The 57671-nt window shown below is 60.4% G+C and carries 51 protein-coding genes and 1 pseudogene (1 of these 52 running past the window's edge); 29 read left to right on the forward strand and 23 right to left on the reverse strand.

Translation table 11 applies throughout. The annotated features are described in order from the left end of the window. Together AC1D3C_RS04110 and AC1D3C_RS04115 are read left to right on the forward strand one after the other, a co-directional pair. On the forward strand, positions 1-1060 hold a 1060-nt coding region (locus tag AC1D3C_RS04110; RefSeq protein ID WP_477482011.1), incomplete at its 5' end, for an epoxide hydrolase family protein. Between the two features lie 79 nt (positions 1061-1139). Then, positions 1140-1970 (forward strand): endonuclease/exonuclease/phosphatase family protein, encoded by an 831-nt coding sequence (locus AC1D3C_RS04115; RefSeq protein WP_477482012.1) that lies wholly within the window; start codon positions 1140-1142, stop codon positions 1968-1970. A gap of 905 nt (positions 1971-2875) precedes the next feature. Here AC1D3C_RS04115 and AC1D3C_RS04120 read toward each other — a convergent pair. After that, entirely contained in the window at positions 2876-3079 is a 204-nt protein-coding gene (locus tag AC1D3C_RS04120; protein ID WP_040125337.1) for a cold-shock protein, read from the reverse strand. Positions 3080-3575: 496 nt separating this feature from the next. Between AC1D3C_RS04120 and AC1D3C_RS04125 the strand changes: the two genes are divergently transcribed. Beyond that, positions 3576-3701 carry a hypothetical protein gene (locus AC1D3C_RS04125; protein WP_258718730.1) on the forward strand — a complete coding sequence of 42 codons (126 nt, stop codon included), beginning with the start codon at positions 3576-3578 and terminating at the stop codon, positions 3699-3701. Positions 3702-3714: 13 nt separating this feature from the next. Here the strand turns inward: AC1D3C_RS04125 and AC1D3C_RS04130 are convergent, their stop codons facing one another. The 4 genes and pseudogenes from AC1D3C_RS04130 to AC1D3C_RS04145 form a co-directional block, all read right to left on the reverse strand. Continuing rightward, complete coding sequence (locus tag AC1D3C_RS04130; RefSeq protein WP_477482013.1) at positions 3715-4023, reverse strand: hypothetical protein; 309 nt, start codon at positions 4021-4023, stop codon at positions 3715-3717. A 209-nt stretch (positions 4024-4232) separates the two neighbouring features. Then, a pseudogene (locus AC1D3C_RS04135) lies at positions 4233-4363 on the reverse strand (DNA polymerase IV); the annotation flags it as partial. Between the two features lie 69 nt (positions 4364-4432). After that, the gene (locus AC1D3C_RS04140) at positions 4433-5074 is read right to left on the reverse strand and encodes a 3-oxoacid CoA-transferase subunit B (protein ID WP_247135118.1); all 642 of its coding nucleotides are present in this window, start codon (positions 5072-5074) and stop codon (positions 4433-4435) included. Further along, positions 5074-5787, reverse strand: a complete 714-nt coding sequence (locus AC1D3C_RS04145) for a CoA transferase subunit A (protein WP_477482014.1) — start codon at positions 5785-5787, stop codon at positions 5074-5076. Before AC1D3C_RS04145 ends, AC1D3C_RS04140 begins: the two co-directional genes overlap by 1 nt. Before the next feature lie 77 nt (positions 5788-5864). Between AC1D3C_RS04145 and AC1D3C_RS04150 the strand changes: the two genes are divergently transcribed. Both AC1D3C_RS04150 and AC1D3C_RS04155 read left to right on the forward strand, forming a co-directional pair. Then, on the forward strand, positions 5865-6455 hold the full coding sequence (locus AC1D3C_RS04150) for a helix-turn-helix transcriptional regulator (RefSeq protein WP_477482015.1): 591 nt from the start codon (positions 5865-5867) through the stop codon (positions 6453-6455). Between the two features lie 373 nt (positions 6456-6828). Further along, entirely contained in the window at positions 6829-7956 is a 1128-nt protein-coding gene (locus AC1D3C_RS04155) for a polysaccharide biosynthesis/export family protein (RefSeq protein ID WP_477482016.1), read from the forward strand. Between the two features lie 2 nt (positions 7957-7958). Here AC1D3C_RS04155 and AC1D3C_RS04160 read toward each other — a convergent pair whose 3' ends face one another. From AC1D3C_RS04160 to tssA, 14 genes are all read right to left on the reverse strand, one after another. Then, positions 7959-8882, reverse strand: coding sequence for a serine/threonine-protein kinase (locus tag AC1D3C_RS04160; RefSeq protein WP_477482017.1), 924 nt, complete (start codon positions 8880-8882; stop codon positions 7959-7961). Beyond that, the gene (gene tagF, locus AC1D3C_RS04165; RefSeq protein WP_477482018.1) at positions 8875-10293 is read right to left on the reverse strand and encodes a type VI secretion system-associated protein TagF; all 1419 of its coding nucleotides are present in this window, start codon (positions 10291-10293) and stop codon (positions 8875-8877) included. Before tagF ends, AC1D3C_RS04160 begins: the two co-directional genes overlap by 8 nt. Then, on the reverse strand, positions 10265-13747 hold the full coding sequence (tssM, locus tag AC1D3C_RS04170) for a type VI secretion system membrane subunit TssM (protein WP_477482019.1): 3483 nt from the start codon (positions 13745-13747) through the stop codon (positions 10265-10267). The genes tagF and tssM overlap by 29 nt, the downstream gene beginning before the upstream one ends. Next, a complete protein-coding gene (tssL, locus tag AC1D3C_RS04175) occupies positions 13744-15288 on the reverse strand; it encodes a type VI secretion system protein TssL, long form (protein WP_477482020.1) in 1545 nt (514 codons plus the stop codon). Before tssL ends, tssM begins: the two co-directional genes overlap by 4 nt. After that, a complete protein-coding gene (gene tssK, locus AC1D3C_RS04180; RefSeq protein WP_477482021.1) occupies positions 15285-16625 on the reverse strand; it encodes a type VI secretion system baseplate subunit TssK in 1341 nt (446 codons plus the stop codon). Before tssK ends, tssL begins: the two co-directional genes overlap by 4 nt. Further along, positions 16615-17811 (reverse strand): type VI secretion system-associated FHA domain protein, encoded by a 1197-nt coding sequence (locus AC1D3C_RS04185; protein WP_477482022.1) that lies wholly within the window; start codon positions 17809-17811, stop codon positions 16615-16617. Before AC1D3C_RS04185 ends, tssK begins: the two co-directional genes overlap by 11 nt. Further along, entirely contained in the window at positions 17801-18859 is a 1059-nt protein-coding gene (tssG, locus tag AC1D3C_RS04190; protein WP_477482023.1) for a type VI secretion system baseplate subunit TssG, read from the reverse strand. Before tssG ends, AC1D3C_RS04185 begins: the two co-directional genes overlap by 11 nt. A 21-nt stretch (positions 18860-18880) precedes the next feature. After that, positions 18881-20662 carry a type VI secretion system baseplate subunit TssF gene (gene tssF, locus AC1D3C_RS04195; RefSeq protein WP_477482024.1) on the reverse strand — a complete coding sequence of 594 codons (1782 nt, stop codon included), beginning with the start codon at positions 20660-20662 and terminating at the stop codon, positions 18881-18883. Then, complete coding sequence (tssE, locus tag AC1D3C_RS04200) at positions 20655-21164, reverse strand: type VI secretion system baseplate subunit TssE (protein WP_477482025.1); 510 nt, start codon at positions 21162-21164, stop codon at positions 20655-20657. The genes tssF and tssE overlap by 8 nt, the downstream gene beginning before the upstream one ends. Next, positions 21157-21987 carry a type VI secretion system accessory protein TagJ gene (locus AC1D3C_RS04205; protein ID WP_477482026.1) on the reverse strand — a complete coding sequence of 277 codons (831 nt, stop codon included), beginning with the start codon at positions 21985-21987 and terminating at the stop codon, positions 21157-21159. The genes tssE and AC1D3C_RS04205 overlap by 8 nt, the downstream gene beginning before the upstream one ends. Beyond that, entirely contained in the window at positions 21984-23372 is a 1389-nt protein-coding gene (gene tssC, locus AC1D3C_RS04210; RefSeq protein WP_477482027.1) for a type VI secretion system contractile sheath large subunit, read from the reverse strand. Before tssC (AC1D3C_RS04210) ends, AC1D3C_RS04205 begins: the two co-directional genes overlap by 4 nt. A gap of 127 nt (positions 23373-23499) precedes the next feature. Beyond that, complete coding sequence (gene tssC / locus AC1D3C_RS04215) at positions 23500-24981, reverse strand: type VI secretion system contractile sheath large subunit (RefSeq protein ID WP_477482028.1); 1482 nt, start codon at positions 24979-24981, stop codon at positions 23500-23502. A gap of 122 nt (positions 24982-25103) precedes the next feature. Then, complete coding sequence (gene tssB / locus AC1D3C_RS04220; RefSeq protein ID WP_477482029.1) at positions 25104-25628, reverse strand: type VI secretion system contractile sheath small subunit; 525 nt, start codon at positions 25626-25628, stop codon at positions 25104-25106. A 91-nt stretch (positions 25629-25719) separates the two neighbouring features. Continuing rightward, positions 25720-26799 (reverse strand): type VI secretion system protein TssA, encoded by a 1080-nt coding sequence (gene tssA / locus AC1D3C_RS04225; RefSeq protein ID WP_477482030.1) that lies wholly within the window; start codon positions 26797-26799, stop codon positions 25720-25722. A 231-nt stretch (positions 26800-27030) separates the two neighbouring features. Between tssA and tssH the strand changes: the two genes are divergently transcribed. The 22 genes from tssH to groL all read left to right on the forward strand — a co-directional run bounded on the left by tssH (position 27031) and on the right by groL (position 52001). Further along, positions 27031-29811 carry a type VI secretion system ATPase TssH gene (gene tssH, locus AC1D3C_RS04230; protein ID WP_477482031.1) on the forward strand — a complete coding sequence of 927 codons (2781 nt, stop codon included), beginning with the start codon at positions 27031-27033 and terminating at the stop codon, positions 29809-29811. A 42-nt stretch (positions 29812-29853) separates the two neighbouring features. Further along, positions 29854-30330, forward strand: a complete 477-nt coding sequence (locus AC1D3C_RS04235) for an Hcp family type VI secretion system effector (protein WP_041365441.1) — start codon at positions 29854-29856, stop codon at positions 30328-30330. A 138-nt stretch (positions 30331-30468) separates the two neighbouring features. Further along, a complete protein-coding gene (locus AC1D3C_RS04240) occupies positions 30469-31554 on the forward strand; it encodes a hypothetical protein (protein ID WP_477482032.1) in 1086 nt (361 codons plus the stop codon). A 94-nt stretch (positions 31555-31648) separates the two neighbouring features. After that, positions 31649-32494, forward strand: coding sequence for a hypothetical protein (locus tag AC1D3C_RS04245; protein ID WP_477482033.1), 846 nt, complete (start codon positions 31649-31651; stop codon positions 32492-32494). A gap of 28 nt (positions 32495-32522) precedes the next feature. Then, complete coding sequence (gene tssI, locus AC1D3C_RS04250; RefSeq protein ID WP_477482034.1) at positions 32523-34847, forward strand: type VI secretion system tip protein TssI/VgrG; 2325 nt, start codon at positions 32523-32525, stop codon at positions 34845-34847. A gap of 7 nt (positions 34848-34854) precedes the next feature. Further along, positions 34855-35922 (forward strand): DUF2169 family type VI secretion system accessory protein, encoded by a 1068-nt coding sequence (locus tag AC1D3C_RS04255; protein ID WP_477482035.1) that lies wholly within the window; start codon positions 34855-34857, stop codon positions 35920-35922. After that, positions 35922-37460, forward strand: a complete 1539-nt coding sequence (locus AC1D3C_RS04260) for a PAAR-like domain-containing protein (RefSeq protein ID WP_477482036.1) — start codon at positions 35922-35924, stop codon at positions 37458-37460. The genes AC1D3C_RS04255 and AC1D3C_RS04260 overlap by 1 nt, the downstream gene beginning before the upstream one ends. A gap of 8 nt (positions 37461-37468) precedes the next feature. Beyond that, on the forward strand, positions 37469-37921 hold the full coding sequence (locus AC1D3C_RS04265; RefSeq protein ID WP_477482037.1) for a hypothetical protein: 453 nt from the start codon (positions 37469-37471) through the stop codon (positions 37919-37921). 1 nt (position 37922) lies between these two features. Beyond that, the gene (locus AC1D3C_RS04270) at positions 37923-38354 is read left to right on the forward strand and encodes a hypothetical protein (RefSeq protein WP_477482038.1); all 432 of its coding nucleotides are present in this window, start codon (positions 37923-37925) and stop codon (positions 38352-38354) included. 128 nt (positions 38355-38482) lie between these two features. Next, entirely contained in the window at positions 38483-38956 is a 474-nt protein-coding gene (locus AC1D3C_RS04275) for an SMI1/KNR4 family protein (protein WP_477482039.1), read from the forward strand. A gap of 2 nt (positions 38957-38958) precedes the next feature. After that, the gene (locus AC1D3C_RS04280) at positions 38959-39411 is read left to right on the forward strand and encodes an ankyrin repeat domain-containing protein (RefSeq protein WP_477482040.1); all 453 of its coding nucleotides are present in this window, start codon (positions 38959-38961) and stop codon (positions 39409-39411) included. Between the two features lie 215 nt (positions 39412-39626). After that, entirely contained in the window at positions 39627-40310 is a 684-nt protein-coding gene (locus AC1D3C_RS04285) for a TetR/AcrR family transcriptional regulator (protein WP_477482041.1), read from the forward strand. Between the two features lie 297 nt (positions 40311-40607). Beyond that, a complete protein-coding gene (locus AC1D3C_RS04290; protein ID WP_477482042.1) occupies positions 40608-41555 on the forward strand; it encodes a 4-hydroxy-tetrahydrodipicolinate synthase family protein in 948 nt (315 codons plus the stop codon). A gap of 10 nt (positions 41556-41565) precedes the next feature. Beyond that, entirely contained in the window at positions 41566-42345 is a 780-nt protein-coding gene (locus AC1D3C_RS04295) for an SDR family NAD(P)-dependent oxidoreductase (protein WP_477482043.1), read from the forward strand. 95 nt (positions 42346-42440) lie between these two features. Next, positions 42441-43412, forward strand: coding sequence for a Bug family tripartite tricarboxylate transporter substrate binding protein (locus tag AC1D3C_RS04300; protein WP_477482044.1), 972 nt, complete (start codon positions 42441-42443; stop codon positions 43410-43412). A gap of 2 nt (positions 43413-43414) precedes the next feature. After that, positions 43415-45790, forward strand: a complete 2376-nt coding sequence (locus tag AC1D3C_RS04305; protein WP_477482045.1) for a molybdopterin-dependent oxidoreductase — start codon at positions 43415-43417, stop codon at positions 45788-45790. Next, positions 45787-46245 (forward strand): tripartite tricarboxylate transporter TctB family protein, encoded by a 459-nt coding sequence (locus AC1D3C_RS04310; RefSeq protein ID WP_477482046.1) that lies wholly within the window; start codon positions 45787-45789, stop codon positions 46243-46245. The genes AC1D3C_RS04305 and AC1D3C_RS04310 overlap by 4 nt, the downstream gene beginning before the upstream one ends. Before the next feature lie 9 nt (positions 46246-46254). Next, complete coding sequence (locus tag AC1D3C_RS04315) at positions 46255-47754, forward strand: tripartite tricarboxylate transporter permease (RefSeq protein WP_247135109.1); 1500 nt, start codon at positions 46255-46257, stop codon at positions 47752-47754. A 34-nt stretch (positions 47755-47788) separates the two neighbouring features. Then, complete coding sequence (locus AC1D3C_RS04320) at positions 47789-49045, forward strand: NAD(P)/FAD-dependent oxidoreductase (protein ID WP_477482047.1); 1257 nt, start codon at positions 47789-47791, stop codon at positions 49043-49045. Between the two features lie 167 nt (positions 49046-49212). Further along, positions 49213-49821 (forward strand): J domain-containing protein, encoded by a 609-nt coding sequence (locus AC1D3C_RS04325; RefSeq protein ID WP_040125316.1) that lies wholly within the window; start codon positions 49213-49215, stop codon positions 49819-49821. Positions 49822-50003: 182 nt separating this feature from the next. Beyond that, positions 50004-50300 (forward strand): co-chaperone GroES, encoded by a 297-nt coding sequence (gene groES / locus AC1D3C_RS04330; RefSeq protein ID WP_040125314.1) that lies wholly within the window; start codon positions 50004-50006, stop codon positions 50298-50300. Positions 50301-50366: 66 nt separating this feature from the next. After that, positions 50367-52001, forward strand: coding sequence for a chaperonin GroEL (groL, locus tag AC1D3C_RS04335; RefSeq protein ID WP_247135107.1), 1635 nt, complete (start codon positions 50367-50369; stop codon positions 51999-52001). Positions 52002-52125: 124 nt separating this feature from the next. On the opposite strand, the gene AC1D3C_RS04340 is transcribed toward groL, so the two are convergent. Genes AC1D3C_RS04340 through AC1D3C_RS04350 form a run of 3 tightly spaced genes read right to left on the reverse strand, consistent with a single transcriptional unit; the run spans position 52126 to position 55364 of the window. Then, the gene (locus tag AC1D3C_RS04340) at positions 52126-52920 is read right to left on the reverse strand and encodes a sulfite exporter TauE/SafE family protein (protein WP_477482048.1); all 795 of its coding nucleotides are present in this window, start codon (positions 52918-52920) and stop codon (positions 52126-52128) included. Positions 52921-52927: 7 nt separating this feature from the next. Then, the gene (locus AC1D3C_RS04345) at positions 52928-53803 is read right to left on the reverse strand and encodes an MBL fold metallo-hydrolase (RefSeq protein WP_477482049.1); all 876 of its coding nucleotides are present in this window, start codon (positions 53801-53803) and stop codon (positions 52928-52930) included. Then, on the reverse strand, positions 53790-55364 hold the full coding sequence (locus tag AC1D3C_RS04350; protein WP_477482050.1) for an aminotransferase class V-fold PLP-dependent enzyme: 1575 nt from the start codon (positions 55362-55364) through the stop codon (positions 53790-53792). Before AC1D3C_RS04350 ends, AC1D3C_RS04345 begins: the two co-directional genes overlap by 14 nt. 35 nt (positions 55365-55399) lie before the next feature. On the opposite strand from AC1D3C_RS04350, the gene AC1D3C_RS04355 reads away from it, so the two are divergent. Beyond that, on the forward strand, positions 55400-55882 hold the full coding sequence (locus AC1D3C_RS04355) for an Lrp/AsnC family transcriptional regulator (protein WP_477482051.1): 483 nt from the start codon (positions 55400-55402) through the stop codon (positions 55880-55882). Between the two features lie 132 nt (positions 55883-56014). Here AC1D3C_RS04355 and AC1D3C_RS04360 read toward each other — a convergent pair whose 3' ends face one another. After that, positions 56015-57145: a LysR family transcriptional regulator gene (locus AC1D3C_RS04360; protein ID WP_477482052.1), complete on the reverse strand. Its 1131-nt coding sequence runs from the start codon at positions 57143-57145 to the stop codon at positions 56015-56017. Between AC1D3C_RS04360 and AC1D3C_RS04365 the strand changes: the two genes are divergently transcribed. Next, on the forward strand, positions 57059-57671 hold the 5' end (the start) of the coding sequence (locus AC1D3C_RS04365) for a hydantoinase/oxoprolinase family protein (protein ID WP_477482053.1). 1433 nt of this gene lie beyond the right edge of the window; 613 of the gene's 2046 nt are visible here — the first part of the coding sequence; its start codon is at positions 57059-57061; the stop codon falls past the right edge of the window. The genes AC1D3C_RS04360 and AC1D3C_RS04365 overlap by 87 nt on opposite strands.

The following is a 57671-nucleotide window of genomic DNA, read 5'->3' on the forward strand; positions in this document are numbered from 1 at the left end:
CCAGCCGGATGATTCCGATTGGTTCTATGGCTGTGATCCCCAAACCCTGCGCGAACTCTGTGCCTATTGGGTTGACCGCTACGATGTTGATGCGATGGTCAGAGATCTCAACTGTTTTCCGCAGTTCACGACGGAGGTTGATGGGCTGAGGCTTCATTTCGTTCACGTTCGAGGCGAGGCTGAGGGCAAGCGGCCACTGCTCCTGATCCACGGTTGGCCCGGCTCGACTTACGAATTCTGGCCGGCGGTGGAAGCCTTGGCGTTTCCATCTCGTAACGGTGGACGTACCGACGATGCTTTCGACCTCGTCGTCCCATCGCTGCCGGGCTACGGCTTTTCTGCCAAGCCCAACCAGCCGATCGATCCGCGGCGCATCGGTGCACTGTTCAACGCGCTGATGCGCGAGGTCTTGGGGTACGATCGCTACCTCGTTCATGGGACTGACTGGGGTGCAGTGATCGGTCCATGGATGGCGCTGGATCAGGCCAATTCGATCCTCGGCTTGCATATTGATTATCTCGGCACTGTCCCTGAGGACGCGCCGCAGGATGACACCGAGCGACGCTGGATGCAGCAGTTTGCGGACTATGAGAAGCGGCTGGGTGCGTATTCACACCTTCAGTCCACGCGGGTACAGTCACTCGCCTATGCGATGCATAACAATCCCGTGGCCCAAGCCGCCTGGCTCCTCGAGCGCTTTCACGATTGGGCCGACCTGGGCGAACGATCGATCATCGACGTGTTCGGTCACGACCGATTGATCACCAGCATCATGCTTTATGTCATGACCGACACGTTCGCGACATCGACGTGGATCTACACCGCCTCGGAGCGAGAGAAGAGCAAGATGCTACCGAAAGGCCGCCGGATCGAGGTGCCTACCGGCTATGCCTCCTGGCCCGATCCGAGGCACCCAGCGCCACCACGGTCCCTCGTCGAGCGCACCTGCAATCTCGTCCACTGGAGCGAACAACCGCGCGGCGGCCACTTCCCACCCACCGAACAACCGGAGGCGTTCGTCGCCGATCTGCGCGCCTGGGTACGCGGGATCGCCGCGTGACCTCCTGTGCCAAGCACAATGCTTCCACGACGCGAAAGCGCGTCAGGACGTTACTCACTACAGAGGAGTTCGTGATAACATGCGTATCCGTGTCGTCACCCTGAATGTGTGGAATACACAAGGCGATGCGCGCAGGATTTCTCTGATTAATCAGGAATTGCGGGCGCTTCAACCGGATATCATTTCGTTGCAGGAAGTCGTCCAGTCCGAAAATATCCGGATGCTTGACGAAATCCTAGAAGGATTGGACATCGGGTCGACCCATCAAGTGGACCTTCAACGATTTCTTCCGCCCTTTGCCGATCAATATGGTGGGACAGCGATTGCGAGCAAGTGGCCGATGCGGCCGCTAGAGGCGCTGGACCTTCGGCTCGCTGAAGCACCCGATGTGCCTTGGGCGACGCTGGCTGCCGTCGTCGATGTTCCCAATGAAGGCGAAATGCTTTTCATCGCTGCGACGACCGCGTGGCGTCCGAGCGCAGAAGCGGCCCGCGAACGGCAGGTACAGGCGATCGTTGATCTTGATCTCCGCCATCGCCGGGCGCTCCCGACCATTATTGCCGGAGATTTCAATGCCGATCCAGATTCATCAAGTATGAGATTTCTGACGGGTCGTCAGTCATTGGGCGGCCGAAGTGTGCTCTACCACGATGCCTGGGAAATTGCGGGTGAAGGAGTGGGGTTCACGTGGACCAGTGACAATCCCAATGCAAAGGCAGGCATCGATCAGATCATTCGACAGCCGGAATATCATCGCCGGTTCGACTACGTCCTTGTTGGCTCCTGGGATGGTCACCCGAAAGCCCATGCGCTTGTGCATTCCGCGCAGGTCGCCTTTGACAAACCACGGGATGGAATTTGGTTAAGCGATCATTTTGGTGTGGTCGCCGAAATTGACGTGGGCCTTTGATGGGATGGAAAGGCCGTGACCTTCTCATCGATCTCTTCGCAAATCCGAGATACCTGGCTCTTGAAGATACCACTCATGCCCACCGCCTTGACCAGATCGCGCGACACAAGCCCCTTCGAGGCGGCCGGATTGAAAGTGATCAATCCACGGTCCCAATGAAGGTGATATTCAGCCAAGTGCCCTTGAGTCCGATTTCCACCGGGACCGCCGAAGAGGAAATGTCCGAAAACCGTTCGGAAGTCCTACTCATCGCCGCGGAGGATCCAGCGTTGGAAGAGACTTCGCGTGAGCGGCCGCTTCGCCGGAGTAGGGGAAATCCTCACCGAGTTGGCGGTCGCCGTCATAAACTTTGAAGGTCGGTCCCTCGAGCTCAACAATCCTATAACCGTTGACGTACTCGACCTTTGGCGTTTTCCATCCCATTATCAGCTTCCTTCTTAGAATATCTACAGCCGCAGCTTGCGCTCGCCGGCAGGCTACAGCATTCTTTGTCCCGGAATCGCCAAGACGACTTGCACCGCCCATGTTTATCAGGAGGCGCGCTGAACGGCTTCGATCTCGTCGACCTGGTTGCGAAGTGCGGACGACGGATTGCGATCAGCGTCATGTCCGGCCGCCGTGCCAACCGCGAAGTCCACTCCCCGCAGCTAGTCAGTTTCTCCCCAAACCTTATCGCATCTTGCATGGCATCGTAGCTTGTCCGGAACCCTACCTGTCGGGACCTCGCTGGCAAGCTGGCGGCACGCTTATCCACCCTACATCCAATCTCAGCAGGCTTGCTATTCCGGCGCGTTGATCTCGTCGATGTGCCACATGGATCAGCTCGGCTCGTTGACGAAACTGCCAGCTCAAGCTGAACAGCGCTTCCTGGCAGAGTCCTGTATTTCGCGAAGCCGATTTCTTAGTCAAAGAACCGAAACGTTCTCTGCTTTTGATTTCCCGGTCTTGCGATCTTGCCCCAGTTCGAAGCTCACCTTGTCGCCTTCACGGAGTGATCCGCCGCGCTCGAGTGCGGAGACATGGACGAAAACGTCCTGTCCGCCATTCTCGGGCGTGATGAAACCAAAACCCTTGTCGTCGTTGAAAAACTTCACTGTACCAGTCGCCATAAATACCTATTCCCGTGTTCGCAGAGTTGCGGGTGTACTCTATAGCGGGATGACCGCCGTGGATACAATGATCGTCGCGAATATTGCCAACGGGCAACGTGGATACAGAGACAGACGTACGCTACCGCCACCGCAGCGACGGTTTCTGGTAGCCCTAGCAGCATTCGGTGCTGCCGCTATCATCGGCGGTGCCATCGCGAGCCGGCCTCGCGCGGGTGGCGGCAGCCATGCACAGTGGTGTACAAACCGCAGTCCTATCGCGCTTACGGCAACACGGATTCTCCGCGCGCAGGCGTGCGAGTGATCTGTTCATCGCCCTATAGATAAAGCCGTTTCGAACGGGTGCTCTAGTAGCCATTTCTGATGAAACCGCTCAATCGATCGATCGCGCAGCTTCATCCTGGTGTGCCTTCCTGTGTAAAAGTGAGACGCAATTAACCTCTCAGTAACGAAGCCGGAGCATGAGTCTGGGGCTCAATCGCTGAGAGGTTTTGTTATGCGTGTTCCCGGTGGTGCTGTGCTTTTGGTTATCCCGATTATTGCGGTGCTGCTGTTTGGCGCGTCGCTCGCTTGGGACCAGCTCGACAAACTTGATCCCATCGTGACTGGCACGATCCGGTAGAAAGACATTTTCCTCACGTGCTGTTCTTGACACGGCTACGCCGCTGCCGGCGCGCGGTCGAAAGGTCGGGCAGATTGCCATCCAACTGCAGGCCGGTGTGGTCGCGGTCATCAGCCGAGAATTCTCTTTCGATTTCCTTGATCGCCTCGTCGAGCCTGTGCAGTTGGATCGGCAGAGAACCATGCCCAGCAGGCATGTCTGAGCGTGTAAGAAGCCGTTCTACTGCGCGGCGGGCGGAAGCATAGATACGTTGCCGCCCTTCGACCGTGGCGTCGCTGGAGCGCTGGATGGCTTGGCGGAGTACGGAAATAAGTGCTGACATAGGATCCTAGCCGCGATGAGAGCACGAAGCTAGGGCCAGATTGTCAGTCGTCAATCGTGCGAATTCGCGCTAAATCCAACTGTTTACTATTTCCAAGCGCCGATCGACGCATAACCGGCTCGAGGGGCTATTTCCTGAACCAGACATCCCGCATAGGTTTCCGCCGGGCGCTTCGCCGTTCAACCTTTCCTGTTCAGAAAGCTCGCGGCCTAAAGCGACAGCCGCAGCTGCGATTCCGCGGCCGGTGCTAGCCTTCCAGAGAGGACAGGGTGACGCTGAGCAGGCGGATCCCTTTTCGCGGTGGGAAGATTGGTGCGAGCAGCAGGCCGACCACGTTCTCCCCGATCAGGAAGAGATCAGCTCCGGCGTGGGGCAATCACCTCGCGGGATGTATCGCCCCATGCGACGATCAAAGACCGACCCTGAAATCAGCTCTGGTCTTTGCCTTGATTTCTTCCAAGGTCACTCCCTCTGCCATTTCGATCAGCACCATTTCCGGAGCGCCGGTTCTTGCGATCGTGAAAACGCCGAGGTCGGTGATGACGAGATCCACGACGCGCTTGCCGGTCAGCGGAAGATCGCATTCCGGCAAAAGCTTCGACTCGCCCTTGGCCTCATGCTCCATCAGTACCACGACGCGTTTGACGCCGGCGACGAGGTCCATCGCGCCGCCCATGCCCTTGGCCATCTTGCCCGGGATCATCCAGTTCGCGAGGTCGCCGTTGCTGGCCACCTGCATGGCGCCGAGGATCGACAGGTCGATGTGACCGCCGCGGATCATCGCGAAACTGTCGGCCGACGAAAAGAAGCTCGTCATCGGCAGTTCGCTGACCGTCTGCTTGCCGGCATTGATGAGGTCGGCGTCGACTTCATTGTCGAGCGGGAAAGGGCCGATGCCGAGCATGCCGTTTTCGCTCTGCAGCACGACATTGATCCCGTCGGGAATGTGGTTGGCCACCAGCGTCGGAATGCCGATGCCAAGGTTGACGTAGAAGCCGTCCTGAAGCTCACGCGCTGCGCGCGCGGCCATCTGGTCGCGTGTCCAAGCCATTACATCGCCTCCGTCTGTACGGATCTTACGGTCCGCTGTTCGATATGTTTCTTCGCATCGGGAACATGGAGAATTTTCGAGACGAAGATGCCCGGCGTATGGATATGGTCGGCGTCGATCTGGCCGACGTCGACGAGATGTTCGACCTCGGCGACCGTGAACTTGCCCGCGGTCGCCATCATCGGATTGAAGTTCCGGGCCGTCTTGCGATAGACGAGATTGCCTTCGGTGTCGCCCTTCCAGGCATGGACAAGCGATACGTCCGCGGTCAGCGCCATTTCCATGACATATTGCTCGCCGCCGAACTCCCGGATCTCTTTGCCCTCCGAAATGATCGTTCCGACACCCGTCTTTGTGAAGAATGCCGGGATGCCTGCACCGCCTGCGCGTATCCGTTCGGCAAGCGTACCCTGCGGATTGAACTCGAGCTCGAGTTCGCCGGACAGAAACTGTTGGGCGAAGAGCTTGTTCTCCCCGACATAGGACGAGATCATTTTCCGGATCTGGCGCGTTTCCAGCAACAAGCCGAGGCCTATCCCATCGACGCCGGCATTGTTCGAGATGACCGTGAGATCCTTTACGCCGGACAGCTTGACGGCCTCGATCAGCGTTTCCGGTATTCCGCAAAGCCCGAAGCCTCCCGACATGATCACCATGCCGTCCTTCAAGACGCCTGCCAGCGCCTCAGTGGCGCTCGATACTATCTTTCGCATCCCGACCCTCCCACGAAATTACGTTAGTGCGAAACTAAGGCTTGATCGGCCCCGGCGACTAGCCGTATTTATACTGCATGTCTGAAGCTCCAGCATCAATCGCGGATCCGGATCAGAGCCATCGGTTTCTGCTGGCCGATATGCCGGTGCCGATGGTTTATGCAAGGCATCGCATTATTCGCGATTGCAACGTCGAATTCGCGACGCTTTTTGGGCTTCGCCGGGAAGAAATCCTGGACACCAGTTTTGCACGGTTGTACCCGAAGATCGCAGACTTTGTCCGCATTGGTCATTTGTGGCGCAGTCATCTGCCTGCCGGGCAGGTCTTTTATGACGAGCGGATCATGACGAGGGGGGATGGCGGACGCTTCTGGTGCAGGGTGAACGGCCGTAGCCACCATTTGGCCGATCCGTTTGCCGAAGCACTTTATTGTTTCCAAGCGATCAACCGGCCGATCAAAAGCTCGGGTCCTACCTTTACCGACCGCCAGCACCAGATCATCACCCTGGTTGCACAGGGAAAGAGTAACGCAATGATCGCTGACGAGCTCGGACTCTCGAAACGGACGATCGAATCTCATCGCGCGCGACTTATGCAAGCGGTAGGCGTACGCAATTCGGCCGAGCTGATAGCCTGGTTCACGGCAGGTCATAAACGGCAAGGATGAGTTATCCAATCTGTCCGAGCAGAGGTTACATCCTCAGTCAGATTGGGTCGTTACGGTCGGCATTGTGACCCTCGGTTTCACCGGGGGTCTTTCGCTTTTTGGTAGAGCGGAAGATGTGGGCGCCTTATGGCGAATCAGGATGCAACCTGCCGCAGAATCCCGCGCTGGAACGGGCGCGAAATCAAAGTCTCTTTGCGATAAATGCCGAACCCGCTTCGGGTCGGACAGACCAACGGGCCGGGTAGAGTTGCATATCAACCACACGTGCTCGCCTCCAAGCTGTCATAATGGCTTTTTTGTGCTCGGGCTATATTGCCGTGATGCATCGACTTGATACTTGTCAAGGAAACGAGGCTTTTCCAAAGGATACGGGATGCGGAAGCTTGCCCCTTGCGTCTATGTTGCGGTTCTCAGTGCCTGTGCCGCACCGTCGGACGGCCCGACAGCCGGGAGGTTCTATGACGCGACGGATCCCCAGACTGGGCAGAAGATCCCGGTCGCGCGGCTGGCGAATGCACCGATGGAGCCGTTCAACGTTGCTCCGCTTGGCTATTCCGCAGCCGATCCAGGCCTCAGTGTCCTGCGCTCCACGGGGTTTGCGGATAGCCGGCTGCGCCGCGGCGACGTCATCGAGGTCACCATCCTTGATACCGGCGAGGAAGGCATGTTCTCCTCGACCCAGAGCAAGACGCTGAACCTGGGACGCTTCACCGTGGATTCCGCCGGCACCGTGACCTTGCCCTTTGTCGGAAAACAGCGTGTGCTGGAATCCTCGCCGGAGGCGCTGCAGGCGCGGATCGCATCCGGTCTGAAGGGTTCGGCAGTCAACCCGCAGGCAGTGGTTTCCGTCGTCGACAAGCCAACGACCGGCTTCACGGTCAATGGTGATGTCCGTGCGGCCGGCCGTTTCCCGCTTACCGCGCGCAAGGAGCGCGTCCTCGACGCCATCGCGCTCGCAGGCGGCGCTTCCTCCGCGGCAACCGTGACAGTCATTCGCGGCAAGCAGAAGGCCAGCGCGCCGCTCGAGCGGGTGATCAACGAGGATCGCCAGAACATCTACCTCTTGCCGGAAGACCAGGTCTATATCGGCAAGGATGCGCCGTCGTTTACGGCCTTCGGCGCGTTCAAGAGCGTTGGCGAATTCGAGTTCGAGCCAGGCAAGCTCACTCTCATGCAGGCGTTCAGCCGTGCGGGTGGGCTGCTCGACGACCGGGCCGATGCCAGCAATTTCTATGTGGTGCGCAACCAGCCGGTCTATAGCCAGGTTGCTGCGGTAAATGCTGCCAAGAACCCCGGCACCGCCGTCATGACGACCAAGCCGGCGATCTACCGCGTGGACATGAAGGATGTCGCCAATCTGTCGCTGATGCAGCGGTTCAAGATGGCGGACGGCGACATTCTCTATGCCAGCAATTCGGGTCTCGTGGACTTCGCAAAGCTCTTCACGATCTATCAAAAGAGCGCGCCGACGGCCGCCGCTCCGCTGCCCGGCAGCAACTGATCCTAACGCGGTATGTCTTTGCCAAGGCCGCCCAGCAGATGCAGGGCGGCTTTGGCATTTTCGGGCCTCTCCTGCGGTTCCGGCCGCGTCAGTTCCGTTGCGATTTGGCGCAAGCGCTCGACGATGGCGCCGGTCTCTTGGCAATGATCGAGAAGCGCCGACAGGATGAGGCCCGCAGCATGGAGATCCGAACGGCTGTCGAGCGCCTGTCCCGCCAGTTGTTCCGGGGGCGCGAAATGCCGGCGGCCGGCAAAAGCGATGTCAAGATCCCGATGACGGCGCCCCGTTTCAAGCGCTATGCCGAAATCGCCGATCTTCAGCTGCGAGAGATCGTCGTCCCGGTAACGTAGGTTGGAGAGCGACAGATCGCCGTGGACATAGCCGGCCGCATGGATCACATCGAGCCCCCTGAAGATGGCGGCGATGACGTGCATGATATCGCCGACCGAAAGCGGTGTCTCCCGGACAAGGTCTTCAAGGCTGCGGTCGATCCATTCGAGGACCAGAGCCGGGCGGCCGTCGCCAAGCCGCAGAAGCGTCTCCGTCGCGGCCACGTTTGGATGGCGGATCGCGCCTCCGATCCTCGCCTCGTTTAGTAGGAGTTTTCGCGCGACGGGGTCGTCCGCCTGGTCGGGGCGGAGCGTTTTGATGGCGTGCAAGCTCAAGAGGTCGCGATGGCGCGCACGATAGATCCGTGTCGTCGCCCCCTCGTGGACCAGGGCTTCGAGCCCGAACGTATTGGCGATGATCGTCGGGTCGTGACCGGCGAGGCGGTCTTCCCCACGGTCCAGGGCGTCGCGGACCTGATTGATCAGAGAACGGTGTTTTTCCGGGTCGCCTTCCCCGGCAACGGTGAGGGCGTGCCGTAGCGCTGCGAAATTGCGCGCTACCTCCTCAAAATCCGTATCCTCGGGAGGATCAACCACGATCGGCCTTCACGTCAATCACGATGATGCTCAGATTTCCCCGGCAATTCGCGATCAGGGCTTCCTGTGTCAGCGCGGCGGAAACTTCGTCGAGCTCCGTCGAGAGCAGGATTTCCGCGATACTGCGCTCCGACAGGGTTTGGGGCAGCGGATTGCTGCAGAGCAGGAGCCGGTCCCCGGGCTGCAGCCTGTCAATACTGACTTCAGGCATCAGTTGGCCCTTCAGGCCGATCCCGCGGGCAAGAGAGCGCCTCAGACCGATTTCGGTGTGGTCACGCGTGAGGCAACGCATCATGCCGTCACGCAGCAAGTAACAGCGGGCGTCTCCCGCCCAGAGAACAGCGAAGCTATCACGCAGACATGCAAGCGTGACAACGGTGGCCGACGACCCGGATCGTTCGGCGGTCAGGCGGCCGGACTGCAGCACTCCGTGGGCCCGGCCGAACTTTCCCTTGATCTCCTGGACGAGAGCCTCGATCGTTTCCTGGGACGCCGCCCGGCTCAGCATGTCGACGGCGATCCTGCTGGCTTCTAGGGCATCGTTGCCATCGCCGACGCCGTCCATGATCGCGAATATTGACGGCGTTGCCGAGATGAAGATGCTGTCGGCGTTGAGAGACAGGCGTGTTCCGGGGTGGCTGGCATAGCTGTGGAGGAGTTTCAGGCCTGGTGCTTCGGCAGGCGTGGGCTTTGGGTCAGCTGCCGCCCGTTGTTGACGGGGGCTGGGTCTGGGTTGTTCTGCCGCCTTGGCGTCGCCTTCGGCAAGGAGCTTCAGGAAATCCAACGGACCGGGAGCGCCACTGACCCGAAATCCCTTCATGCGCCGGTCGTCCGGATCCATCCGCCACCAAAGCGTTCCAGGCGGCATCAAGCTGCTTTGCTCCACCCCATCGAATTGACCAGGCCGAGGCGGTCTCAGCCGCTTCAGGCCCGTCGTGAAAGTGTCGATGTCGAAATCTTGGCGGGCTGACGTCTCCGCCAGGCCTTCGGTTGCGATGAACCATGTATCGTCGAGGCAAAGGCTGCGCGGATCGCCGGAAAACCCGTGAAGCTCGGCTGCGAGGACAAGAGGAAAGCTGCGGCCGACGCGGTCGAGGCTCGGGACGATGACACCGGCAATGGTTGCCGGTCCCCAAAGGTCTCTTTCGACGATGAAACGCCAGGATGGCATGAATCTGAAACGGCGTTCCCATTGGTTGCCGAACTCTGCCTGGATGGCGTGGAGGCTGGATTGCAACCAGGCATCCAGCGCAGCCTGCAGCTTTCGCCCGAGCCCGGTCGAAACGAAATCGCCATGGCTCGGCAGTTTGCCGAAGAAACCGAGACGGTCGGGTTCCGACGAAATCTGGCCCAGCGTCGCGCGCTCATTCATGGTGGGCCGATCAGAATTGCGTTGGACAAGAGAAGGCATTCAGAGCCTCCAGGCGGAAGGGGTTGAGGACGGAGCCGAACTGGACGTCGAACTCTGCCGTCTGGCCGTTCTGCTGGAATTTGGCGCGGAAGAGATCATTGGCTTGCATGGTGATATTGGCGCCATCGAAGAGGCGGAAGGGAGACCAGTCGCCGTTCTCCGTCAACGCCTGTTGCCAGCCTCCGGGCTGGAAGGCGATGCGCGAAGCGTTGCTTGCCTCTTTCGATGGCCAGGCAATCGATTTCGACTGGATCGGACCGTGGAAATAGACAACGCGTTCTCCCTCGATCTCCAGCATCACTGCATTTGCCCCATCCGAGAGCGACACCGGCTTGATGTTGATGGCAACCGATGGGCTTTCTCCGTCGGCGGCGAAGAAAGCCCGATTAATCTTGTCGGCATTCTCGAACTGAGCGATCGCCTCGCTCGGTATGCTGGTTGAGCCGAAGGTGCCTTTCCAGCCCCAGGGCGAGGAACTGGTGTCGACGAACGGGGCAAGCCTGTCGTTAAAAAACGTCTTGAACAGGCCCTTGGGACCGAACAGGCGGACGAAGTCGCTCATCGCCACGTCGCGCGGGGATTCCCGGTCGAAGGGATAACGGCCCTTGATCACGTTGGCGCAGAAATTTGCGCCCTCGGCAGTCCACGCATCGCTGATGCGCATACGGGCGGACTTGACCGCCAGCGAACCGATATCCGCAGCCACACCCGCCATCCAGGTGTCTATGGGGGCCGGCAAACTGCGCGCCTGCTGCAGGAGGTCCTGGTTGGCGTTCGTCAGCTGACTGTCGACATCGAAGACCTTGGCCACTTCGGCGGTGGAGGTCGTCGCACGCGAGAGCTGATCGTGCACCTTCTGGAGGACCGGTTTTAGTCGAGCGATCTGCGATTTTGGCGCCTCCTGGCTCTGTCCCGCCGGCAATTGGATGGATTGCGGTGGTTCGAGAGCGGCGCGCAGGGAAGCGAAAAGGTCCGGCGCATTTGCTGCGCTGGCGAGCGCAGTGGTCGAGATAGGCAGGCTATCGCCGGCCGCGGACGCGACCTCTGCGCCAGGCCGACGAAGATCCGTGGCGGCGGCGATGGATTTGGCCAAGCTCTCGACCGGATTTGGCTCGCTCGAGAGAATGCGGGTAGTCTCGGCCGCGTCGGCGATCGTCTGCGAAGCCTTGACCCGCAAATCCGCCAACAGGGCAGACCAGCGTTGTTGGAAATTGTCGAAATAAAGCTGCAGCGCGGTCTGAGCGACGGCATCGACGGTCAAATCGGCCGGGTTGGCTTCGCCGCGAACCCAATGCTCTTCGAGCGCTGCTCGCGATGCGTCGGTGATCTTCGGCAGAACGGCCTGGCGATATCCCGTGCTGGAGAAGAGACCCGGCAGGCCTTCCCTTAACGGAAACTTGGTCATCCGTTCGAAAGCCTGTTCTCCGAGCGGACCCAGCGCACCTGCCGGGGTCCAGTCGGCAAGTGCGCGAGACTGGCGATAGTTTGCGAGAATATCGTAGGCCCGGTTCGGGATGCCTTGCGAGCGGATCGTCTCGCGGGCCTTGGTGATCAGGGCGTTGTCGAGTTCGATCGGCGGCAGCCCGCCATGGGCCATGGCGCTGGCGTGCGCGATCAGCGCCTGCCGCGCCGCCGACCTGCCTTCGCCAGGATAAAGCGTCGTGAAGATCTCTTCCGCTTCCTGGGCGACGAAATCCGCATCCATCGGGCCCAACCCGCCAAGCATTCCGTAAAGTTTCAAGGCATCGAAGGTGGTCGCGACTTCATTGCTTTCGGTCATTTCCTTCTGCAGCTGGACGAGTATTCGGGGCAGAAGCAGCGCGTTCAATGCGCGCTGATAGGCGTCGCGCTGGCGGCCCGCCACCTTGCTTTCCTGGTCGAGGCCGAAACTGACCGGCCAAGCGCGCGTCCTGGAAAAATCGCTGGTGGCAGCGGCGAGATTGTCGAGCGCCGGTAGCACACGGAGGAAATCCGAGTCCGTCACGTCGCGCACCGGCACGCCGCGCGCCAATTGTTCGTAGGCATCGATGCGCCGCTCAGCGCTGGCAAGTGCTGCGGTATTCTGGAAATAGGTCGCCGTCCAACTGGCCAGCACGACCGCCAGCACCACGACCGCGGCTGCGTAGGCGCTGCGGCGGAAGAAGACATGCCGGCGGGAGAGCCGTTTGTCACGGACGACCAGCGACGCTTCGTCGAAGATGACATCCTTGAAGAGCCGCGACAGGAAATAACTGCGCCGCGCACGCGTTGTGGTGCCCAGGCTCGTCTCCTCGGCTTGTGTGCCGGAGGCGAAATAAATGCCGCGCAACAGCGGCGGTTCGACCAGTTTCGAGCCGGAGCAAAGTTCGGTCATCACCTCGTGCAAGCGCTCCTTCAGCGCGGCGAGTTCGGCGGGGAAACGGAAGATGCGGCCGCGCAGTTCCAGATTGGGTTCCTGCTGAAGGCGTTCGATCAGCATCGCTCCCACACGCTCTTGCAACAGGGCGAATTCTTCGAGGAAACGGTCTGGCAGGTTGAGTGCCCCATAGCTCTCCTCGAGACCGAACGTCGTACCCCAGACCTGCTCCCGGTCGCTCTTGTTGAAGCCGTCGAAGAATTCCGCGAAGCCGGTCAGGAGGTCGGCCTTGGTGAGGACCAGATAGACAGGAATACGGGCCTGGAGAAACTCGTCGAGTTCCGACAACCGTTGGCGGATCGCCCTGATCTCCTGGCGCTGCGCTTCCGCATCGCGGGTCACGAGGTCGCCGATCGAAAGCGTCAGCAGCGCTCCGTTGATCGGCTGAGATCGACGATATTTGCGCAAGAGCCCGAGGAACCCCTCCCATCCGGCTTTGGCTGTGCCGTTCAAGTCGTCCTGGGTCGTATAACGGCCGGCGGTATCGATCAGGATCGCCTCGTCGGTGAACCACCAATTGCAGTTGCGCGTACCGCCGATTCCCTGCACCGAATTGCTGCCCAACGCATCGCCGAGCGGGAATTTCAGCCCCGAATTGGTAAGCGCCGTAGTCTTGCCGGAGCCGGGCGCACCGAAGATCACATACCAGGGCAGCTCGTAGACATATCCGAAGCGCTTGCGGGTGATGCGGCGCAAGAGCTGCAGCGCTTCCTTGAGACGACTGTGGATTTCACCCACTTCGGCCTGCTGGCTTGCCGCAGCTTCGGCCTCCGCGTCCCGCTCTATGCTCTCGACGAGACGCTTGTCGCGGCGGCGATCGCGAATGATCGTGGAGGCGAGATAGCAGAGCCAGGCGACAACGACGATGCCGATCAACAGCAGCCGTGCGTTGGTGCTCGCCAGCGGTTTGAAATTGCCGTAGGCCGCGAGATAACCATAGAACCAGATGACGACGCAGATTGCCGCCACCCAGATGATCGAGATGAATCTCCGGCCGAGCAGCCCTGCATAGGCCTCCACATAGGAGCGCAGCGTATAAAAGAAGCTCAACGGGTTCATCGCGCAGCTCCTCTCGGCTCTGGAGTGCCCGGGCCAGCCGGCTTTTCGGTTTCGACGGGCGACACCTTGAGGCCCGCGTCGCTCAGCCTTTCGGTCGGATCGGTGAGCACCAGGATTTCCGTGCGGCGGTTCATCTGGCGGCCTTCCTGCGTGGCATTGTCGGCAATCGGATCGCTGTCGGCGCGGCCTTCTGTCAGGATCGCGTCCGGCCCGGCATAGGATGCGAGAATGTCGCCGACCGCCTTGGCGCGTGCCTCCGAAAGATGCCAGTTCGAGGGGAACTGAATGGTGCGGATCGGTACATTGTCGGTATAACCGACGACCACAGCGCGGAACTTTTCTGCCGCAAGCGCGCCACCTATCCTCTGGATGAGATCGTGGAATTTGTCGCTGACTTCGGCACTGCCGGTATCGAAAAGGCCGGAATTGTTGATGCGCACCAGAAGCCGGCCATTCGAATCCGACAGCGTGACGAGCTTCTTCTCGACCTCCGGCTGGAGGAAGGCGAGCAGATTGTCGAGGCGGCTCGGCGGCGGCTCCTGCTTCGGTGGCGGCTGCACCGGCGGTTCGGGCCTGGCTTCGGCGACCGGCTGCCGCGGCTCGGGCGGCCGTTCCGGTGCCTTGATCAGCACACTCGGCGTATCGCGCGGCGGCAGGCTGGCAAGCCGCCGGAAAGTTCCGTCGGAAGCGACGTTCAGCGACAGGCTGAAGAAGAGATAGCCCAGTGCAAAGACAAGCGCGAGTGCGCAGAGCAGCGTCCAGAGCGCCACTGCCGTGCGGAGCGGCTTATGGCGGGCGGAGACTCCCTTCCAGTGGGGCGAAAGTTCCCGCTCGAAGACGCCATACTGGCCGAGCAGGGTCTTGTACAGGCTGTCGCGGATGCGGCCGAGTTCGAGGTTGCCGCGCGGCGAAACCCGGGTACGGCCTTCAAAGGCGAGCGACAGGCAGAGATAGATGAGAAGCAGCAGATCCTTGTTGGCGCCGGGGCTCTGGTGGAAATGGTCAAGCAGGTCAAAGACCCGGTCGCCGCCGGTGACATCCATGTGAAATGTGGAAACCAGGCCGGACCGCGCCCAACCGGCGCGCACGCCCCATGGCTTGCTCAAAACGACGTCGTCGACGGTGGCGCAGACGACATAATGGGCAGCGCGGGCGCGATCAGGACTGATGCGGGCGCTCGCCAGATCGCGTTCATAACGGCCGATGGCATCGACCGCGACCTTGCGGAGCTGATCCATGTCCGGCTGCTCCTCGGTATGCCGAAGCGCATGGGCGAGGTTGAGCAATGGCGCCGCCGAACGCACCACGGTGGGCACGTCCTCCCCGCCGAAGCGGAAATCCCTGACCAGCGCCTCGACTGGCCAGCCGCCTTTCCGGGGCATCTGGCTTCCCGCCTTCTCCGGAGAGTTTTCCGGGAGTTCAAGGACGTCATCCAGCATTTCGGCCATCCTGCGGGCCGACTGTTTTCGTCTGACGCCGTCCTCGGTGAGTTCGACGATGGTCGGCACTTCCTGCCAGGTGGAGGCGGGTTCGTTCTTCATTCTCTAAGGGCCCACAGTTCCATTTCGAGGCCCGGGAATTCGCCTGCGAGGTGCATGGCGATGGCGCCCGAGGTGTCGAGTTGCTTCCAGAGCGGATTCTTGGTGTCGAGTTCGAAATAGATCGTGCCGGAGCGATAAGGCAGCTGGCGCGGCAATACCGGCAGCGGCCTGACAGGAATGCCGGGCAGCGCGACATTGACGAGCTCAGCGATGCGCTCCACCGGGCCGACCTTGATTTGGGCCGGCAATTTGCGGCGGACGTCTTCCGCCGACATTTCCGCCCGGACCGCCAGCACAAAACCGGCATCCTTGAGAAGCGAGCGGTCGTTGATCACGCCGACCCTCACGCCATGGCGACGTTCGGCAAGTTCGATCGAAACTGCCGCCTGCTCGAGCACCGCGGAAAGCGATGCACGCAGATCGTCGAACACCGCTGCAAAGGTCGCCTTCAGGTCGTCGTGCCGGTAGGGGGGGAAATCCGTCGCCCGTTTCCGGTCGGTCGTGAAGGTCGCGAGTTCGCCCGCAAGCTGGATGCAGGTCTCGTAGAATTCGATCGGGTGGATACGGGTGGCGTTTGCGGCAATGTGCTTCAGCATCGGATCGGCGCGGTTGAGGATCTGCAGCAGGAAATAGTCGCCGACCTCGGCGGTGCCGCGAATGGTCGGGTCGCCGATCCTTTCGGCAATCGCCTCGGCGCGGTGACGGACAATGCCGAGCAATTCGGTCATCAGTTCCGTCAGGCGTGCTTCGGCAGCACAGTTGAGGCTGGGCGCGATGAATTCCGGATCGAGGATAACGGCCCTGTCGGAGCGCACCTCGATGATGCGGGCAAGGCCGACCAGGTCATAACCCGCCAGTTCGTCGCCGGTCTTCAGATAACGCATCCTGAGACGGCCGACGTCGATCGGTGCCATGAAATCGGTCTCGACATTGGCATCGGGCGCTTCGTAATGCGAGGCGATCAGTCGGACGCTGTTCAGCTTTGCGCCGCCGTTCATCGCCATCTCGGCCTTGCCCGGCTGTCGCGCGGGCAGGGCGAGATAGACGACAGCGTTCTTGGTGTTTTCGTCGAGATCGAGCGGCGGTGGCAGGTCCGCGTCGAGCGGCGCCTCGAAGGGCGTGCCGTCCGGCATCATGCCGCGCAGGTTGGAGAGGGCGAACTGGCCGATCGCTAGCGCACTGCGGTCGATACCGATCTCAGACACCCCCCAGGGGTAGGGAGACAGCCCGCGTGTCGTGGTGCGGACCAGCCGTTCCGTCCAGCGATCCGCCTGCTGGAAGTGCTGTACGCGAAGGAACATGCCCTCGCTCCAGGCCACCCGGTTCTCATTTCTCATATCTGCCGTCTCCTGCCTGTCGCGTCCGCGCGGCGCGGCTTACTCCGCGATTGACCGCGCGCATCATCGCGTCGCGGAAAATGTCGCGGATCGATTGCGCCCCGCCGTTCTTTTCGAATTGCGCCTTGTAGGCCTGCCAATAGTCCCGATTGCGCGCCCAGCGCAGACCGCGAGGACCGGCATCGATCCGCGCTTCGAGAATACGCGGCTCCATCTGGCTTGCCGCCTCGCGTACGAGATTTTCGAGAGCGGCATTGAGCTTCATCTGCCGGTCGAGAAGGGATGCGGCGCGAATGACGAGCGCTTCCTCTGAGCTCCGGCCGAAAGTCTCGGGCTCCGCATCGAGCAACGGCGGCTCCATCTCGAAAACGGCAAACGCGTTTTCGAGGGCCTCTTCAAGCCGGCTGAGCAACGGCTCCAAGCTTTCTGCAAGCTCGCCTGCCCGGCCGATCGACAGGCGTGGGAAATCATCGAGCAACGGCTCCGCAGGAGGGGCGTTGTCGTTGACGGTCTCCAATGTCTCCACGGAACGGACGCGCAGGGCCGGTGCGGACACATGGGTGGCCGATCCGTGTTCCAGATGGCTGCCATAGTCGGATCCTTCTCCCGTATTCCAGTCGTCCGGAAGGAACTTGGTGGCGGACCGGATTTCGGGCGGGCCGTTCCAGCCGATCTCGACATTGCGGGAGGGGCTGGAGCCTTCCTTTCCGGTTGCGACGGGTATCGACCAATCCTCTGCGACGCGTTCGCCGAGAATGCCTCCCGCAGCACGGCCGCCGGGTGCGATATCTGCGAGGATAGCGGAGATGGTCAAATGTTCGTCGCTGAGCAGGAGGCCGGCCTCGGGGTCCTCCAGGTCTTCATCCCGTTCGCCGGCGATACGGACCTCGAACGCCAGGTTCCCGACTTCCAGCCTCGACTGGTCGGCGAGCCGAACCGTCTCTCCTTCGTGGACAACGAGGCCGTCGACCTTCGTTCCATTGGCGCTCTTGTCTCGCAGCAGGAAGCCTTGCCGGTCCCGTTCGATCGTGCAGTGGAATTTCGAGATCGAACGTTGTTCCTCCGGCAGCTGCCAGTCGCAATCCGGCGCCCGTCCAAGGGTGCGTCGGCCGCGCTCGAAGAACCATTTTTTCGCAGCGGTCGGCGGCATGCCGTCATTGCCAATCGGCTTCAGTTCAAGCCGCATGCCCACCTCCTTGCGATCGTGCCGGGAGACGCTCCATGATCACCGCATCGCCGCTATCCTTCGTCGCGGGTGCAATGCGGGCCCAACTGTTCCAGCCGAGGCGCGGCGGATCGCCGGCGTCCCTGCCGCTTCGGCCGAGTTGGCAAAAGGGGATGTCTTCCTTCCTGAGAATGACCTGAATATCGAAATCGAGGGCCGAGCCGACATAAAGCCGGATCAGCGCGAAGAGCTCGGTGATGTTGCGTCCGCCAGGCGCCAGCGACAGGTAATCAGCGTAACCGAGCGGGCCGATCACGACGCGAAAACCGCCGCTGAAATCGCGGATCGCGGCGCCGGCGGTGGCGTTGACGCCGAGCTGTACACCTTGCGGCCGGCCCATCCGGCTGCGCTCGCCTTCCGGAATCGCAAGCCAGCGGCCGCGGAAGAGTTCGATCTGGACCGGTAGGCCGCTGAATTCCTCCAGCATGGCTTGCAGGTTGGCGGCATTGCGATTGCGCGCAGCAAAAAATCCGGCGAAGCGGAGAATGAGGTCCTCGTCGACGCCGCTTCGTTCCATCAGCCTTCTGGTGCCGAAGCCCGTCAGCGCGCGGAGCGTGGTGATGAAGGCGTTGTCCCCGAGAATGCCGCCCCAGCGCAGCCGGCGCGCTATTCGGTATTTCTCGCAAGCGTCGGCAAACAGTTCCGTCATGCGGGCACTGAAGAGATCAAAGAAACTTGCCAGTGCCTTCGACTTATGGCGCTCTTCGCGCAGGATGATCTCATTGTAGGCGGACGGCATGGAGCCGAGCGGACCGATCAGTCCGGCAAGAGCGCTTCTGACCGATGTTCGCCCCCCCTTGCGCCGGAACCCGCTGACGGCAAGCGGCGCCGGAGAGACGCCCATATGGGATGCTACCTCCAACTCGACCTCTGTATACTCGGCTGCCGCCTGCGCCACGCGAAATGCCGTCACCGGTTCGAAGCGGCCAGGGTCGCGTTCGAGCAAGTCGGCAAGGGCTGTGGCTGGAGCGCCGGATACGGCGTCAGACTTGCGGGTCGTGAGGTCCATGGTCCCTTCGCAATCCTTTCGTTACAGCAATGGCCGCTCGGCGGCGCGGGCAGGCCAGACGGCAACCGGTTTCGATTGTCCTTTCATCGAGACGGTCAGTCGGGTGAAGCTGTTGACCGAGGTGTAGAGGCTGAAGAAGCGGTCGAGCACCGCGCCGAACAGGAAGGCAGATGGCCGGTCAATCGCCGCCGGGTCGAATTCGAGCGCGATCTCGGTGCCGGGAACCATGCCGCCGCTGCCGAGCCGGGCGGTCGAAGTGCCGGCCTTGATGCGGATCAGCGCATCGACGAGCTGCTTTGTTTCCGGGCTGTCGCGGAAGGCATAGAGAGACAGGATGTCCTTCAGCGCTGCGCCTTCGTTGTCGAAAAGCGAAAGGTGGTTGAGTAGCAGATGCGACACGAGGCGCCAGTTGCGGCCTTCCAGATCGTTCATCCGCACAGAGGCTGTCGGCGGGATGAGCGCCTCCACGTCTGCGACCGCCTCATGGCCGGAGGCGAGATGCAGGTAAGGGTGGCCGCCGCCGAAAGGCAGCTGTTCCGGCAGGTCGCGGTTGAGGCAGAGCGTGTCGACGCTCGCCACCACATCCATCGGCCCGGCGAAACGGCGATTRCGGTCGACAAAAGCGATTTCCATGTCGCTCGTGCCATCGTCTTCGTCGAAGCGACGATAGGCCTGCCAATAGGAGCTGCTGTTGCCAGCCCGCTGGGAGCGGCCGAAGAACGGCTGGCAGAATTCCTCCTGTCCGCGGGAGCCGGTCAGCAGCACCCGGTCGACCGAATAGATCTCGCGGGTCTTCTGGCGGCGCGCATCCGGCAGCAGGCGGTATTCCGTGCGGGTGCCGTCGACGGAGATCGGTTCGCAGACCTGGCGGAAGAGGTTGACGACCGGCGTGGCGTTGAGCGCGAAATCTCGGGCCGAAACCACGCGTTCCAGCTTCGCGTCCGTCTCATCGAGATAGATGAAGACTTCCAGCGTTTCACCTGTCCAGACATTAAGCCCGTCGAGATCCAGAAAGAGGAATTTCTGCGGCAGGGCAAAGAATTCCGTCAGCAACCGATAGCCAACGAAGCTCGGCGCCGGATAGGGAAGCATGGCCTGTTCCGGCTCGAAGCCAACAGGCTTGAGGTTGTTCGCCGGCAGGAAGACAGGTTCGCGGTCATCGGCGTGTCGCGCAAGCGCAATGCCAAGCGTGTGGTTGGCGAGCAACTCATGGATGGCCACGGCCTGCCGCCAAGGCGACGGGATATGCAGGCGTAGTCGGCTGATGCCGATATCTCCGAAGGGCTTGCGCGGGTCGAGAGGGCGAATGGAGAGACGCAGGCATCCGGCGATGCCGGTATAAGGAGAGACTGGTGCGTCGATCGGCTGGCCCGACAATATCGCGCCGGTGATCTCGACCGGCACCATCTCCACATCCTGGGTGGTACGGAAGCGGCAGGCTTCGCCGCCGATAGGCTCAGCCAGAATTTCCGTGTGGCGCGGCACGGTCTGCACCGAGGCGAGCGTATCGTCGGCCTTGAAGCGCACGATGCTCATCGAAGGCAAAGGCGCCAGGTAGTGCGGATAAAGAGTTTCAATCAGTCCGTCCGTGAGCTCGGGGAATTCGTCGTCGAGCTTCTGGCGCACGCGGGCGGCAGAATAGGCGAAACTCTGGATCAGACGCTCCACATGGGGATCGTCCGCAACATCGCCTGTCATGCGAAGGCGGCCGGCAATCTTCGGAAAGGCGTCCGCGAACCGTGCCGCCCGGCGGCGCAGCGCCAGCAGTTCGTCATTGTAGCGGTTGAGGAAACCTTCAGCCATGCGCCGCCTCCACCAGGAACCGTTGCGTGGACGGATCGATGGTCGATTCGAAGTTGATCGGCGGCATGCCTTCGTGCAGGCGAAAAGTCGCCTGGATGCGCATGCGAAGCGCCCGCTCGGTCATCGTCCGGCTTTTCAGGATCGTCACGCGAACATCGGAAAGCCGCGTCTCGAAAAGCGCGATGCGCCGCTCGATCATCCGGGCGAGCTTGAGCTTTGCTTCATCGGTCACGAGATTGGCGGACACCATGCCGTCGACGCCGTAGCTGACCAACGCATCCTTGAGTTCGGCCAGCACGGCCGGCGGCGCCGTCGGGCAGCGGCGGGTATTGAGCAGAGCTTCCATATCTCGACGGATCGATTCCCGCATGTCGCGAACCTGATCGACCAGGTTTGCCGGTGGATCGAACGTCCGATCCGGGATCTCGTCGATCAGTCGGTCGAGGATGGAGCGGGTCAGGACGCGATCGCGCGGCCGGTAACGTTCGAGCGGATCAGCCATGGGCAACCTGCTTCCGCTCGGCCGTTGCGACGATCGCTTCGAGGCTTTCGGTGTCGTGCAAGCAGACGAGTTCGTCACCGGCGAGAAAGCAGCGCTGGCCGCGGCCGGTGATGATGCCCGTCTGTTCGTCGATCCAATCCGTCCCGCGGCCAAGTCTCAGCGTCGCATCCCCTGCGGTGCCATGATAGATCGCCGGCAGCAGCACGGACGCGACGGCGCCGTCGATCAATGAAAGCTCCGCCCGTCGAAAGGCGAGGTCGCGCGGCCTTGCGATCGGCGCGATGGTGACGGCGACGATCTTGGCGTAGTCGATCCAGAGATAGGCGCCGCTGGTCATGATCACTTCCAGGGCATGCGGCGTCCGATCGTCGAGATCGCGGAAGTCGGAAACCTTTCTGCCGTTCCATACCATCGGACGTTCGCCGCGCTTGTCTTCCAGCGAGGCGAGCGCCGCCTTCGCGTCGCTTGTATCCTGCATCCGGTGGGCGATGCCGAGGCGGACGGCAAGCTTGTCGAGATCACTCGGCCCTAGCGGAAATTCCGGCACGGCGCCGCTTTGGAACCAGGCGTCGCGGGCCGCCATACCGCGCAGTTCGTGACGCAGAAGGGCAAAGCCCATGGTTGCCTCGGGTGCAAAAGTGACGGCGAGGCCGCATTGGTTGTCGGCACGCTGATAGTCTCCGGCCAGCACCAGCAGGTCTATATAGAGATGCCGCGCCTCCTGGTCGGAGGGCTTGGATTTCAGATGCGCCTTCGCCATGTCGAGCGCGTCCTCCAGCGCGTTTTCGCTGAGCGAACGGGCGATGCTTTCGGAAAGCGTCATGCGGACATCCTTTCGGGAATGGCGACGGGGCGGTTGGCGGTCTGGCCGGGATTCGGGATTTCGGCGATGAGGTGGAAGCTCGTTGAAACGTCGTCGAGCTGGAAATGCGGCTGCAGCCGGACGGTGCAGGAGAAGGTGCCCGGCTTGCCGGGGACTTCCACGACCTTGATGCCGGCAGAACGCAATGGGAAACGGGTCCGCAGCGAAAGATCGGCGTCGTCGTTGCCGAGCGTATAACCGGTCAGCCATTCCTCGAGTTTCCGCTGAATCGAATTTGCGTCGGAGAGCTGACCAATCTCGTCGCGCATGATGACCTTGAGATAATGCGAGAAGCGCGAGGCGCAGAGCACGTATTGCAGCATCGCGGCAAGCCGGGCGTTCTGCCGGGCATGCTCGCTGGAATAATGCGGTGGCGCGTGCAGCGACTGGTTGGAATTGAAGATCGCCGAGGCGGAGAGATAGGTCGTCGCGATCGGGATCAGGCCGAGGTCGCAGAACTGCTGCTCCTGGCCGCTCGTCAGGCGAATCTCCACCGCGGCCTGGGCCGAAAGTCCGTTGCTTTCGGTGCCGAAATCATAAGGGCGGAGTTCCGTTGCGCTCAACATGCCGCCGTCGATCACATCCTGGGTGACGCCACGGATATCGGCAAACCAACCGGACTCGATGAAGTTGCGGATGACGATGGTGGCGAATGCGAATGCGCCATTGCCCCAGAGCAAGGAACTGCCGTCTGTGGCGATTTCCTCGCGGAACGGGAAGCCGTCCTCGCGTCGGCGGTCATAAGGTTCGAGCGGCGAGCGCATCAAGATCCGCGGCGCGACAAGACCGAGGAAACGCGAGTCCTCGCGACCGCGAAGCCCGTTCCAGCGGATGCGGGTCGGATCGCCCGCCAGCCAGGTGAAATCCTGGACGCGCCCCAGTTCGCGAAAATCCTCTAGACCGATCGCTTGCGGAGAGGCGCCGGCGACGAAAGGGCAGAAGGCCGCAGCGGCCACCATACCAAGCTGTGTCAGGACACCGACCGGATCGCCGCCCTCCGGCTCCTTCGGCGAAAACTGATAGTCGCCGATCAGAAGCCCGTAAGGCTCACCGCCCGGCGTGCCGAATTCACGGCTGTAGATCAATTCGAAAAGATTGCTCTGATCGAAATCGGGAGCCCGTTCCATGCTTCGGGCAAGCTCGTGCCAGCCGAGGCTCAGCAGCTTGATCTTTACTTCGCCGCTGCGGCCGGTAGCGCGCACCAGCATGGCAAGGCCACGCCACCGTGCCTCCATCGCCTGAAAATCGGGATGGTGCAGGATCGCATTCACCTGGCGGTTCAGCGCCTCGTCGATCAGTGCGATCAACTCGTCCGCCCGACGCCTCCACTCTGTGCAAGAACCCATCGTCATCCCGGTTTCAAGTCCAGTCGCTTCTATAAAACGCGGTCACGGTTTTCCCGTGCGAACCGCGCCAAAACAAAGAAAGGGAGAGATCACGCGCGGCGAGGGGGGCGCCGCGCGTGCCGTCGCATCAGGATTTGGAGGGAATTCGGGCGACCATCCTCAGAGAGGTCGTCAGTTCCTCCATCTGCAGCCAGGGGCGCATCCAGGCCACCGCATTGTAGGCACCTGGCTTGCCGGGAATTTCCTGCACCGTGACCTTGGCGTCGCGCAGCGGATATTTGGCGCGCGATTCCTCGCCGGCCTCGTCATTGGCATTGACGTAATTGGAGATCCAGCGGTTGAGCCAGGCCTCGCAGTCTTCCGCTTCCATGAAGGAGCCGATCTTGTCGCGGCCCATGACCTTCAGGTAATGGGCGAAACGCGATGTCGCCATCATGTAGGGAAGGCGCGCCGAGACGGCCGCATTGGCGTTGGCTTCCGGGCGATCGTAAAGTTTTGGCTTGTGGGCCGTCTGTGCGCCGAAGAATACGGCATAGTCGGTGTTCTTGTAGTGGCAGAGCGGCAGGAATCCGAGCTTGCCGAGTTCGGCGTCGCGGCGGTCGGTGATGCCGACTTCCGTCGGGCATTTCAGGTCTAGATCGCCGTCGTCGCTGGAGAAGATATGCATCGGCAGGCCTTCGACCTTGCCGCCGTTTTCCGCACCGCGGATCGCCGTGCACCAGCCGCTTTTTGCGAAGGCTTCCGTCAGGCGCGTGCCCATGACATAGGACGCGTTCATCCAGCAATAGCTATCGTGCGGGAGTTCGCCGGTCTGCGAGCCGCCTGTTTCGTCGTAGTTGAATTCATCGATCGGGCTGGTGTTCGGGCCGTAGGGCATGCGTGCCAGAACCCGGGGCAGGGCCAATGTTACGAAGCGAGAGTCGTCGCTTTCCCGCAGGCCGCGCCATTTGGCGTATTCCACCGTCTCGAAGATTTTTTCCAGATCACGTGGCTTGGCGAGTTCGCGGAAATCCTCGAAGCCGAACATCCGCGGGCTGGCCGCCGAGATGAACGGCGCAAAAGCGGCGGCGGCGATCATCGATACGCCCTGCAGCAGCTGAACGTCGTCGAAGGAATTGTCGAATTCGTAATCGCCGATGATCGCGCCCATCGGCTCGCCGCCCGGCGTGCCGAACTCATCTTCGTAGACCGACTTGAAGAGGCGTGACTGGTCGAATTCCACCGCCTTGGACAGATCCTTGGCAATATCGCGCTTTGAGGCGTTCAGCACGCGGATCTTCAGATTGACGCTCGTCTCGGTGTTCTTGACCAGGTAGTTGAGACCGCGCCAAGCGCCTTCGAGCTTCACGAATTCCGGCGACTGCATGATTTTCGCAAGCTGCGTCGAGATTGTCTTGTCAATCTCCGCGATTGCGTTGTTCAGGGTGATCGTCAGGTTGCGGTCGTAGGTTACCGTGCCTTTCAAGGCTTGGTCGGTAAGTGTGCGCAGGAGGTCCTGGGCGCGGTTCGGTTCAGTCTGGCGGGTTGCCGCGACCACTTTCGAGAGGAGGTTCTGATCCGGAACGAAATCGACCTCTTCCTTTGTCTGCAATTGCGTGTCGGCACTCATGTTTCAAATCCTTTTCAGGAGAGCAGCGGTCTGGCGAGGCTTGTGGCCTTCCCGAAAAACGGCTGCTCCGATCAACAGATGGGCAGGAACTTCACGGCGCGTTTGGAGCGCGCCGAACATGCTCAGTTGACGGCGTCCTTCCTCTCTGCGGCCTTACCGCCGCCGAGCTGGGCCATGAGTTGCGAGAGGTCGGCCTTGTTCTGCAGGATGTCCTCGAGCAGTCGCTCGAGCTCCTCAGAACGATCCGCCTTGCTCATCAGGTCGCGGAGTTCGTTGCGGGCACTGAGCAGCGCCTTCAGGGCCGGCACCTGATCGACGATCGCGCCCGGTTCAAAATCGTCCATGCTTTCGAATTTCAACGAAACCGGAAGCTGGGTTCCGTCGTTCTGCAAGGTGTTTTCGACGGAAATGGTAAGGCCCGGGGTCATGCGGCGCATCACATCGTCGAAATTGTCCCGGTCGATTTGAACGAACTTGCGTTCGCCGAAGGGTTTCAGGGGCTGGGTCGGATTGCCCGAGAAATCGCCGAGCACGCCGACGACGAACGGCAGCTCCTTCACCACCATCGCGCCTTCCGTTTCCACCTCGTATTTGATGTGGACCCGCGGTTTGCGGACCCTTTCCAGTTTCTCATGCACACTTGCCATCGGGATTCTCCTTGGTGCCATCGGCTGATTACGAAATCGGGCTGTTGCAGATCGCGGTCGGGCGAAAGCCCGCCTGCGTGGCCGCTTGCTGTTAACTTCCCCTCTCCCCTAAGGGCTGAATGCCGGCTGCTGTCAGCACTGCATTGCGCGCGTGCTGCTCGGGCAGGAGTTCGGCGAGAAGCTCGGAAAAATCCATGCGGCCGCGACGCACCAGCGTCTCGATCGACATGGAGATGGGAGAGTGGGGCTCGGTGCGGCGGAAATAACGCGCCACCGCGGCAAGCAATTCGAAGGCTTCCTCGCGGGAGTGGATCGTGTCGCCGGTTATCATCCGAAGCCGGGGAGCGTCGGTTTCGTCTTCATTTGTCCGGGCATTGGTGTTGGCGGGATAGAGATCCGACCTTGGAAGCGCCGGCAGTTCGGCGGCCGGAGTAGCGGCCTCGATGCCGGCAAGAACGCGAATGGCCGAGGCGGCTTCGTGCAAAACACTGCGTGTATTCGTGCTCGGCGGCGCCTGATCTCCGCATTTGGCATCAAGTATTGCGACCAAACGGTCAAAGGCGGTAATGCATTCCGTGAGTACCGTCAGGTGGCCTGACATCCGTGCGACACCCGCCTCGGTAGCGGCCTGCTGCAATTCTTCGCGTCTGCCGCTTTCGCCCGGACGCTGCGAAAGCTGGAAATCCCACAGCGAATACCGAGCGAATTTCCCGCCGGGAATCAACGAAGTCAATCGGATCGCCTGGATGATGGTGCCTTCGCCGCCAATCCCGTTCAAACCCGCAAGCGGCGCGAACCGCTCCTCGAAATCGTCATCGCCAATCGAATGCAGCAGGTCGAAATAGTTGTCTAAAAGCGACACGGTTGCTTCGTAGACATCCCTCAGCCCTTCGAAGCCCCTCAGCCGCAGCTGGGCCTCCGCAAGCCAAGCCAATACTTCTATGTCCTTGCTCTGTGAAGAAAGAATATGCAATCCGAGATTGCTGACTTCCTGCCAGGCAGGTGAAAGTCCAATAGCTTCACCTGGGTTTACACCACGTTCAGCTGTCCTCGCGGCTGTCCTCGCGTCCTTAATTCTATAGTATATTTCGCGCGCAGAAGTATTGTGCCGCACGTTTTCTCCGCACGGGCCGTTTTTTTCAAGTGGATTGGCGATATGACGGAAATTCACGCTGCGATTAGCTCCAAATTTCAGAGAATAATTCTGCGGAACGGTATCTTGCGAAGCTTATACTGACTTGTCAACACTGGCTGTAAGGTGACAAATTTATGACGTCTGTCGAAACTGCTATTTTTTGACATAGCGCAATTTTTGATCTGGACAAGGTCTGGTAACCGCCCTAGTTGTTGCCTCGCATCTCGAAAGAACACTGCACTTCGACGAAAAGACAGGAACTGCCGGATGTCGGACATCGATCTCAACCGTCTGATCAGAACGCTTGAGCCAAATCTGCGTGTCGGTCTTGAGACAGCCGCTTCGCTTGCTGCACGCCATCAGCAGCCGGTCGTCGAGGTCGCTCACTGGCTGCGTTCGGTTGCCGATATCCCTGAATTTTCGGCGGTTTTCGAGGATCTCAACATTCCTTCGGAAACGCTTCGCTCCGAGCTTGATGCGGCGATCGCCGATATCCGGCGGGAGGACGGCGCGCCCCTCGTACTTTCCCAGAATTTGCTGTTGCTCGCTCGCGAAGCCTGGCTCATCGCGTCGCTGCAGTTCGGGCGCAGCACGGTGATCTTGGCTGATTTGCTTGCGGCACTAACAGCCGATCAGGCCCTGCGCGTTGTTATCCGTGGCATCGCGCCATCCGTGCGTGGTCTCGACCGGACGCGTCTTGAAAACAAGCTGGAAGAGGCGAAAGCCGATCAGGCAGATAACCCATTGCAGCCGGCCGTTTCGAAGCCGGCTTTTTCGATTCAGGAGAACGAATTCCTGCGGCTCTACACCCGCGACATGACGGCCGATGCCCGCTCCGGCCGCATCGATCCGGTGATCGGCCGCGATCGCGAACTGCGCCAGTTGATCGACATCCTCATGCGGCGGCGGCAGAACAATCCGCTTTTGGTCGGCGAGGCCGGCGTCGGCAAGACGGCGGTCGCAGAGGCGCTGGCCCTGGAGATTGCCGCGGGAAGCGTGCCCGAGCGTCTGCGGCAGGTGAGGCTGCTGCTTCTCGATCTCAGCCTGCTGCAGGCCGGTGCCGGCGTCAAAGGCGAATTTGAACGACGCCTTCACGGTGTCGTGGATGGTGTCAAGGCGTCATCCGAGCCGGTCATCCTGTTCATCGACGAGGCGCATGGCCTGATCGGCGCCGGCGGGCAGGCGGGGCAGGGTGACGCGGCAAATATCCTGAAGCCCGCCTTGGCGCGCGGTGAACTGCGCACCATCGCCGCGACCACATGGAGCGAATACAAGCGCTACATCGAGAAGGACGCGGCGCTCACCCGGCGTTTCCAGGTGGTGCATGTGCAGGAACCGGACGAAGAAACCGCTATCCGCATGCTGCGCGGCGTCGCCGATAGCCTGAAGGCGCACCATCAGGTGCGGATTCGCGATGAGGCGATCGTCGCCGCAGTCCGGCTTTCCGCCCGGTACCTGCCGGCAAAACAGCTTCCCGACAAGGCGATCAGCCTGATCGACACCGCAGCAGCGGCCGTCGCGCTGGCGCGGCAAACGACGCCTGAGGCCCTGAAACTACTTTCGAACGAGCGAGATCTTCTGGAGACCGAGGCGAGATGGCTGGCCAGTGAGCCGGAGACACCGGTTTCCGCTGTGCGGCTTGCCGAGATCGCCCGCGAGCAGGACGCCATAGCCGCCGAAATCGACGTTGTGCGGACAAAATTCGATGAGGAAATGCGGCTGGCACGCGAAGCGGACCGCCTCGAGGACAGCTTTTCGCATGACGGTGCGGTGGCGCCGCTGGCACCGGCCGACGGGGCGAACGTGAGTGCCAATGTAGCGCCGTTTCCGCCGCAGGCGATGACGCCGGAGAGCGCACGGGCCGCCTTTGCTATCACCGAGCGCAGCCTTTTGACGGTTGCCGGTGAAACCGCGCTGGTGCCGCGCGTCGTCGACAAGGAAGTCGTCGCGGCGATCGTTGCCCGCTGGACCGGTATTCCGGTCGGCAAGCTGCTGTCCGACCAGGTCGAGACGGTCAAGACGCTCGATACGCGGCTGAAGGAACGCGTGCTCGGCCAGGACGCCGCACTCGAAAGGATCGCATCCGCGATGCGGGCCGCCCGCGCCGGTCTGTCCGATCCGCGGCGACCGCCGGCCGTCTTCCTGCTCGTCGGCATGTCCGGCACCGGCAAAACGGAGACGGCGTCGTCGCTGGCCGACATGCTCTATGGCGGCAGCCGATATCTGACGACCATCAACATGTCGGAATTCAAAGAAGAGCACAAAATTTCGATGCTGCTCGGCTCGCCGCCCGGCTATGTGGGCTATGGTGAAGGCGGCGTCCTGACAGAAGCCGTGCGGCGCCGGCCGTATGGGGTGCTGCTGCTCGACGAGATCGACAAGGCGCATCCGGGCGTTCAGGAAATCTTCTACCAGGTGTTCGACAAGGGAACGCTACGCGACGGCGAGGGCCGCGACATCGATTTCAAGAACACGACGATCTTCATGACGGCCAATACGGGTTCGGAACTGCTCGCGGCGCTCGCCGCCGATCCGGACACGATGCCGGAGGGAGAGGCCCTCGAAGCGCTTCTGCTCCCCGAGTTGCAGAAACATTTCAAGCCCGCCTTCCTCGGCCGCACCATGGTGCTGCCGTTCATGCCACTCGGCCGCGAAACATTGTCCGGCATCGTTGACATCCAGATCGGACGCATTCGCGAACGCGTCGGCGCGGCCTACGGCACGGCGCTCGACCTGTCAGCCGACGCGCGGGAAGCGCTGATTTCCAGGGCGAAAACCAGCGAGATGGGCGCCCGCGCCATCGAGATCATGATCGCCCGCGATCTTATGCCGGTGCTTTCGACGTTCTTTCTCGACGCAGTCGCGGAAGGCCGGAAGATTGCGGGCATCACCATCAATTTCGACGGTCAGCGCTTCGGCATCGATACCGAGAGCGCGGACGTCCAACACAAATTCGCCGAACCGGATCATAGCCGGCAGGCGGATGAAGAACCCTCGGGCCGCAAGCGCACCCGGGGAGGAGCAAGACGAAAGGCAACTGCGCCTTAGACGCAACTAGGCATTTAATCCGATAATAGGAGAGCTGATAGCATGCCGATTTATCTGCAGATCGACGGTATTCAGGGTGACGCAACCCATGAACAGCACCGCAAGTGGATGGATATCGAAGCCATCCATTGGAACGTTGCCCGCAACATGAACACGTCTGCCGGTTCCGCGGCAAACCGTGAAGCTTCCGAGCCGACTGTCTCGGAAGTCATCCTCACCAAGGTCAGCGACTCCTCGTCGACCAAACTTTTCCAGGAAGCCTGCTCGGGCCGCACCGGCAAGCGCACTGTGATCCACCTGGTGACCACGGGTAACCCGGGCGACACGTATATCGAATACTCGCTGACCAATACGCTGATCGCCAGCTACTCGATCGATTCCAACGGCGACCGCCCGATCGAGACGATCAAGCTGAACTTCACCAAGATGGAAGTGAAGTACACGCCTTACGACGAAAATCATTCGCCGCAGTCGCCGATGATCGCGTCCTACGATCTTTCCACCGCCAAGGCCGCCTAAGGCCGCTCAACATTGGCGACGCCGGCCCTTTTCGGCCGGCGTCGCATCCATGCGCTACCCCACCCGTCTCCGCTTGAGCGGGTGACGGACGTTTTCGCAGACAGTTGAGACATATTTTTCGGCTTTGGACGATGGGAGATGATCGTGGCATCCGCAAATCAACGCTTGGGCGATATTCTTGTAAAGCTTCCCAAATATAAGTCCCAATGGGAGCTGAATGTCGCCAGCCCCTATGTGCGCGCATATGACGCCGCAGTATTGAGGTACAACAACGAAATGAAGGCCCAGGGCGAGCGCGATCGCGCGACCGCCGAGATGTTTGTGCTGGCTGCCTCGATCCTGACCGGCAGCGTCATGATGGCGGCCTTCGCTACAACCTCGGTACGCGTGCTGGCGGGCCGCGCGATTGTCAGGGTGATCTGCAATAATAATCTCAACCGCACGTTCAATCTGATGGCAGCCGCGAACAACAACAAGGCGTTCATGTTCGCGCTGGGCGGTGTTCTGGACGAGGCCAAGAAGGTCGCCAACAAGCAGGTGACGAAACTGGTGGAAGGCCTGACGAGCTCCGGGACACAGGTCTCCGCGCCGACGTCCGTCAACTATGAATCACGGCTGATGGACTTCATCCGTGTCAGCCATATCTGCACGCATAGCTTCATCGAAGGGGTCAAGGAAGACAATTCCATCAGCGAGACCCACAAGGCGCAAGTTGCCGATATGGCCGCAAGGATCCCGTTCTGCAACCCGCCGTCCGGCAGCAGCATCGATGAACCGAAGCTCGCCGATAAGATGGAACTGCTCTTCTACATGAGCTCAGTACTGGATTCCGACAGGCTCGTCGCCTATGCGCCGGCAACCGGCGGAAGCTTCGGCGGTATGGGCCGGGACGTCGAATACAGCAGAAAATCCATCTCGCAGATGCCGTCCGACACGGGCCATTATCCGAAGGCTGCTTCCCCCAAGTTCGTCGGCCGGCCGTTCGTGCCCTATGATCCGGGCCAACGTATCGAATACGAGAATATCGGCTCCGGTATTCGGGATCGCATCAACAAACTCAGCATCAGCACCGGGAACGGGCCATTCTATCCGAACCAGAGTTTTGTGGAGAGGAAGCTGTTCGACCCAACCGGCCACGCACAGATGGTGAAGGCCGAGCAGATCATCAACAAGCTCTACAACGATGCGCGCCCCAGGCAGCTGACAGACGTGCGGATGATCTGAGGTGCGGTGGATGAAGTTGATCGGTTTTTCTTCGCCATCGGCTCGGGCAGGCACCATTCTGCGACGGTCGCGGAATGTTGGCCTGGCCTTTGCCATGGCGGTATGGGCTCCCGCCCTCGCATCTGCTTCCAGCGAAATCGACGAGGCTCTTCTTCAGATAGAGCGGGTCGGGCCACGCCTTTCGGCGATGCCGTCGGAGGTTGAAAACGTGGTGAAGGCCGCGACTGATCGGGGGAATGACGAGGCTTCGAAGGCCGGGTCGATCCTTGAACCGGTGGTCCGCGCCTCGTTCGATCCCAAAGGCATGGTCGCCGAGATATCGGACAGCCTTGCCGAGGTCGAAGGTGGTAAAATCGACCCGGCGACCTTGGCGAAGGCCGCCGCCGCTTTCGAGGACGGGCGTAAAAAAATTGCCGAGATGTATCGAAGCCAGGATCAGGCGACTGCAAAACAAATCGAGGGCCGCATCGCCGGCGCCGATGACGGCCCCCGCATCAAGCAACTGGCCGACCTGATGGCGTCGCCGGAACTGGCTGCCGAAACTGCTCTTACCGCTCAGGTCATGTACGTTTCGCTGGAGGCATTTTCCGACCCGAACTCGGCTGAACTGGCATCCGCATCGCCGGAGAAACTGAAGTCCGAGCTTGGAGGCGTCATCGCATCCCTGCGCGACAGGACCGAGAACGAAAAGCCGGTGCCCAGGGATATTGCCCGCATGCAAGAAAAGGCGCGGCTGACCTTTATCCTTGCCGCTCTGCCAAAGGACGATCTTTCGGTTCTTTCGGATTTTTATCAAAGCGCAGAAGGCAAGGCCAAGCGGCAAGCGCTTGTCGAAACTTACAAGCAGGTTTCCGATCAGGCCAATACCAGGATGCTTGAAGAATATTTCTCGGCATTGGCGGATTATCTCAAAACTCATCCCCGACCGCAGCAACAGTAGTTGAGCGTTTCAAGACGGGACTTGACGTATGGACGATTTGCAATCCTTCGCCGCCGATTTCATCCAGGCGAGCCGTATTCTGAAGATCGTCTCTCCGCTCGGCGAGGACCAGCTCCTGCCGGAGCGGGTGACGATCGAGGAAGGCGTATCCTCGCTGTTCGAGATCAAGCTGTCGGCGCGCGCCAAGAAGCCGACGGTCAAGCCGGAAGAGCTTATCGGTCGGTTGGTGGATGTTTCCGTCGAGGTGCAGCAGGGCGAAGGGGAGGGCGGCGTGCGCCGTCCGTTCAACGGCCTGGTGACCGAACTCAACGAAGGGCCGCCCATCACCCGCGGCCTCAGATCCTACTCGATGGTGCTGCGGCCGCAGATGTGGCTTCTGTCGCGACGTTCGGATTGCCGTATCTGGATGGACAAGACAGCGATCGACATCGTCGAGACGCTGTTTTCCGAGCACGGCATTCCGGCGCCCGACACGTCCGGCATCGTGACGCCACCGCCGCCGCAACATTATTCGGTGCAGTGGAACGAGACCGACCTTGCCTATCTCACCCGCCGTTTCGAAGAGGACGGGCTGTTCTACTGGTTCAGCCACGAGGACGGGAAGCACAAGCTGCATGTGGGGGACAATGCCAGTTCCTGGCTTGGTCCATCCCCTTCGGCGCAGGGCGAAGGGCGGGTGCGCCTGGCGCAGGGTTCTTCCGACCGCAACCACATCAACGACTGGAGCCGGCGGTATTCCTACGTGCCCGGCCAGCGCGCCGGTGCTGACTGGAATTTCGAGACGCCGCGCATCGTGCCGGGAACGATGACCCCATCGCTTGTCCAGATGCCCGAGGCGGTGAAGCGCGAGCTCTACGAATATCCGGCCCGTATCTCATCCGTTGCGGAAGCCGAGCGCGCCGAAAAGTTGCGCATGCAGGCGAGCGAAGCCGATCACGACCGCGTCTCGAGTTCTTCGACCTCCCGTATCCTCGAAGTCGGGCGTCGGTTCACACCTTACGAGGTGGCCCATCCCGACCATGTCTATGAGGAGCATGTGGTCACCAAGATGACCCAGAAGGTCGTCGACCGCTCCTACGAGACCAATACGAACGAGCCGGAATACACGAACGAATTCGAGGCCACGCCCTCCCGCGTACCGATGACACCGCATCGCGAGACGAAACGGCCCAGGATCGAGGGCGCCCAGGTGGCGATCGTCGCAGGGCCAGCCGGCGAGGAAATTCACCCGGACCAGTACGGCCGCATCAAGCTCTGGTTCCCGTGGGACCGCAAAGCGAAGAAGGACGGCTCCGACACCTGCTGGGTCCGCGTGGCGCAAAACTGGGCCGGCTCGACCTGGGGTGGACAGGTTATTCCGCGCATCGGCATGGAGGTCATGGTCGCCTTCATCGACGGCGATCCGGACCGGCCGCTGGTCACGGGCGTCGTCCCGAACCCGTCGAACGGGGTGCCGTACGACCTGCCGGCCAACAAGACGCGCATGGTGATGCGCTCCAATACCCATAAGGGCAGCGGCTTCAACGAGATGACGTTCGAGGATGATGCCGGCCGGGAGAATATGTTCTTCCACGCCCAGAAGGATCAGACTACCCGTGTCCTCAACGACCGGACCAAGCGCGTCGACCGGCACGAAGTGTCGGCGATTGGCGCCAACCGCACGGTCGAAGTTGGCGGCAACCAGAAACACGAGGTCGGCGGCTCGATGAACACCGTCGTCGGTGGCACCGGGCCGATGGCGATGGCGCTGATGGGGGCCGTGCAGGGGCTTGCGGGCCAGACTGCGACGCTGCTTGGCCAGGCAGGCCAGATCGCCGGCGGCGGCGGACCCGGCCTTGCCGCCTTCGCGGGAACCCTTGCCTCTTCAGCACTCGGCTTCCTGAATGCCGGCGGTCTCGGCAGCCGCCAGGGCGTCGTGTCCGGCCCGAGCCCGCGGGCCGACGCCGGCACCGCGCTGGCCGGCTCCGGCAGCGGTGTCGGCGATGCGGCCTCAAGCCTCTTCCCACTGCCCGGGATCATGAACACGATCGTCGGGTCGTTCAAATCCGACACGGTGGGCGTCGCCCGGGTGGAGCAGATCGGCGTCAGCAAGGTCACGAATGTCGGGCAGACGTCTCTCGAAAAGGTGGGGAAATTCAAGAAGGTTATCGTCGGCGAGGAATTCGTCATCGAATGCGGCGCCTCCAAGTTCATCATGCGCCAGGACGGCACCGTCATCATCCTGGGTACGCATTTCAACTTCACCGCATCCGGCCCGACACAGATCAACGGCGTGGTCGTCGATCTGAACAAACCGGGCGGAGGATTTTCGGAAGCATCGCCTACGTCATCCGACACGACAGCAAAGGGCTGACGCTCCGATGTCGGTTGATAATCGCACGCCTTTCCCAGCGCTCGCGTTCCGCCAATACAACATGGAGGGCGAACTCGCAGGCATTGTCGTGGCACGTGGGACGTTCAAGCTGACCGATGGCGGCCCGCTTCAGATTGCCGAGGAGCAGTATCCTCTGGTCATGTCGGACACTTATGAAGGCGATCCGCATGAGACACCGCTAGTCGCCTGCACGGATCTGGCGCCCTTCAAGCCGGGAACCGATGTCACGTTTCTCGGCGCGACGTTTTCGCCGGGCGCAGAAGCTGCATCGTCCTGGACCTGCGGTCTCAAGCTTGGACCGGTCAGCAAGCGGCTGCGCGTTCATGGGCCGCGTGTCTGGCGCGCCCATACCCGCAAGACCTGGAAGGGCCTTGTCGATCGCACCAAGGAAGACGCTCTCGATCATTGGGAGCTGACGGAGGGAGAGCTGATCGAATATCTTCCTTTGGACTGGAGACGGGCATTGGGCGGCCAGGATGCGAATGAGGCCGAAAAGCTGCTGGCGCGAAACCCGATAGGTCAGGGTATTGTCGATCCGGCCTCGTTTCTCGAGAGATCGGAATGGCCGGCTCCGCAGATCGAAGACGCGTCGAAGCCGATCCTCACGGTGGAAGATCAGCCGGGTCCGGCGGGATTTGGCCCACTGTCCCCCTTTTGGAAGGATCGCGCCGAACGTGCCGGCACCTATGACGATGCATGGCTGAACGACCGGCATCCGCTGTTGCCGCGGGATTTCGATTATCGTTTCTGGCAGGCCGCGCATCCTGATCTGGTCGCCGAGCCCTGGCTTCAAGGCGATGAAGAGTTTGAGCTGGAAAACCTGTTGCGCGGCCGGGAGATGCTTAAAGGCCGTCTTCCGAAAATCGGGCTTTATGTCGAAATCGATCAGGAGCCTGGGCGCAGCGAAGGATGGATGGCGCTGGATGGCGTTCACTTCGATATGCGCCCCGGGATCGGCCGCGTCTTTCTCACATGGCGCTGCAATTTTCTTTGGCCCGAGCGGCAGGGGCAGCCCAAGCTCAGCATGGCAAGGCTCGCGGAGGGTGTCAGCTGATGGCCGAAAACCAGCCCGCAGCCTCCGATCCGGAACCCATGGAATACGTCCGGGTCGATCCGGTCAGCGGCAAACTGCTGCCACTGGGGGCCAACAAGGCGGCTATTCAAAAGCCTACGGCGCCCGATCCGCCGCCGCCGGAAATCATCCCCAAGGAAAGCACCGCGCTGGCAATCGTGACCTCGCCGGATGTGTGCCGCTCTCCGCAGACCCCCATCCCTTACATGACGTGGGGAAAGGGCTCCGACAATCTGAACTATTCTCCCGACGTCCGCGCCAATGGCAAGGTCATAAAGCTCCAGAGTTCCAAATTCTGGTGCTGCCACGGCGACGAGCCGGGCGTCGGGCGTGGCATCAAATCCAACACGGTCGGCGACGTGGTCGAGCCGGTGACGTCGTCAACCATCGTGCGAGCGAATGGCCAGTGGGTTCAGCGTCATACGGATCGCTGCACGCTCAACAAAGGCAATGCTCCCGGCGAGTATGTTTTCGTCAAGTCGGTTCAGACGAACAAGGCACCGGACGGAAAAGACAAGCAGGACAAAACCCGGGACGAGCAGATCGCGGAATACGCAGCGTCCAAAGGGTGGACACGTGCGGCAGATGGCGGCTGGAATACCAATCCCGGCGGATTCGGTTGGGCTTCCAACGATAAGGTCGGGGAGGAAATGGACTATGTGAACAGCGGCCGGGGCAATGTCCAGCCGTTTTCGATGGGCTCGGGTCCATCGGAACTCAAGCCTTACACACCGTCATGGACGGAAAATATTGAACATTCTGTTCAAGACCGGCTGATGTCCTGGGGCATGGACAAGTACCAGGCTGGAGAATACGGCCGCAAGGTGGGCGGCCTGGCCGGTTTCGTGCCCGGCGTCGGAAACGGGCTTTCCGCCAACGATGCTTCCCGCTCTTTTAGTTCGGGCCAATATCTGATGGGAGGCATTCAGTCGATCGGCGCCATCATCGGCATCGGCCCGGGACGGCTGCTGACAAAAGGTCTGGAGAAAGGCGCAGAGAAGGTCGTTCAGACTGAGGTCGAACGCGCTGCCGTGAAGGCTCTCGAAGAAAAGGCTGCAAAAGAGGCAGCGGAAGCGGCAGCGAAGAAAAAGGCGGAGGATGAAGCTGCGGCGGCCGCGGCCGTAACGGGTAAGGCGGGAACAAGAGTGACGCGCAAGCTGAGCTTGCGACTGAAATATCTTGGCAAGACACCCGGCAAGAACTCCAAAACTGGCAAGGCGGTCAGGGAACGGATGCGCAAGGAGGGCAAGCTTCGCACCAATCCGGAAACCGGTATGGATGAATTCAAGGCGGACAATAATAAGTGGTATCCGGTCGATTCAGATCAGACACATATGGGCCATCATCCTGTTGACGCAGTAGATTATTGGAATAATGAAGGACGGGAGTACGGTGCCAAATCTCCAGAGGTGCGCAATTGGATGAACGATCCGAATAATTACCGCTTCGAATACGGACCGGAAAATTCCGCCCGCGGCGGAGCGACCACGTCGCGCTATCTGCCCCCCTTAAAGGAATGAGGAGCTACATGGACGAGAAGAAAACCTTGCCGACCGATCTGTCCGAGAAGATCGATGGTTTGTTGCGAGATGCGGGAGCAAAGAACCGCGAGGGCAATGTATCGGAATCGATCGCACTTGGTCTTTCAGCATGGGCGCTTTTGCCCGCTCCACAGGAGCAATGGGATTTCTATCCGCAAATCATGTCGCGCAGTTTGGTTACGAAGTATGCTGCTGTGGGGAATGCTGCAGGCGTCAAGCAATGGATCGATACGACGTATCGCATGTACGACGATCCCGAGCATCGGGACCATCTTGTGCTGATGTTGGAGGGCCGCTCGCTCTATCAGCTCGGTCTGACTGGTGAGGCCTATGACATCTTTGCCAAAGTTCACGAGCTTCATGGACGTGAGGGGTTTGCCGGCGAAGATATGTCCTATCTTGAGTTTTATCTGAAAGAGCGCGCGCAGAAAGAACCGTGACATGGAAGAAGAACTTCCGGATGAAATTCATGACCGCGTCACCGATTTGTCGGAACAGGGAAATGATATGCTGGACGCGGGCAATGCCGATGGCGCGATTGCGGTCTGGCGCTCGGCATTGACTCTTTTGCCCGAGCCAAAACAGAAATGGGACGCCACGATGTGGCTCTATGCCTCCATCGGCGATGCGCAACAGCAGAAAGGCGAGACGGAGGAAGCGCTCTCCTCCTTCCGCCAAGCCGCCGCTAGTGCCGACGGTTATGCGAACGGCTTCGTGCAACTTGGCATCGGCACATGTCTCTATGACCTTGGCCGGCTGGAAGAGTCTACGGATCCGCTTCTGCGGGCGTATATGGCGGAAGGCGAGGAGATTTTTGCGGAATCCGAGCCAAAGTATCTAGACTATTTGCGCAAACGGAAACTGCTCGATTAGCGCCTGGACGCTAATTGACCGAAGAGGACGACCAGCGAGATTGGTAGGTAGCGCGCCGCCCCAATAGATCGCTGGGCCTTCCGAACGTGGTCTCGCCAATATTGGAAAATCAGAGCGAGTGATTTCGAATGAGCGCCAATGAGATCGATCGAATTGTAGCTGAAGCGCGGCGGATTTTTCCCAAAGTTAGGGTGACCGGGGGAGTGTCGTCGGATGAGATCGGCAAATTTGATGCCTTGGTGGGTAAAATTCCTGAAGGATATAGATATTTTCTAGAGAATTACGGCACGTTTGGTTTCTATGGGCTTGAAATTTACGGTCTCATCAAAGGCAATATCACGGGCGAAGGACCGCCTAATGCTTATTTCATGACAAAATCTGATCTGGAAGGCGGCTCGATTCCCCAGGGGCACGTTGTCGTTGCGTCGACCGGATATGGTCCTGTTTTTTTGCTAAAATGTGCGGCTGGTGAAGTCGTCGGCTGGAACTATACAGGAGAGGTTGACGACGAGTTGCCAACCTTCAAGTCTTTTGAGGCGTTTTTGGATGACGCCGCGTCGCAAACGATAGCAGATTACAAGGCAGAGAACGGCCAATCCTGAAAATGGCGAATTTCTTCGCACAGTTACGAACCGATCCGAATTTCGACCCTCATATGATTCCGGACTTTAGCGAGATAAGTGAGGACAGTCGCAGCTACCTTCAGGAAGCGATTGCTTACAGACCAGGACATGCTGAAGCGATCCTGCAGGCTGACGTACCTCTCGATCGTCAGGACGGGAATGGCCAGACGGCGCTTCAGTATGCGGTCTCGCGGGGGATGTTTGATCTTGCGACGGACATCGTCAACAAGGGGGCTGATCTGCGTCTTCTCGACAAGTATGGGAATGATGCGCTTTGGACGGCGGTGCTGAACCCGCGCCCGAGCCTGCCATTGATTGACCTGCTTGTCGCAAAGTGTGCGGACCCACACCGCAAAAATGCCGCCGGACGATCGTCGGCGGACATGGCGATAACCAAGAAAAATCAGGCAATGATGACGCTGTTTGGGCGTTAACGTAGATGGAAGCGTTGGCTGGGAAAAAGCGCCAGGATTAGTCTCAGGTCTCAATGGCCTCGGCATGGCCGATGATAATTACGCGCAAGCGAAACCGCGCCAGTCTTGATGGCAGTCCCACAAATCCTCATGCTCCCCGATTTTGTACTTGATGGCCCCCGTTGGTCCGCTACAAAACGACGACGATAGCCACGAAGCAAAAGAATTTGGGATGCATGGCAAAAAAGGCAGATAGCGGAACGTCCAGCGTCAATCGTGCGGATGAGCCGCGAGAGCGTATTGTCGCGGCCGCGCGCGAAGTGTTTATCGAGCAGGGATTTGATCTGGCGACCGTTCGCGACATCACGAGGCGGGCCGATGTGAATGTTGCTGCCGTCAATTATTATTTCGGCTCCAAGGAGGATCTCATCAGCGAGGTGCTTAACCTGATGATGGAGCCCTATACCCATGCCCGGATAGAGGCTTTGGAAAAATGCGAGGCCGCAGCTCGGCCGGGATTCCCGGTTTTGGAGGAAGTCGTCGGAGCTCTTGTCCGACCGATGGTACAGTTCAGCCGCGACGCCTCGGGTGCCCGCCCCCTGACGCGGCTGATCCTGCAGGTCCGTTCGCGGCCGCGTGAATCGACCAACCGTTTTTTCATACGCCGCGTCGATCCAGCCGTGTTCCGCTTTATCGATGCCTTCAGTCGAGCACTCCCGGATATGCAGCGCCGCGATATTTTCTGGCGTTACAATTTTTCGATTGGCGCCATCATGCAGGTCCTGATCGATTCGGACCCAGCATCGTACCGCCTCAAGCAACTGTCCGGCGGCCTTTGCGATACCGATGATGATGAAGAGATCATCCGTCAGCTCTCGCGGTTTATCTGCATCGGGTTCCAGGCGCCTGCCATCGGGTGATGATCTCGGATCTCGACCTACAGCTGAAAGTTGCGCACGATGAGGTATACTTCAGTTTCTATCCAAAATCGGATCTACGCTGGATGATAATCTTTTTTATTGCCTTTTGAGAAAAACGTCAGGGCATATATTTCAAGGTTAGACTGTTTTTCCAATTATTCCTTCAATCGCATTCTGGTTTTTCCAAAGTCACCGGCTGCTGCTTGATTCTTGGGCGGTTTGACCGATTAAAATCATTGACTCCATCTCGTCTCAAATTATGTTTCAAACATTGTTTAACATTCACGGAGTCCTGCAATGACTGCTGCTGCCCCGAAGATCACCGGATCCTTCGTTGCCTTGATCACCCCATTTGACAAGTCAGGCGCCGTCGATATGGGTGCATTCCGCGAATTGCTTTCCTTCCATGAGGCGAACGGCACCTCAGCCGTCTTGATCATGGGTTCGACCGGCGAGGTATCCATGCTGTCGGCCGAGGAGAAGAAGAAAATCATCGTCGAGACGTCGAAAATGAAATCGGCCAAGATGCCGATCTTCTTTGGCTGCACTGGCAACAACACCGACGTTACGATTGAAAATGTGAAGTTCGCCAAGGATAACGGCGCGGACGGTGCCATCCTTGCGGCTCCAGCATATATCTGCGCGCCGGAAGCCGACATCGAAGGCTACTTCCTGGAAGTCGCCGACGCGACCGACCTGCCCCTCGGGCTCTACAACAACCCGCCGCGCGTCAAGAGCGACCTGCACTGGGATCACCTGCTGCGCATCTTCAAGCATCCGAACTACGTCATTCACAAGGAATCAACTGCGCGTGTCGGCCAGGTTGCCCAGGTTCTCGCCGCGCGTCCGGATATTTCGGTCATGTGCTGCGACAGCCCCAATCTCGGCCTCGTCGTTCCGACAATGAGCCTTGGTGGCCATGGCACTGCCAATATGGGCGGCAATATTGCCCCGGCCGAAGTGGCGGTGATGTCGCGTCCGTGGACGAGTTATGCCGAAGCCGAAGGCTTCCGCGACACCTATTTGAATCTTCTGCCGCTGCTGCACTACAATTACTCGGCGATCAATCCGGTTGCCGTGAAATCGCTGATGAAGGCCGTCGGGCTGCCGGCTGGCGAACTGCGGCGGCCATTGACCGGCCTTGAAGGCGAAGCGCTCGCAAAGGGCATTCGCATCGTCCAGGACCTCGGCCTCGACAAGAAATATGGTTGGAAGCTGCAGCCCGCTTCCGCCTTGGCAGCCTGAGGCCCGGCCGATGGATCTCGGGATTTCCGGTCGGAATGCTATCGTTACCGGCGCAAGCCGGGGCATGGGTAAAGCCGCCGCAATGGCTCTCGCGCGGGAGAATGTGGATCTGACCATCATCGCGCGCACGCCCGAAACACTGCAGGCGACAGCCGCAGAAATCCGAGCGGCTACCGGTGCCCGCGTCACCGCCGTGGTCGGCGATATTACCACGCCTGCTGGCCGTGAAGCCGTTCTGTCCGTCTGCCCAAAACCAGACATCCTGGTCAATAACGCCGATGGCGAACTGCCCGGTGATTTCCGCAACTGGTCTCGTGAGGACTGGTTGCGGGGCATCGATCGGATGATGCTGACACCGATCGACATGATGCGTCTGACCGTCGACGGAATGATGGCCCGCGAGTTCGGCCGTATCGTCAACATCGTGTCGCGCAGCGTCAAGATCGCCCAGGCCGAGCTTGGCATGTCGAATGCGGCGCGCTCCGGCCTGGTCGGTTTCGTCGCGGGCCTCGCTCGACAGACGATCGCCCACAATGTGACGATCAACAATATGCTCCCGGGCATTGTCGCTTCGGATGGCCAGCGCCAGCATGTCGAGGTACTTGCTCAGGAAAGCGGCCGCTCGTTCGACGAAATCTGGGCCGCACGTGCGGCACAGAACCCGGCCGGCCGCTACGGGCGCCCCGAAGAAATTGGCGCCTATATTGCCTTCCTCTGCTCGGCGAATGCCGGCTTCGTCACCGCTCAGAACCTGCTGATCGATGGCGGGCAATATCCCGGAACGTTCTGACGGCAGGAGCGAATTGCTGCTCGCCGCGAAGAATCCGCGATGCATACAATGACTTTCGACTGCATACATCCTCTTGGAGCCAGAAGGAATCCATCATGAACCGCTTCGGAACAGTATTGCTTTCTCTATCGATGACGCTGTCGGCGGCCGGCCTCGCCAAGGCGGATGACTATCCCAGCCGGCCTGTGTCCATTGTCGTGCCTTATCCGCCGGGCGGTGCAGTCGATGGCGTTGCACGCGTTCTTGCCGCCACGCTTTCGGTCAAGACCGGCAAGACCTTCGTGGTCGATAACCGTGCGGGCGGTGCCGGCGGCGTGGTCGGTTCGTCCGATGTGGTCAAGGCTGCTCCCGATGGCTACACCCTGCTGCTGAATGCGTCGATCCATGTGGTCACGCCGCTGATCAACAAGAACGTGCCTTTCGATGTCGTCAACGACTTCACGCACATCAGCGGCATCGCGGCTGGCCCGCTGCTGATCACCACCAATCCGTCGGACAAGGCCAACACGCTGAAGGAATTCTTCGCCGAGGTGAAGGCGGCTCCGGATTCCTACAACTTCGCCACCTCGGGTTATGGCTCGGCTGGTCATTTGGCTGTGGAAGTCCTGAAGGGCGAAGCTGGCGTCGATACTGAAGTGGTTACCTACAAGGGAGCCGGTCCGGCACTTACCGACATGATTGGCGGCCAGGTGCAGTTGATCGCCGATCCGATCCTGTCGTCCCTGCCGCATGTCAAGGCAGGCCGGCTGAAGCCGCTTGCGGTGACCAGCCTGACCCGCTCGCCCCTGGCACCGGATGTCCCGACCGTTGCCGAGAGCGGCATGCCTGCCTTGGAAATGCTGTCCTGGTACGGTGTCTGGGCGCCGAAAAATCTTGATCCAAAAGCGGCGGAATATCTCGGCAAGGTCCTGCGGGACGTCGTCACCTCCACCGAATTCAAGGACAAGCTGACCGTCTTCGGCTTTGAGCCGATGTACAAGAACAGCGCCGATCTGAAGGCCTTCGTGGTTGACGAGACACAGCGTTACAGCAAGATCGTCAAGACAGCCGGCATCAAGGTAGAATGAAGATGACGAAGGCTCCGAAAACCACGCAATATTCGGAGCCTTCGGCAGACCGGCGCTATGTCGGAACCCATTGGGGGTTCTACAGCCATGATGGCTTGGATGGCGCCATTCGCCCGATCGCGGGCGATCCCGATCCCGTTCAATTCGGCGGGGAGCTCCCAGCCGACAGGCTCGCGCCGTGCCGCATCCTCAGACCGGCGGTCAGGCGATCCTTTCTGGAAAAGGAACCGGGCAATCGTGCCGGCCGGCGGGGAGCCGAGGCATTTGTCGAGGTTTCCTGGGACGAAGCACTAGAACTGGTCGCCGGCGAAATTCGCCGCGTCAGGGACGAGCACGGCAACGGCGCGATTTTTTCCGGCTCCTACGGCTGGTCGAGCGCCGGGCGATTTCATCATGCGCAAAGCCAGCTGAAACGCTTTTTCAACGTGAACGGCGGTTCCGTTCGTTCCGTCCAGAGCTACAGTTATGCCGCCGGCGAAATCATCCTGCCGCACGTCATCGGCTCCACCGATGGGCTGATTACCGGCCACAGCCCATGGAGCCAGATCGTCGGCCATGCGGATCTGATCGTGATGTTCGGCGGCACGCCGCTTCGCAACGCTCAGGTCAATGCCGGCGGCGTTTCGCGGCATGAAACCCGCCAGGGTCTGCTTGATTGCAAGGAGGCAGGCGCCCATTTCATCAACGTCGGACCTGTCCGGGATGACGCCGCCGGCGAGCTCGATGCCCAGTGGATGTCTCTCAGGCCCGGGACGGACGCCGCCCTGCTGCTGGCCATCGCCCATGTGCTGATCCAGGAGGATCGTTACGACGCGGGGTTCATCGGACGCTACACCGTTGGCTTCGAGACATTGCAGGATTATCTGTTTGGCAAGGCGGACGGCGTCATCAAGGATGTCGCCTGGGCAGCCGGCATTACGGGTCTTGAAGCGCAGGACATCCTCACCCTTGCCCGGACCATGGCCTCGCGAAAAACCTTCATCATGATGGCATGGGCGCTGCAACGCGCCGACCATGGCGAACAGGCCTATTGGGCGGCAATCGCGGTGGCATCGCTGCTCGGTCGCATCGGTTTGCCTGGCGGAGGATTTGGTTTCGGTTATGCATCAGTATCAGGTATTGGCCAGCCGGCGCCGGCCGTGAAATGGCCGTCGCTACCGCAAGGGCAGAATGCGATTTCCGACTACATTCCGGTCGCCCGAATTGCCGACATGCTGCTTTCGCCGGGAGCGGAATATGACCATGACGGCAAAAAACGGATCTATCCGGACATAAGGCTGATCTATTGGGCTGGCGGCAATCCCTTTCACCATCATCAGGATCTCAATCGACTGGTTGAAGCTTGGCAGAAGCCTGAAACGATCATCGTTCACGAGCATTGGTGGAATGCCCACGCCCGGCATGCCGACATCGTGCTGCCGGCCTCGACTTTCCTGGAACGCGACGATCTGGTTGCCAGCGGCCGCGACGGTTTTCTCGGATATTCGACACACACGACGGCGCCACCTGCGGACATATTCTCGGATCACGAGATCCTGCGTCGCGTTGCGGCAAAGCTGGGGACTGAAGCGGCATTCACCGGTGGATTGAGCGAATCCGAATGGCTGGAGAAGCTTTATGCCGACGCGCAGGCGAACGCCGCGTCAGGCGACATTTCCCTGCCTGATTTTTCTACGTTTCGGAATGTGGGACTGATTGAAGTGGAAAGCCAAGACGCCGACAGGCCTTTGCTTGCCGCGTTTCGCGCGGACCCGGTTGCCCATCCGCTGCACACGCCGTCCGGTCTGATCGAGCTTTCCTCGGAACTCATTGCCGGCTTCGACTATGTCGATTGCCCTGGCCATCCGGCGTGGGTGGAACCGGCCGAATGGCTGGGGGGCAAACTGGCGGACGTCTATCCACTGCATCTCCTGTCCTGCCAGCCGCATGACAAGCTACACAGCCAGTGGGACCATGCGGCACCGTCGCGCCGGACCAAAAGCGGTGGCCGCCAGCCGGTGCGCATTCATCCCGACGACGCCGCGGCTCGCGGCCTGGTGCAAGGCGAGGTGGTGACCATTTCCAACACCCGCGGTGCATGCCTGGCGGTCGTTGCCATCACCGATGCCGTCATGCCCGGCGTCGTGCAGTTGGCGACGGGTGCCTGGTTCGATCCAACGGATCCCTCGACGCCGGGTTCGCTGGAACTGAACGGCAATCCGAATGTCCTGACGCCGGATCATGGAACCTCCCGCCTCACGCAGGGGCCAAGCCCGAACTCATGCCTTGTCGAGATTTCCCGTTTCATCGGCACACCGCCGCAGGTGCGAGCCTACCGCCCGCCGGATCTGGTCCCCGACCCGCGATTGAATGACGCTCACGGAAAGGAATGCCCATGACCTCACGTTTCAATCCGCAATTGATCGCAGGGCTCGTGTTCGTATTGATCGGCGCCGCTTTTCTGTTGAGCAGTCTCGATCTCTCCTATGGTACCTGGCGCAAAATCGGTCCCGGCGCATTTCCGGGTCTGGTCGCCTCGGCACTGATCGCCATGGGCGTCATTGTCGCCTTTACGGCCGAGAAACATGACACCGGTGAAGAGCCGCCGGGCCTTTATTCATCGAAGGTCACGTTCATCATTGCAGCGATAGTGGTGTTTGGGCTGGTCATTCGTGGAGGAGGGTTGCTGCCGGCGGTCTTCTGTTGCTGCGTCATCTCCTCGTTGGCGTCGCGCCCTTTGCGGCCGGTGAAATCGATGTTGTACGGGCTCGGGCTCGGCACGGCCTGCAGCCTGGCCTTCGTCAAGGGGCTTGGCATGCCAGTTGCCATCATTGGTCCCTGGTTCGGGCTTTAGGACGATCACATGGACACGCTGAACGCGCTGCTACTCGGCTTTGACCAGGCAATCCTGCCGACGAACCTGTTCTGGTGCCTGATCGGCACGCTGCTCGGGACCCTTGTCGGCGTCCTGCCGGGCCTCGGGCCCGCCGCCACAATGGCCATCCTCCTGCCTTTCACCATCGGACTTGAACCGGTGACGTCGCTGATCATGATGGCAGGCATCTATTACGGTGCGCAATATGGCGGTTCGACAACGGCCATCCTTCTCAATCTGCCCGGTGAAGCATCGTCCGTGGTGACAGCGATCGACGGTTACAAGATGGCCCGCAACGGACGAGCGGGCGTGGCACTGTCGACAGCGGCGATCGGCTCTTTTTTCGCCGGCACCGTCGCCACGCTGTTGCTGGCGCTGTTTGCGCCCTCGCTTGCCGAAATTGGATTGCTGTTCGGCCCCGCGGAGTACTTCTCCCTGATGATCCTCGGGCTTGTCGCCTCGGTCGTGCTTTCGCGCGGATCGCTGCCGAAGGCACTTGCCATGGTCTTCATCGGCATTCTGGTCGGTCTTGTCGGCCAGGACGTACAAACTGCCGTGCCGCGCTTCACGCTCGGTTTCGAAGAAATGTCGAGCGGTATCAATTTCGTCGTGGTGGCGATGGGATTATTCGGCATTGGCGAGTTGATCAAGGATCTGGAAAACCCGGAAAGCCGCACGGCCATCAACGCACCATTCTTCTCGATGATCCCGTCGCGGGAAGACTGGCGCAGGATGGTTGCGCCGATCCTTCGGGGCACCGGGATCGGTTCCGTGCTGGGACTTCTGCCGGGTGGAGGCGCGCTTCTCGCTGCCTTCGCCGCCTATGCCATAGAGAAGCGCGTTGCCAATCCGCCCGAAGGTTTCGGCGGTGGTGCGATCGAAGGCGTTGCATCGCCCGAGAGCGCCAACAATGCCGGTGCGCAGACCTCGTTCGTCCCGCTGCTCACGCTCGGCCTACCGGCAAACGCCGTCATGGCCTTGATGTTCGGCGCTCTGATCATGCAAGGTATCGCACCCGGGCCGACGCTGATTTCCGAACATCCCGACGTGTTCTGGGGCGTCATCGTGTCGATGTGGGTCGGCAACCTCATGCTGCTGGTCTTGAACCTGCCACTGATCGGCATCTGGACCCGCTTGCTGACGATGCCTTTCCACTATCTCTTTCCGGCTATCGTGGTGTTCTGCTCGATTGGCGCATTCTCGCTCAGCAACTCGGTCTTCGATCTTTGGCTGCTTGGAGCCTTCGGCGTCGCCGGCTACATCTTCGCCAAGCTTGATTGCGATCCGGCACCACTGGTGATGGGCCTCATTCTCGGGCCGATGATGGAGGAAAATTTCCGTAGAGCGATGTTCCTTGCCCGCGGTAATCCGGGCATTTTTGTCGATCGTCCGATTTCGGCGGGTCTGCTTGTCCTTGCTGTGCTCGCCATCCTCGCGGTCGCACTGCCGAAGATCAAGGCCGTCCGCGAAGAGGCATTTCAGGAATGAACCGGCTTATTCTGGACACGCAGAGTGAAACACCATGCATGTAGTGGTCATTGGAGCGGGTATCGTCGGCGCCGCGACGGCACTCGAGCTGTTGAAAGACGGGCACCAGGTCACCATCGTCGAGCCGGAACAGCCCGGCGGTCGCCACGCCGCGAGTTATGGCAACAGCGGCTGGCTGAGTCCCGCCTCGATCATCCCGATGTCGATGCCCGGCCTCTGGAGGAAGGTGCCCGGTTATCTTGCAGACCCTTCCGGACCGCTGACCATCCGCTGGCGGCATCTGGTGCGCCTCGCGCCCTGGCTGCTGCGCTTCGTGCTGGCCGGTTCGACGGAAGCCAAGGTCGAACGGACCGCGAGAATTCTGGCGAGCCTCCTGCACGATGCCCCATCACGGCATGCGGCGCTGGCCGAGAAAATCGGACGGTCGGATCTCATCCGGCGCAGGGGCCTGCTCTACGTGTATCAGGATCGCGCGGCTTTCGAGGCAGAGACTTTTGCGTGGCGCCTGCGACGCGACAACGGCGTTTCCTATCGAGAACTATCTTCGGCAGAATTGCATGAATTCGAGCCGAATCTTTCATCCCGTTACTCCTTTGCTGCCTTCGTTGAGGATGGTGGTCATTGCGTGGATCCGGGAGGTTATGTCGCAGCAATGGTCGATCATGCGGTGGATCTTGGCGCCCACCGCATCAATGCTAGGGCGACCGGTTTCGATTTTACCGGCAACCGGCTTTCCGGTATCCGGACAGAGGCGGGCACCGTGACGTGCGACAAGGCCGTCATCGCTGCCGGGATACATTCGAAAAATCTAGCAGGGCTGGCCGGTGACACAATCCCGATGCAGAGCGAGCGCGGCTACCACGTAGTCATTCCCTATCATCTGGCGAAGGGGGAGATGCCGATCATGCCGAGCGACGGCAAGATGGGCAACAATCCGAGCCTTGCCGGACTTCGTATTGCCGGACAGGTCGAGCTGGCAAGCGTTGAGGAAAGACCGGACTGGACCCGCGCCGAAATCCTGCTGAAACACGCCAGAGGAACCTATCCGGCACTGTCGGGTCTAGCCGAAGGAAAGACTATCGATCGGTGGATGGGGCATCGGCCCTCGACTGCGGACGGCCTTCCGGTGATCGGTTTTTCGAAGTCTTCCGAAGACATCGTTCACGCGTTTGGCCACGGTCACGTCGGCCTTGCAGCCGGACCGGTCAGCGGCGCGCTTGTTGCAGGCCTGATCGCTGGGCGCCAATGTGCCATCGATCTATCCGCGCTGTCCGCCGCCCGTTTTCGCTAATCCGCAATCCGCAGGATCGTGTCGGAGAACATCATGCGGCTGAAACGGCCCAAATCCCTGCTTTCAGTCGCTTCGACGACATCCGGCGATCCCCCCAGTTCGAAAATCTATGTGGTTGGGCGATCCATATTCGTTGCCGAGAGGATTGGCCGGTCGTATAAGGCGCGATGACGTCTGATTCAAAGATATTTGTTGGCCTGCGGTCGACCCGCAAAAAACCGGCCCCGGACCACGAACCAAGTCGTGCGAAATGCCAATGGGACGGATGCGAAAAGAATGGCACCCATCGCGCTCCCGTCGGGCGAGATGCTGAAGGGCTGTATCTGCTGTTCTGCCCCGAGCATGTAAGGGAATACGGCAAAGGTTATAACTTTGCGCCAAATCTGTCTGACCCTTTAATTAGGCGCTATCAGACGGAAGCAGCAAACGGCAGCCGCCCGACTTGGGGTACTGGTATCAATCGCGCGTCGGAAATGCCGCTCCCCTCGACGGCTCGCTCCGGTTCTGCAAAGGCAACGAACGCACGTAAAAGCGCTGCAGAACGCCAGGCGGCACAAGTGGATCTTCAGCGACGCAAGCTCAAGGTATTGGAGGCCAAGGCTTTCGAGACCCTCGATCTTTCGCCGGATGCAACACCGGAGGAGATCAGAAGCCGCTACAAGCAGAGGCTCAAGATGCACCATCCGGACGCAAACCATGGAGAGCGCAACTCTGAGGACGAGCTTCGGGCGTCGATTGACGCCCATAAGATCCTCAAGCTCAACGGCTTCTGCTAGGGGCGTGGCAAGGGATCTGCGGTAGTCTCGGTGGCAGCGGCGTGTACCTCCGACAAAGGGAGGTGCCACGGATGGCGGATCACAACTAAGGCACGAATCGCTCTAGCACTCTCAGCATAAGAGTGCTAAGGATATCCGATCGGGAACCCGCCATTGGGCTGCGCTCTCGCCAAGGAACCCAAATGAATAATACCATTTTTCGGCCGTTGCACGACCGCGTCGTCGTGCGCCGTATCGAGGCTGAAGCCAAGACCAAGGGCGGGATCATCATTCCCGATACCGCCAAGGAAAAGCCGCAGGAAGGCGAGATCGTCGCCGTCGGCACCGGAGCACGTGACGAGAGCGGCAAGATCGTTCCCCTCGACGTCAAGGCTGGCGACCGCATCCTGTTCGGCAAATGGTCCGGCACCGAGATCAAGTTCAACGGCGAAGACCTGTTGATCATGAAGGAAGCAGACGTCATGGGCGTCATCGCCTGATTTTCGGGCGCTTCTTTATTTCCTTTTGATGACGACTATGGGGCCAATGGCCCGGGAGTTATTGCCATGTCTGCCAAACAGATCAAATTCGGCCGTGATGCACGCGAAAAGCTGCTGCGCGGCGTCGACATTCTTGCCGATGCAGTCAAGGTCACGCTCGGTCCGAAGGGCCGCAACGTGGTGATCGACAAATCCTACGGCGCACCGCGCATCACCAAGGACGGCGTTGCCGTCGCCAAGGAAATCGAACTTGACGACAAGTTCGAAAACATGGGCGCCCAGATGGTCCGCGAAGTCGCTTCGAAGACCAACGACGTCGCCGGCGACGGCACCACGACTGCAACCGTTCTCGCCCAGGCGATCGTTCGCGAAGGCGGCAAGGCTGTTGCAGCCGGCATGAATCCGATGGATCTCAAGCGCGGCATCGATCTTGCTGTCACCGCCGTCGTCAAGGACCTGCTTGCCAAGGCAAAGAAGATCAATACCTCGGAAGAGATTGCCCAGGTCGGCACCATCTCGGCCAATGGCGAGAAGGAAATCGGCCAGTATATCGCCGACGCGATGCAGAAGGTCGGCAACGAAGGCGTCATCACGGTTGAAGAAGCCAAGACCGCCGAAACCGAGCTCGAAGTCGTCGAAGGCATGCAGTTCGACCGCGGTTACCTGTCGCCCTATTTCGTCACCAACGCCGAAAAGATGGTGGCTGAGCTGGAAGATGCCTATGTGCTGCTGCACGAAAAGAAGCTCTCCAACCTGCAGGCCATGCTTCCTATCCTGGAAGCCGTCGTCCAGAGCGGCAAGCCGCTGCTGATCATTTCCGAGGACGTCGAAGGCGAGGCTCTTGCAACGCTCGTCGTCAACAAGCTGCGTGGCGGTCTCAAGATCGCTGCCGTCAAGGCTCCGGGTTTCGGCGACCGCCGCAAGGCCATGCTGGAGGATCTGGCGATCCTGACGGGCGGCACCGTCATCTCCGAAGACCTCGGCATCAAGCTTGAAAACGTGACGCTCGAGATGCTCGGCCGCGCCAAGAAGGTCTCGATCACCAAGGAGAATACTACCGTCGTCGATGGTGCGGGGACCAAGGCGGATATTGACGGACGCATCGGCCAGATCAAGGCTCAGATCGAGGAAACCACTTCGGACTACGACCGCGAAAAGCTGCAGGAGCGTCTGGCCAAGCTGGCCGGCGGCGTTGCCGTGATCCGCGTCGGCGGCTCGACGGAAGTCGAAGTCAAGGAGAAGAAGGACCGTATCGACGACGCCCTCAACGCGACGCGTGCAGCGGTCGAAGAAGGTATCGTGCCTGGCGGGGGGACAGCCCTTCTTCGCGCCTCCATCCTTCTGAACATCAAGGGCGAGAATGAGGATCAGAATGCCGGGATCAGCATCATCCGCAAGGCTCTGCAGTCTCTGGTTCGTCAGATTGCCGAGAATGCCGGTGACGAAGGTTCGATCGTGGTTGGCAAGATCCTGGAAAGCAACACCGACAACTACGGCTACAACGCCCAGACCGGCGAATTTGGCGATATGATCGCCATGGGCATCGTCGATCCGGTCAAGGTGGTTCGCACGGCTCTGCAGAACGCGGCTTCGGTTGCCGGTCTGCTGGTGACGACGGAAGCCATGATCGCCGATCTGCCGAAGAAGGATGCTGCCGGCGGCGGCATGCCTGACATGGGCGGCATGGGCGGCATGATGTAAACGGTTCCCAATCGGGAACTCGAATAAACCGTTTGCGGTGAAGGGCTCCGATCGATCGGGGCCCTTTTGTCATATGCTGGCTACGTCTCGCTTCCACAATTCCCCGCTACCTGAGGTTTTGCGATCATCTTGTCCAAGGCAGTGCAGCGTAGCTTCGCCACAGCACATAGAGGCTGACGGAAAAGATGATCCATCGGAAGAGCTGCGCCAGCGTATTACGATGCGTAGAGAGCCGCGTAGCGGTTATGGTGCCGAGCGTCCCGCCACCAACGCCGCCAGCAATGAAATATCCCGCGACCTGCCAGTCCACCAGCCCGGACAAGGCGTAGTTGGCCGCTGTCGTGAGGCCGAACGTGCCGACGGCGAGGAGAGACGAACCGACCGCGTTGATCAGCGGCATGCCGGTAGAGAACAGCAGTCCCGGCACGATCAGGAAGCCACCGCCGATGCCGAAGAAACCGGAACAGAGGCCGGTCAGCAAGGCAACCAGGCTGGTCTTTCCATGGGTGCGGACCGTCAGGGATTGCGGCGTAATGCCGATCTGGCTGCGTGTCTTGCTCATGACGAAGCTGACGAACATCATCAGCAGTCCGAACATGAAGAGAAGGTCCTGACCCTCGACGACCTTGCCGAGACTGGAGCCGAAATAGGCGCCGAGCGACCCGGCGATGGTGAAGATCAAGGCGCATCGCCACCAGACATGGCCGCGAACCGCATGGCCCACGAGATTGAGATAGGCATTGACGGAGACGGCGAGCGCGCCGGTGCCGATCGCAGTATGCACGTCTTTGACGCCAACGACATAGATCAGCAGCGGCGTCGCGAGGATCGAGCCGCCTCCGCCGATCAAGCCGAGGGTGAAACCGATCAGCGATCCTGAGCCGATCGCAAGCAAGACCTGCTCGATTGATCCATCCATGCGGCCGTCAATTCCAGACCGAACGGGGAAACGCGTCGAGCGGAATCTTCAGGTAACGGCACCCGTTGTCTTCGGCCGGCGGCAGTTCGCCACCGCGAATGTTTACCTGCAGCGCGTGCAGGATCAGCTTCGGCATCGGCAAGGTTCTGTCGCGGGCCTCCCTCAGATCGACAAAATCCAGCTGCGACCTGCCGGCGACATGCGGGTTGTCGGCTTTCTGCTGCGCGACCGAACTTTGCCATAAGGCTTCGCGGCCACCCTGCCGGTAGTCATGACCCGTGAAGAGGCGAGTTTCGTCGGGCAGCGACAGGATTGCCTGGATCGACGTCCAAAGGTTAGCGGCGCTACCGCCGGGGAAATCGGCGCGGGCGGAGCCGGTGTCGGGCATGAACAGCGTATCATGAATGAAGGCGGCATCGCCGACGACATAGGTGATCGAGGCGAGCGTGTGTCCGGGCGAATACATCACCCGTGCTTCGAGCTCGCCGATCGTGAAGGTCTCTCCGTCCCGCAACAGCTGGTCCCATTGGGAGCCGTCGCAGGCGAGATCCGGCCAGTTGTAGATCTGTCGCCAGATTTTCTGCACCGCCATCACATGCTCGCCGATCGCGGTCGGCGCGCCGGTCCTCGCCTTGAGGTAACGTGCTGCCGAGAAATGATCGGCGTGCGGATGCGTGTCGAGGATCCATTCCACCGTCAGCCCGCGAGAGGCGACGTGGTCGAGGATCGCATCGGCATTCAACGTTGCTGTGGAGCCGGATTTCTCGTCGAAATCGAGGACCGGATCGACGATCGCGCATTTGCGCGTCATCGGGTCCGATACGACATATTGAATGCTGCCCGTCCGCGCATCGTAGAAAGCGGCAACATCAGGCTTGTGCATAGGTCAGGCCCTCTTCGGTCTCCATGCGCGGAAAGAAGATCGCTCGTGCCGGGTCGAAATCGTAGTCGGCTTCGAACATCGGCGCGTCTGCCGCAAGCTGCGCCACGGACTCGATGATGAACCGCACCTTATCATCCGAAAGCAGGACACTGAAGTTCAACCGCGTGAAACCCGGCTTTCTGATTTCGTCGCCGGCGAGAATGGCCTGGCGCATCTCTTCGGATTGCTTGGCATCGATTGACAACAGCCGGTGCACGTAAGGTCCGGCGCAGGCACAGCCGCCGCGCGCCTGAATGCCGAAGCGGTCGCTCAGCATGCGCGTGACAAGCTGCTGATGGACATAACCGCCCTTGCCGTTGCGAATGCGAAAGGAGAAGATCGGCAGCCGATCCGCGCCGGGCAATCCGAGCAATTCCAGTTGCGGCACCTGCCTCCACGCGGCAAATGCCTGCCGCGTCAGCTCTCGGTTGCGCCTAGCCATCTCCTCAAGGCCGATTGCGTGTTTGACGATGAAGGCGAGAGCGGCACGGATGTCGCCGACGACGTTCGGCGTGCCCGCTTCCTCGCGCGCTTCCAGGCTGCTGCTGTAATCGTGGGTCTCCGGAGAGACGAACTTTACCGTGCCGCCGCCCGGCCAAGAAGGTTTGTTCGTCGCCACGCCCTCGCGACGGACGATAAGGATGCCCGAAGCACCAGGGCCGCCGATGAACTTGTGCGGCGAAATGACGATGGCGTCGATCGGTGCATCCGCACCAGGCGACATGGAAATCGGCACATAGGGGCCGGCGCCCGCATAATCCCAGATCATCCTTGCGCCCGCGGCTTTGACCATTCTGGTAATCACGGCGATATCGCTGGTAATCCCGGTAATGTTCGATCCGGCAGACAATGTGCAGACTGTCAGGTCCGGCGATCCGTCATGTAGCGCCTTGTCGAGAAGGGACAGATCGGGCCCGCCGGACGGACACTCGGAAAGCTCGACGATTTCCGCGCCGCTTTCACGCCAGGGGAGAATGTTCGAGTGATGTTCATAGGGCCCGATGATGACGCGGACGGTCTTCCCCGCCGCGACCGCTTCCGTGACGCCAAACAGTTTGACGAGGCGATTGAGGCCGGACGTCGCGCCGGAGCCGGTGAAGATGACGGCATGCTCTTCGGTCGCGCCACAGAATTCGGCGATCAGCGACCGCGCTTCCCGCCGCATCCGGGTCATGAAGCCGCCGCAATAGGAAGCTTCCGTATGGCTGTTGGCGTAATAGGGCAGGATTTCGTCCATCACGAAGTGTTCGATCGCGCGCAACGCCCGGCCGGAGGCGACATAATCCGCATAGACCAGGTTCTTCACGCCGTACGGACCTTCGATCTGTGCCGTCGCGCCGACGAGATCGTCGCGAAGATCGGCGATCAGCCCGGGATGGTTCAAGGCATTGCGAAAACGAGCAAGAGGCGTGAGGGCCTGATTGGTTTCACGACGAATGGCTTGCACGGTCATCTCGCTGTCATCCTCTTCAGTCTCGAAGTTGACAGCGATTGTATTCTGCTTCAGGCTCGAAGAACTCACCTATTTTATGCGAATTTTCCCCCAGGTTGTGTCGTATGATCGAATCTACAGCAAAGATCGATGTGTTTGATCTGAAAATCCTCACTGTTTTGCAAAAAGACGCTAGCCTTTCGCAGCGTGAACTGGCGGAGAAGGTCGGCCTGTCGCAAAACGCTTGCTGGCGGCGGCTTCAGCGGCTCCAGACGATCGGAATGATCCGCGGTTCACACAGCGATATCGACCTCAGCGCGCTGGGGCTGGATCTCACCGTCTTCGTGATGATCCGCACCCGCCATCATTCCAAAGAATGGATCGACGGTTTTCGCAGCCATGTCGAGCGTCTTCCCGAGGTCATCGATTTCTACCGGATCGGCGGGGACTGGGACTATCTGATCAAGGTCGTGACCAGAGGCATGTCCGGCTACGATACATTTTATCAGAAGCTGATCACCAATTTCGACCTTGCGACGGTCACCGGTTTCTTCTCCATGGAAGCCATCATCAACAATCGTCCGGTGGACCTGAGCCGGTTGCGGTAACGACCCTGACCGAGGCGCCCGTTCGCGCTGGTAGCTATCAATGCTTCTTTTGCTGTGTTCGCACCGCGGGTTTTTCAGCGGCATGGGAATTTGTACGTTTGACTCAGAACGTCGCCTCAGGACCACAACTCCCTATCCTGGACCTTGCTCCAACACCTCCTTCAACGTCCCAACGAACGTCTGTGCGGCAAGCGAGAGGGGGCGGCGCTTCGGGATGATCATTCCAACGGAAACCGGGATGCGGGGCTCGAACTGGCGCACGGCGATGTGGTCGAACTCATTGGCATCCCAAACCGAGAAATGATCGACGAGGGCCACTCCGCGCCCTCGCTCGACGAGGCGCCGGATAAGCTGACTCTGGTTCGAGATCAGGCTGTTCGAAGGCCGTACGCCTTCGTCGGAAAGCGATCGGAAGATCGCCGCGCCAAACGGAACCGAGCGCGGATAGGTCACGAACGGCTGGTCGGCGATGTCGCTGGCGAGGATGATGCGATGTTTCGCAAGCTCGTGATCGGTCGGCATGATGCAGACCATCGAAGAGGTCTTGAGTGTCTGCGTCATCAGGTCGGCCTCATGCTCGGGATGATGCACCAAGCCGAAATCGTAATTTCCGCGACTGACATAGGTGTGGATCTTGTCGGAGTCGAGAAGGTCCACCTGGACCTGGATTCCGGGGTATAGATTGTTGAAACGCTCGACAGCCATCGGGATCAGCGCGGTGCTGAACGCCGAAAGTATGCCGATATTCACATAGCCCTGCGACATGGTGGTGAGGTCGAGAGACAGGTTCTCGAACAGCATCAGCTCGTCCATCAGCAGCGTCGCATGCGAAAAAAGCAGCTCCGCCTCGGGCGTCGGACGCAGTCGGCCGGCGCTGCGCTCAAACAGTTTGACGCCGGCAAAATCCTCCAGCTGCTTCAACGACTTGCTCGCGTTGGGCTGCGTCGTGTGCAGCACAAGCGCCGCCTCCGTGACGGAGCCTGTTTTCATGAAGGCGGCCAGGGTGTCGAGATGGCGCAACTTGATCCGGCGCATGATGGATATCTCCAGAGTATTCCAAAATTGAATGGAAAGCTCGAATAATTGAATTTTACAAGATGCGCCATGTCTTTCTAGGTTGCTGATCATTAGAGGACAGGCGGACGCGGGAGCCGACGCCCAAACACGAAGATCATCATGGGCAACATCAGGGTTGGCATCGATGTCGGCGGAACCTTCACGGATTTCACCGTACTCGACGACGAAACGGGCGGCATGCGCCACTTCAAGGTGTCCTCGACACCGCATGATCCCTCCGAGGCAATCGAGATCGGCATCACCAGCCTCGAAGGACGCGGCCTGAGAGCCTCCGACGTCGTCCATTTCGGTCATGGCACGACGGTTGCCACGAACATGGTCATCGAGCGTCGCGGCGGCAAGACGGGCCTCCTCACCACCGAAGGCTTCCGGGACGTTCTTGAAATCGGTCGCCAGACCCGTCCCGACCTGTTCGACATGAGCGTCCGCAAGCCCGATCCGCTGGTCGTGCGGCCGTTGCGCCTGGAGGTCGCCGAGCGCCTCGGTCCCGGCGGCGAAGTCATCGTTCCTCTCGATGAAGCCGGCGTGGAAGACGCTGCAAAACGTTTCAGGGCAGAGGGCGTCGAAGCCATCGCCATCGGGTTTCTGCATTCGTATCGCAATGCCGCTCACGAACGGCGCGCAGCCGAGATTATCCGCAAGCATCTGCCGGATGTCTTCGTCAGCCTGTCGAGCGACGTATTGCCGGAGTTCCGCGAATACGAGCGCATCT

Source organism: Neorhizobium sp. P1_A6, assembly GCF_056406795.1.

Bases quoted from the DNA above. Each gene is read 5' to 3' on its own strand.
- groL (WP_247135107.1), top strand. From the start codon at position 50,367: ATGTCTGCCAAACAGATCAAATTCGGCCGTGATGCACGCGAAAAGCTG.
- AC1D3C_RS04125 (WP_258718730.1), top strand. From the start codon at position 3,576: ATGCGTGTTCCCGGTGGTGCTGTGCTTTTGGTTATCCCGATTATTGCG.
- AC1D3C_RS04345 (WP_477482049.1), bottom strand. From the start codon at position 53,803: ATGCACAAGCCTGATGTTGCCGCTTTCTACGATGCGCGGACGGGCAGC.
- AC1D3C_RS04240 (WP_477482032.1), top strand. From the start codon at position 30,469: ATGATCGTGGCATCCGCAAATCAACGCTTGGGCGATATTCTTGTAAAG.
- tssL (WP_477482020.1), bottom strand. From the start codon at position 15,288: ATGAAGAACGAACCCGCCTCCACCTGGCAGGAAGTGCCGACCATCGTC.
- tssE (WP_477482025.1), bottom strand. From the start codon at position 21,164: ATGGCTGATCCGCTCGAACGTTACCGGCCGCGCGATCGCGTCCTGACC.
- AC1D3C_RS04255 (WP_477482035.1), top strand. From the start codon at position 34,855: ATGTCGGTTGATAATCGCACGCCTTTCCCAGCGCTCGCGTTCCGCCAA.
- tssM (WP_477482019.1), bottom strand. From the start codon at position 13,747: ATGAACCCGTTGAGCTTCTTTTATACGCTGCGCTCCTATGTGGAGGCC.
- AC1D3C_RS04245 (WP_477482033.1), top strand. From the start codon at position 31,649: ATGGCGGTATGGGCTCCCGCCCTCGCATCTGCTTCCAGCGAAATCGAC.
- AC1D3C_RS04315 (WP_247135109.1), top strand. From the start codon at position 46,255: ATGGACACGCTGAACGCGCTGCTACTCGGCTTTGACCAGGCAATCCTG.
- AC1D3C_RS04355 (WP_477482051.1), top strand. From the start codon at position 55,400: ATGATCGAATCTACAGCAAAGATCGATGTGTTTGATCTGAAAATCCTC.
- AC1D3C_RS04115 (WP_477482012.1), top strand. From the start codon at position 1,140: ATGCGTATCCGTGTCGTCACCCTGAATGTGTGGAATACACAAGGCGAT.
- AC1D3C_RS04340 (WP_477482048.1), bottom strand. From the start codon at position 52,920: ATGGATGGATCAATCGAGCAGGTCTTGCTTGCGATCGGCTCAGGATCG.
- tssI (WP_477482034.1), top strand. From the start codon at position 32,523: ATGGACGATTTGCAATCCTTCGCCGCCGATTTCATCCAGGCGAGCCGT.
- AC1D3C_RS04265 (WP_477482037.1), top strand. From the start codon at position 37,469: ATGGACGAGAAGAAAACCTTGCCGACCGATCTGTCCGAGAAGATCGAT.
- tssH (WP_477482031.1), top strand. From the start codon at position 27,031: ATGTCGGACATCGATCTCAACCGTCTGATCAGAACGCTTGAGCCAAAT.
- AC1D3C_RS04275 (WP_477482039.1), top strand. From the start codon at position 38,483: ATGAGCGCCAATGAGATCGATCGAATTGTAGCTGAAGCGCGGCGGATT.
- AC1D3C_RS04305 (WP_477482045.1), top strand. From the start codon at position 43,415: ATGACGAAGGCTCCGAAAACCACGCAATATTCGGAGCCTTCGGCAGAC.
- AC1D3C_RS04145 (WP_477482014.1), bottom strand. From the start codon at position 5,787: ATGCGAAAGATAGTATCGAGCGCCACTGAGGCGCTGGCAGGCGTCTTG.
- AC1D3C_RS04130 (WP_477482013.1), bottom strand. From the start codon at position 4,023: ATGTCAGCACTTATTTCCGTACTCCGCCAAGCCATCCAGCGCTCCAGC.
- AC1D3C_RS04280 (WP_477482040.1), top strand. From the start codon at position 38,959: ATGGCGAATTTCTTCGCACAGTTACGAACCGATCCGAATTTCGACCCT.
- AC1D3C_RS04120 (WP_040125337.1), bottom strand. From the start codon at position 3,079: ATGGCGACTGGTACAGTGAAGTTTTTCAACGACGACAAGGGTTTTGGT.
- AC1D3C_RS04205 (WP_477482026.1), bottom strand. From the start codon at position 21,987: ATGACGCTTTCCGAAAGCATCGCCCGTTCGCTCAGCGAAAACGCGCTG.
- tagF (WP_477482018.1), bottom strand. From the start codon at position 10,293: ATGCCTTCTCTTGTCCAACGCAATTCTGATCGGCCCACCATGAATGAG.
- AC1D3C_RS04325 (WP_040125316.1), top strand. From the start codon at position 49,213: ATGACGTCTGATTCAAAGATATTTGTTGGCCTGCGGTCGACCCGCAAA.
- tssK (WP_477482021.1), bottom strand. From the start codon at position 16,625: ATGAGAAATGAGAACCGGGTGGCCTGGAGCGAGGGCATGTTCCTTCGC.
- AC1D3C_RS04285 (WP_477482041.1), top strand. From the start codon at position 39,627: ATGGCAAAAAAGGCAGATAGCGGAACGTCCAGCGTCAATCGTGCGGAT.
- AC1D3C_RS04295 (WP_477482043.1), top strand. From the start codon at position 41,566: ATGGATCTCGGGATTTCCGGTCGGAATGCTATCGTTACCGGCGCAAGC.
- AC1D3C_RS04150 (WP_477482015.1), top strand. From the start codon at position 5,865: ATGTCTGAAGCTCCAGCATCAATCGCGGATCCGGATCAGAGCCATCGG.
- AC1D3C_RS04260 (WP_477482036.1), top strand. From the start codon at position 35,922: ATGGCCGAAAACCAGCCCGCAGCCTCCGATCCGGAACCCATGGAATAC.
- AC1D3C_RS04235 (WP_041365441.1), top strand. From the start codon at position 29,854: ATGCCGATTTATCTGCAGATCGACGGTATTCAGGGTGACGCAACCCAT.
- groES (WP_040125314.1), top strand. From the start codon at position 50,004: ATGAATAATACCATTTTTCGGCCGTTGCACGACCGCGTCGTCGTGCGC.
- AC1D3C_RS04300 (WP_477482044.1), top strand. From the start codon at position 42,441: ATGAACCGCTTCGGAACAGTATTGCTTTCTCTATCGATGACGCTGTCG.
- tssB (WP_477482029.1), bottom strand. From the start codon at position 25,628: ATGGCAAGTGTGCATGAGAAACTGGAAAGGGTCCGCAAACCGCGGGTC.
- AC1D3C_RS04185 (WP_477482022.1), bottom strand. From the start codon at position 17,811: ATGCGGCTTGAACTGAAGCCGATTGGCAATGACGGCATGCCGCCGACC.
- AC1D3C_RS04270 (WP_477482038.1), top strand. From the start codon at position 37,923: ATGGAAGAAGAACTTCCGGATGAAATTCATGACCGCGTCACCGATTTG.
- tssC (WP_477482028.1), bottom strand. From the start codon at position 24,981: ATGAGTGCCGACACGCAATTGCAGACAAAGGAAGAGGTCGATTTCGTT.
- AC1D3C_RS04310 (WP_477482046.1), top strand. From the start codon at position 45,787: ATGACCTCACGTTTCAATCCGCAATTGATCGCAGGGCTCGTGTTCGTA.
- AC1D3C_RS04320 (WP_477482047.1), top strand. From the start codon at position 47,789: ATGCATGTAGTGGTCATTGGAGCGGGTATCGTCGGCGCCGCGACGGCA.
- tssG (WP_477482023.1), bottom strand. From the start codon at position 18,859: ATGGACCTCACGACCCGCAAGTCTGACGCCGTATCCGGCGCTCCAGCC.
- tssC (WP_477482027.1), bottom strand. From the start codon at position 23,372: ATGGGTTCTTGCACAGAGTGGAGGCGTCGGGCGGACGAGTTGATCGCA.
- AC1D3C_RS04290 (WP_477482042.1), top strand. From the start codon at position 40,608: ATGACTGCTGCTGCCCCGAAGATCACCGGATCCTTCGTTGCCTTGATC.
- AC1D3C_RS04140 (WP_247135118.1), bottom strand. From the start codon at position 5,074: ATGGCTTGGACACGCGACCAGATGGCCGCGCGCGCAGCGCGTGAGCTT.
- AC1D3C_RS04155 (WP_477482016.1), top strand. From the start codon at position 6,829: ATGCGGAAGCTTGCCCCTTGCGTCTATGTTGCGGTTCTCAGTGCCTGT.